Source organism: Mucilaginibacter aquatilis, from assembly GCF_009755275.1.
Taxonomy (GTDB): Bacteria; Bacteroidota; Bacteroidia; order Sphingobacteriales; family Sphingobacteriaceae; genus Mucilaginibacter; species Mucilaginibacter aquatilis.
In genome coordinates, this window is record NZ_WQLA01000001.1 from 403,701 (window position 1) to 461,371 (window position 57,671).

At 42.0% G+C, this 57,671-nt stretch carries 47 protein-coding genes (2 of these 47 cut by a window edge); 16 read left to right on the forward strand and 31 right to left on the reverse strand.

Annotated elements, in window-relative coordinates; genetic code table 11:
• The 5 genes from GO816_RS01920 to GO816_RS01940 form a co-directional block, all read left to right on the forward strand.
• Window positions 1–5, forward strand: the final stretch of a protein-coding gene (locus tag GO816_RS01920) for an adenylosuccinate synthase (protein ID WP_157539665.1). Its footprint begins 1,273 nt before the window's first position; only the last 5 of its 1,278 coding nucleotides appear in the window; its start codon lies off the left edge, out of view; it ends in the stop codon at window positions 3–5.
• Window positions 6–284: 279 nt separating this feature from the next.
• On the forward strand, window positions 285–1,136 hold the full coding sequence (locus GO816_RS01925) for a prephenate dehydratase (RefSeq protein ID WP_157539666.1): 852 nt from the start codon (window positions 285–287) through the stop codon (window positions 1,134–1,136).
• 118 nt (window positions 1,137–1,254) lie between these two features.
• Window positions 1,255–2,385, forward strand: a complete 1,131-nt coding sequence (locus GO816_RS01930; RefSeq protein ID WP_157539667.1) for a chorismate mutase — start codon at window positions 1,255–1,257, stop codon at window positions 2,383–2,385.
• A gap of 105 nt (window positions 2,386–2,490) precedes the next feature.
• Window positions 2,491–3,759: a 3-phosphoshikimate 1-carboxyvinyltransferase gene (gene aroA / locus GO816_RS01935; protein ID WP_157539668.1), complete on the forward strand. Its 1,269-nt coding sequence runs from the start codon at window positions 2,491–2,493 to the stop codon at window positions 3,757–3,759.
• Between the two features lie 93 nt (window positions 3,760–3,852).
• Complete coding sequence (locus GO816_RS01940; protein WP_157539669.1) at window positions 3,853–5,121, forward strand: anthranilate synthase component I family protein; 1,269 nt, start codon at window positions 3,853–3,855, stop codon at window positions 5,119–5,121.
• Between the two features lie 131 nt (window positions 5,122–5,252).
• Here the strand turns inward: GO816_RS01940 and GO816_RS01945 are convergent, their stop codons facing one another.
• The 9 genes from GO816_RS01945 to GO816_RS01985 form a co-directional block, all read right to left on the reverse strand.
• Window positions 5,253–6,116, reverse strand: coding sequence for an AMP nucleosidase (locus GO816_RS01945; RefSeq protein ID WP_157539670.1), 864 nt, complete (start codon window positions 6,114–6,116; stop codon window positions 5,253–5,255).
• 270 nt (window positions 6,117–6,386) lie between these two features.
• Window positions 6,387–7,625 (reverse strand): ATP-dependent Clp protease ATP-binding subunit ClpX, encoded by a 1,239-nt coding sequence (gene clpX / locus GO816_RS01950; protein WP_157539671.1) that lies wholly within the window; start codon window positions 7,623–7,625, stop codon window positions 6,387–6,389.
• 95 nt (window positions 7,626–7,720) lie between these two features.
• A complete protein-coding gene (gene clpP / locus GO816_RS01955) occupies window positions 7,721–8,440 on the reverse strand; it encodes an ATP-dependent Clp endopeptidase proteolytic subunit ClpP (protein ID WP_157539672.1) in 720 nt (239 codons plus the stop codon).
• A gap of 298 nt (window positions 8,441–8,738) precedes the next feature.
• Window positions 8,739–10,091, reverse strand: a complete 1,353-nt coding sequence (gene tig, locus GO816_RS01960) for a trigger factor (protein WP_157539673.1) — start codon at window positions 10,089–10,091, stop codon at window positions 8,739–8,741.
• Between the two features lie 131 nt (window positions 10,092–10,222).
• On the reverse strand, window positions 10,223–11,032 hold the full coding sequence (locus tag GO816_RS01965) for a hypothetical protein (protein ID WP_157539674.1): 810 nt from the start codon (window positions 11,030–11,032) through the stop codon (window positions 10,223–10,225).
• 39 nt (window positions 11,033–11,071) lie between these two features.
• Entirely contained in the window at window positions 11,072–11,443 is a 372-nt protein-coding gene (locus tag GO816_RS18670; protein ID WP_198171396.1) for a hypothetical protein, read from the reverse strand.
• A 29-nt stretch (window positions 11,444–11,472) separates the two neighbouring features.
• Entirely contained in the window at window positions 11,473–12,195 is a 723-nt protein-coding gene (locus GO816_RS01975; protein WP_157539676.1) for a head GIN domain-containing protein, read from the reverse strand.
• 121 nt (window positions 12,196–12,316) lie between these two features.
• Window positions 12,317–14,209 carry a RecQ family ATP-dependent DNA helicase gene (locus GO816_RS01980; RefSeq protein WP_157539677.1) on the reverse strand — a complete coding sequence of 631 codons (1,893 nt, stop codon included), beginning with the start codon at window positions 14,207–14,209 and terminating at the stop codon, window positions 12,317–12,319.
• A 110-nt stretch (window positions 14,210–14,319) separates the two neighbouring features.
• On the reverse strand, window positions 14,320–15,132 hold the full coding sequence (locus tag GO816_RS01985) for an adenylate/guanylate cyclase domain-containing protein (RefSeq protein WP_157539678.1): 813 nt from the start codon (window positions 15,130–15,132) through the stop codon (window positions 14,320–14,322).
• Between the two features lie 250 nt (window positions 15,133–15,382).
• Here GO816_RS01985 and GO816_RS01990 point away from each other — a divergent pair, with 250 nt between their 5' ends.
• Window positions 15,383–16,525 carry a putative sensor domain DACNV-containing protein gene (locus tag GO816_RS01990; RefSeq protein ID WP_157539679.1) on the forward strand — a complete coding sequence of 381 codons (1,143 nt, stop codon included), beginning with the start codon at window positions 15,383–15,385 and terminating at the stop codon, window positions 16,523–16,525.
• Between the two features lie 17 nt (window positions 16,526–16,542).
• On the opposite strand, the gene GO816_RS01995 is transcribed toward GO816_RS01990, so the two are convergent.
• From GO816_RS01995 to GO816_RS02020, 6 genes are read right to left on the reverse strand one after another with little or no spacing between them, the layout of a single operon-like run.
• Window positions 16,543–17,112, reverse strand: a complete 570-nt coding sequence (locus GO816_RS01995) for a DUF4199 family protein (RefSeq protein ID WP_157539680.1) — start codon at window positions 17,110–17,112, stop codon at window positions 16,543–16,545.
• 8 nt (window positions 17,113–17,120) lie between these two features.
• Entirely contained in the window at window positions 17,121–17,795 is a 675-nt protein-coding gene (locus GO816_RS02000) for a hypothetical protein (protein ID WP_157539681.1), read from the reverse strand.
• Window positions 17,796–17,837: 42 nt separating this feature from the next.
• Window positions 17,838–18,446 carry a hypothetical protein gene (locus GO816_RS02005; protein WP_157539682.1) on the reverse strand — a complete coding sequence of 203 codons (609 nt, stop codon included), beginning with the start codon at window positions 18,444–18,446 and terminating at the stop codon, window positions 17,838–17,840.
• A complete protein-coding gene (locus GO816_RS02010) occupies window positions 18,439–19,695 on the reverse strand; it encodes a dihydroorotase (protein ID WP_157539683.1) in 1,257 nt (418 codons plus the stop codon). The genes GO816_RS02005 and GO816_RS02010 overlap by 8 nt, the downstream gene beginning before the upstream one ends.
• A 30-nt stretch (window positions 19,696–19,725) precedes the next feature.
• On the reverse strand, window positions 19,726–21,780 hold the full coding sequence (locus GO816_RS02015; RefSeq protein WP_157539684.1) for a BatA domain-containing protein: 2,055 nt from the start codon (window positions 21,778–21,780) through the stop codon (window positions 19,726–19,728).
• Between the two features lie 46 nt (window positions 21,781–21,826).
• Entirely contained in the window at window positions 21,827–23,779 is a 1,953-nt protein-coding gene (locus GO816_RS02020) for a tetratricopeptide repeat-containing sensor histidine kinase (protein WP_198171397.1), read from the reverse strand.
• A gap of 304 nt (window positions 23,780–24,083) precedes the next feature.
• Between GO816_RS02020 and GO816_RS02025 the strand changes: the two genes are divergently transcribed.
• The gene (locus GO816_RS02025; RefSeq protein ID WP_157539686.1) at window positions 24,084–25,079 is read left to right on the forward strand and encodes an aldo/keto reductase; all 996 of its coding nucleotides are present in this window, start codon (window positions 24,084–24,086) and stop codon (window positions 25,077–25,079) included.
• Window positions 25,080–25,137: 58 nt separating this feature from the next.
• On the opposite strand, the gene GO816_RS02030 is transcribed toward GO816_RS02025, so the two are convergent.
• Window positions 25,138–25,929 carry a hypothetical protein gene (locus GO816_RS02030; protein ID WP_157539687.1) on the reverse strand — a complete coding sequence of 264 codons (792 nt, stop codon included), beginning with the start codon at window positions 25,927–25,929 and terminating at the stop codon, window positions 25,138–25,140.
• Between the two features lie 106 nt (window positions 25,930–26,035).
• A complete protein-coding gene (locus GO816_RS02035; protein WP_157539688.1) occupies window positions 26,036–28,348 on the reverse strand; it encodes a family 20 glycosylhydrolase in 2,313 nt (770 codons plus the stop codon).
• A 143-nt stretch (window positions 28,349–28,491) separates the two neighbouring features.
• Here GO816_RS02035 and GO816_RS02040 point away from each other — a divergent pair, with 143 nt between their 5' ends.
• Window positions 28,492–29,112 (forward strand): M949_RS01915 family surface polysaccharide biosynthesis protein, encoded by a 621-nt coding sequence (locus GO816_RS02040; RefSeq protein WP_157539689.1) that lies wholly within the window; start codon window positions 28,492–28,494, stop codon window positions 29,110–29,112.
• Between the two features lie 71 nt (window positions 29,113–29,183).
• On the opposite strand, the gene trxB is transcribed toward GO816_RS02040, so the two are convergent.
• The 5 genes from trxB to GO816_RS02065 all read right to left on the reverse strand — a co-directional run bounded on the left by trxB (window position 29,184) and on the right by GO816_RS02065 (window position 35,634).
• Window positions 29,184–30,140 carry a thioredoxin-disulfide reductase gene (gene trxB / locus GO816_RS02045; RefSeq protein WP_157539690.1) on the reverse strand — a complete coding sequence of 319 codons (957 nt, stop codon included), beginning with the start codon at window positions 30,138–30,140 and terminating at the stop codon, window positions 29,184–29,186.
• Window positions 30,141–30,433: 293 nt separating this feature from the next.
• Window positions 30,434–31,018 carry an LOG family protein gene (locus tag GO816_RS02050; RefSeq protein ID WP_157539691.1) on the reverse strand — a complete coding sequence of 195 codons (585 nt, stop codon included), beginning with the start codon at window positions 31,016–31,018 and terminating at the stop codon, window positions 30,434–30,436.
• Window positions 31,019–31,190: 172 nt separating this feature from the next.
• A complete protein-coding gene (gene guaB / locus GO816_RS02055; RefSeq protein ID WP_157539692.1) occupies window positions 31,191–32,660 on the reverse strand; it encodes an IMP dehydrogenase in 1,470 nt (489 codons plus the stop codon).
• 455 nt (window positions 32,661–33,115) lie between these two features.
• The gene (locus tag GO816_RS02060; protein WP_157539693.1) at window positions 33,116–34,390 is read right to left on the reverse strand and encodes a M16 family metallopeptidase; all 1,275 of its coding nucleotides are present in this window, start codon (window positions 34,388–34,390) and stop codon (window positions 33,116–33,118) included.
• Between the two features lie 5 nt (window positions 34,391–34,395).
• Window positions 34,396–35,634 (reverse strand): M16 family metallopeptidase, encoded by a 1,239-nt coding sequence (locus GO816_RS02065; RefSeq protein WP_157539694.1) that lies wholly within the window; start codon window positions 35,632–35,634, stop codon window positions 34,396–34,398.
• 264 nt (window positions 35,635–35,898) lie between these two features.
• On the opposite strand from GO816_RS02065, the gene GO816_RS02070 reads away from it, so the two are divergent.
• Window positions 35,899–36,462, forward strand: coding sequence for a hypothetical protein (locus GO816_RS02070; protein ID WP_157539695.1), 564 nt, complete (start codon window positions 35,899–35,901; stop codon window positions 36,460–36,462).
• A 4-nt stretch (window positions 36,463–36,466) separates the two neighbouring features.
• Here GO816_RS02070 and GO816_RS02075 read toward each other — a convergent pair whose 3' ends face one another.
• Window positions 36,467–36,817, reverse strand: a complete 351-nt coding sequence (locus tag GO816_RS02075) for a phosphoribosylpyrophosphate synthetase (RefSeq protein ID WP_157539696.1) — start codon at window positions 36,815–36,817, stop codon at window positions 36,467–36,469.
• 293 nt (window positions 36,818–37,110) lie between these two features.
• Here GO816_RS02075 and GO816_RS02080 point away from each other — a divergent pair, with 293 nt between their 5' ends.
• From GO816_RS02080 to miaA, 4 genes are all read left to right on the forward strand, one after another.
• A complete protein-coding gene (locus tag GO816_RS02080; RefSeq protein ID WP_157539697.1) occupies window positions 37,111–39,825 on the forward strand; it encodes a M14 family metallopeptidase in 2,715 nt (904 codons plus the stop codon).
• 321 nt (window positions 39,826–40,146) lie between these two features.
• Complete coding sequence (locus GO816_RS02085) at window positions 40,147–41,559, forward strand: CCA tRNA nucleotidyltransferase (protein ID WP_157539698.1); 1,413 nt, start codon at window positions 40,147–40,149, stop codon at window positions 41,557–41,559.
• 41 nt (window positions 41,560–41,600) lie between these two features.
• The gene (locus tag GO816_RS02090; RefSeq protein ID WP_157539699.1) at window positions 41,601–42,257 is read left to right on the forward strand and encodes an IS1096 element passenger TnpR family protein; all 657 of its coding nucleotides are present in this window, start codon (window positions 41,601–41,603) and stop codon (window positions 42,255–42,257) included.
• Between the two features lie 120 nt (window positions 42,258–42,377).
• The gene (miaA, locus tag GO816_RS02095) at window positions 42,378–43,295 is read left to right on the forward strand and encodes a tRNA (adenosine(37)-N6)-dimethylallyltransferase MiaA (RefSeq protein ID WP_157539700.1); all 918 of its coding nucleotides are present in this window, start codon (window positions 42,378–42,380) and stop codon (window positions 43,293–43,295) included.
• On the opposite strand, the gene rfbD is transcribed toward miaA, so the two are convergent.
• Window positions 43,276–44,133, reverse strand: a complete 858-nt coding sequence (rfbD, locus tag GO816_RS02100) for a dTDP-4-dehydrorhamnose reductase (RefSeq protein ID WP_157539701.1) — start codon at window positions 44,131–44,133, stop codon at window positions 43,276–43,278. The genes miaA and rfbD overlap by 20 nt on opposite strands.
• 521 nt (window positions 44,134–44,654) lie before the next feature.
• Between rfbD and porK the strand changes: the two genes are divergently transcribed.
• The 3 genes from porK (at window position 44,655) to GO816_RS02115 (ending at window position 48,396) form a co-directional block, all read left to right on the forward strand.
• A complete protein-coding gene (gene porK / locus GO816_RS02105) occupies window positions 44,655–46,043 on the forward strand; it encodes a T9SS ring complex lipoprotein PorK/GldK (protein WP_157539702.1) in 1,389 nt (462 codons plus the stop codon).
• A gap of 74 nt (window positions 46,044–46,117) precedes the next feature.
• Window positions 46,118–47,308, forward strand: a complete 1,191-nt coding sequence (gene porN, locus GO816_RS02110) for a type IX secretion system ring subunit PorN/GldN (protein WP_157539703.1) — start codon at window positions 46,118–46,120, stop codon at window positions 47,306–47,308.
• Between the two features lie 206 nt (window positions 47,309–47,514).
• Window positions 47,515–48,396, forward strand: coding sequence for a class I SAM-dependent methyltransferase (locus GO816_RS02115; protein WP_157539704.1), 882 nt, complete (start codon window positions 47,515–47,517; stop codon window positions 48,394–48,396).
• Window positions 48,397–48,453: 57 nt separating this feature from the next.
• Here the strand turns inward: GO816_RS02115 and GO816_RS02120 are convergent, their stop codons facing one another.
• The 7 genes from GO816_RS02120 to rpoC form a co-directional block, all read right to left on the reverse strand.
• Complete coding sequence (locus tag GO816_RS02120; RefSeq protein ID WP_317163586.1) at window positions 48,454–49,434, reverse strand: UDP-glucuronic acid decarboxylase family protein; 981 nt, start codon at window positions 49,432–49,434, stop codon at window positions 48,454–48,456.
• A 103-nt stretch (window positions 49,435–49,537) separates the two neighbouring features.
• On the reverse strand, window positions 49,538–50,854 hold the full coding sequence (locus GO816_RS02125; protein WP_157539706.1) for a UDP-glucose dehydrogenase family protein: 1,317 nt from the start codon (window positions 50,852–50,854) through the stop codon (window positions 49,538–49,540).
• Between the two features lie 39 nt (window positions 50,855–50,893).
• On the reverse strand, window positions 50,894–51,835 hold the full coding sequence (fcl, locus tag GO816_RS02130; RefSeq protein WP_157539707.1) for a GDP-L-fucose synthase: 942 nt from the start codon (window positions 51,833–51,835) through the stop codon (window positions 50,894–50,896).
• Window positions 51,836–51,845: 10 nt separating this feature from the next.
• Complete coding sequence (gene gmd, locus GO816_RS02135; RefSeq protein ID WP_157539708.1) at window positions 51,846–52,958, reverse strand: GDP-mannose 4,6-dehydratase; 1,113 nt, start codon at window positions 52,956–52,958, stop codon at window positions 51,846–51,848.
• Between the two features lie 54 nt (window positions 52,959–53,012).
• Window positions 53,013–54,293 carry a WcaI family glycosyltransferase gene (locus GO816_RS02140; RefSeq protein ID WP_157539709.1) on the reverse strand — a complete coding sequence of 427 codons (1,281 nt, stop codon included), beginning with the start codon at window positions 54,291–54,293 and terminating at the stop codon, window positions 53,013–53,015.
• 145 nt (window positions 54,294–54,438) lie between these two features.
• Window positions 54,439–54,750 (reverse strand): DUF3467 domain-containing protein, encoded by a 312-nt coding sequence (locus tag GO816_RS02145; RefSeq protein WP_157539710.1) that lies wholly within the window; start codon window positions 54,748–54,750, stop codon window positions 54,439–54,441.
• Window positions 54,751–54,882: 132 nt separating this feature from the next.
• Window positions 54,883–57,671, reverse strand: the 3' portion of a protein-coding gene (rpoC, locus tag GO816_RS02150; protein WP_157539711.1) for a DNA-directed RNA polymerase subunit beta'. The gene runs 1,501 nt beyond the window's last position; the window shows 2,789 of its 4,290 coding nt (coding positions 1,502–4,290); its start codon lies beyond the right edge, outside the window; the stop codon is at window positions 54,883–54,885.

Genomic DNA, 57,671 nt, shown 5'->3' on the forward strand with positions numbered 1-57,671 from the left:
ACTAATTCGGCATTACAAAAAGAACAGCATATATAAGCCTGCTTTAAGCAGCAAACAAAATTTGGTTAAAACACTTTTTTTGAAATTTTATCTTGACAAGTTAAATTTTACTTGTACATTTACTCCCGATAAATAACACATGAAAGTTAATAACGCATTCGGTTTTGGTTTCTATTACTTTTACTTTAGCAGTAAGAGCCGGGACTGATATGCTTAACAAAGACATATAACAAAACAAAAAAGTCCCGGCCCAACAGCCGGGACTTTTTTCATTTAACAGGGTTATGGAAATTACAACGCCACGTGTGGCAATTCAAGGTATCCGCGCATCGTTTCACGAAGAAGCTGCTTTTAAGTACTTCGGCACCAACATTCAAACGGTAGAGTGCAATTCGTTTAAGCAAACCTTTGAGGCGCTTAAAAATAAGCAGGCCGACTACGTGGTGATGGCTATCGAAAACAATATTGCCGGTAGTATTTTACCCAATTATTCGTTGTTGATGAGCTATAACTTCCCTATTGTTGGCGAGGTTTACCTGCCCATCCAGCTGCACTTTCTAACCCTGCCGGGTGTAAAGTTTGAAGATATCAAAACGGTAATATCGCATCCTATAGCACTACGCCAGTGCATTGACTTTATGGACGAATACCCGCACATTAAAGTGGTAGAAAGTAACGACACTGCCGCTTGCGCCAAACGTGTACGTGATGAGCAGCTGACCGATACCGCAGCCATAGCCAATAGCCTGGCAGCTAACTTGTACGAGTTAGAAGTAAAGGAACGACGTATAGAAAGTAACAAAAAGAATTTCACCCGTTTCCTGATTTTCACCAGCCATGAAAATGCCAGGAAAGTAACCTCTAATAAGGCATCGTTATGTTTCCAGGTGAGCAACGAAGTTGGTGCGCTGGCGAAAGTGCTCAACATTTTGGCCGAGCAGGAAATAAACATGAGCAAAATACAAAGCATGCCGGTGCTGGGTAAGCGCAATGAGTACAACTTTTATGTTGACGTTGAATGGCAGCAATCTCAACAATATGATACCGCTGTACGCCAAATACTCAGTTACACCAAAAACTTTAACATTCTTGGCGAGTACGAAAGGTACATTGATGACGTAGTTAATGGCTCGTAGTTGACAGATCATAGTATTAAAAATAGCAAATAGATAAACAACAATATTTAAACAATTAAACAACAATTCACGGTTCCATGAACTATTATCCATGAACCATGAACTCAAAACAAGAATTATGAAACTCGATTTAAAAATACAGCCACTTAGCTCTTGGATTACTGCTAAGGCTCAGCCATTATTAATTGCCGGCCCTTGCAGCGCCGAAACTGAAGATCAACTGGTTGCAACCGCACACTTACTGGCCGCTACCGGTAAAGTTACCGCCCTGCGTGCAGGTATTTGGAAACCACGTACCCGTCCGGGTGAGTTTGAAGGTATTGGCAGCATTGGTTTAGAGTGGTTAAAACGCGCCAAAGCCGAAACAGGTTTGCCAACAGCCGTTGAGGTTGCAACTGCAAAACATGTTGAGGAAGCATTAAAAGCAGGTGTTGACATTCTTTGGGTAGGTGCACGTTCAACTGCCAACCCTTTTACCGTGCAGGAAATTGCTGATGCTTTAAAAGGTTCTGATGTACCGGTAATGGTTAAAAACCCGGTTAACCCTGATATTTCACTATGGATTGGTGCTTTAGAGCGTATCAACAACGCGGGCATTACTAAACTGGCTGCTATTCACCGTGGTTTCTCATCTTACGAAAAAACTGCTTTCCGTAACGAACCAATGTGGGATTTAGCTATCAACCTTAAAACCCATGCGCCTGAGTTGCCTATCATCTGCGACCCTAGCCACATATCGGGTAACCGCGAGTTAATTCCATACGTATCGCAAAAAGCATTGGATATGGATATGCAAGGTTTGATGATTGAGTCGCACATTGACCCATCTGTTGCCTGGACCGATGCTAAACAACAGGTTACTCCATCAGCTTTAAGCGAGTTAATTGACCGTTTAACGCTACGTCAGCCTGAAGTGGTTAACACCCAGGTTAAAGATGCGTTAGCTGAGCTACGCAATAAAATTGACAAAATAGACGACCTGGTTATCCAAAAGTTAGCTGAGCGTATGAAAATTGTTGAGCAAATTGGTAATTACAAAAAAGACAACGGTATCACCATTTTACAGGTTAACCGTTGGGACGAAATTTTACAGAAGCGCAGCAACTACGGTAAAGCACTAAACCTGCACGCTGACTTCACAGAGAAACTTTTAGAATTGATCCACAGCGAGTCTATCCGTAAACAAACCGAAATTATGAACGCTGGCCAGGGTGAGGCTCCTGTACAGGAACAATTGACACATTCTTAATAGCTGTAAAAGCCCCACCTAATTCCTCCTCGGGAGGGAGGAATTATTAGCCCCCTCCCTCTTGGGGTGGGCTTGGGAGGGGCTGCACAAATTGATAATTATACCATGTCAACAAACCTAACGGTTAGCCGTAATAATAAAATTGTTAAAACTACCATCCAACTCACCGGCTCTAAAAGCGAGTGCAACCGTGCATTAGTAATTGAGGCGTTGAGCAAGGGCAAGGTACAGGTTACCAATGTATCAGACGCTGCTGATGCCATGTTACTGGCGGGAATATTACGGGGAGAAACTCAAGATTCTGAAACACTTGCAAGTTACAATTCCCAACCTGTAACTGTGAACATCGGTCCTGCTGGTACGGCTATGCGCTTTTTAACGGCGTACTTTGCCTTGCAAAATGGAGAAGTATTACTTACCGGCACCGAGCGCATGAAACAGCGCCCTATTGGAATTTTAGTTAATGCTCTGCGTGAGTTAGGTGCCAATATTGATTATGCCGAAAACGAGGGTTATCCTCCCCTGCATATTAAAGGCGGCTTTGAGCAAAAGACTAATCAAATTACCATTAAAGGCGACATCAGCAGTCAGTACATTACTGCTTTGTTACTGATAGCCAACAGCTTGCCGCAGGGTTTAGAGCTGCATATTGACGGCGAGCTAACCTCTCGTCCGTATGTGGAGATGACTTTAAGCATGCTTAAACAGGCCGGTATACAGCACCAATGGAATGACAATGTAATAAGCATCGCCAACCAGGATTTTGTAGAAACCAGCATTTGGGTTGAACCTGATTGGAGCGCAGCTTCATATTGGTATTCGGTAGCGGCACTGGCTGATGAGGCTGAGCTTTTCCTGCCCGGATTAACCTCCTACAGCCTGCAGGGCGACAGCGTGATTACCGAACTGATGGCCAATTTTGGCATCACCTCTCAATTTAAAGATGGTGGAGTGCATCTCAAAAAAGAACCTAAGCCTGTTCAGCGTAAAATATTTGACCTAAAGTCGTGCCCCGACCTGGCGCAAACTTTAGTTGTAATATGTGCTGCCTTAGGTCACGAAGCTACCTTTACTGGTTTGGAAACCCTTAAAATTAAGGAAACCGACCGTATTGCGGCCTTGCAAAATGAACTGGCTAAAATGGGCGTCAAGCTTATAGAAAAAGGCCAGGTTTATAAACTGGATTGCAGCGAAAAGTTCATCCCAGAAAAAATAACCATTGCCACTTACGAAGACCACCGTATGGCTATGGCCTTTGCACCACTGGCTTTAATTATACCACAGGTAGAGATTGAAGAAGCCATGGTGGTAGAAAAATCTTACCCTGCGTTTTGGGACGATTTTAAAAAAGCAGGTTTTGAGGTGGTAGCATAATGTGCTACTGTATTTTTAAATCGAAGATATTTGTTGTTTATTAAGGCCGGAAGTTCCGGCCTTTTTTATTTATGTGCTATTTTTACAGCTCGTATGAAGTTTGAGATAGCTGACATTCCCTTATTTAAACAAAAGGCCTTACAATGGGCAGCAAATCACGAGGTTTGTTCCTGTCTCGATTCTAACAGCCACTCTAACAGTTATTCTAAATTTGATGCACTTATTGCTGCAGGCGTTAAAAGCGAATTGATAGCCAGCGCGGGCGATGCTTTCAATAAACTCAACCAATTCAGGCAACAACACACCGGCTGGCTAACCGGCTTTTTAGGTTATGATTTAAAAAACGAAACTGAGCAGTTATACTCTGTACATACGGACAACCTTCACTTTCCTGACCTGTACTTTTTTGAACCTGAACATCTGATTATTATTAAAGGTGAAGTGATTGAAATACTGTCAGATAATGCCGAGCAGATATTTGCCGAGGTAAACAAACAAAAGCTATATTCTATTCAAAAACCAAACGATTTAAATCTCCAGGCACGTTTTAGTCGAGAAGAATACGTTCAAACCTTTGATCGTATTAAGCAGCACATAAACCGTGGCGATATTTACGTAACCAACTTTTGCCAGGAGTTTTACGTGGAAAACGCAGTTATACATCCTGTAAGTATTTTTAGTGAGTTAAATCGTATCTCACGCACACCCTTTGCAAGTTTTTTCCAGTATTATGGGCAGTACATTCTGTGTGCATCGCCCGAGCGTTTTTTAGCTAAGCGTGGTGATAAACTCATATCTCAACCTATTAAAGGTACAGCCCGCCGAGGCGCCACCAAAGTTGAAGACAATGCTATTAAGCATAACCTGCGCAATAACCTTAAAGAACAGCAGGAAAATGTAATGGTGGTTGATATGGTACGCAATGATCTCACAAAATCGGCCGTATCTGGCTCTGTTAAAACCGAAGAACTGTTTGGCATTTATAGCTTTAAGCAGGTTCATCAAATGATATCAACCGTTACCTGCAAGCTACAATATGGATTATCAGCGGTTGAAGCTATCCGCAATACATTCCCAATGGGCAGCATGACCGGTGCTCCCAAGGTTAGTGCTATGCAGCTTATAGAGCAGTATGAGCGTACGAGGCGCGGCGTTTATTCAGGCGCGGTTGGATATTTTAGCCCGGATGATGACTTTGATTTTAACGTGGTGATACGCACTATTTTGTACAGTGCTGCTAATGAATATTTATCTTTTGAGGTTGGCAGTGCTATTACTTTTGATGCCAAAGCTGAGGATGAGTATGATGAGTGCCTACTCAAAGCCAAAGCAATTTTAAAGGTACTGCAAGTTAAGCTATAATCCTTCTTAAAATAAAAAAGTCATTTCGAGTAATATCGAGGCCTTGCTTAATCAATCTGAATAATTCCCTGATTTATTAACGAGACTACTCTTTATCGTTCGAGATGACAACTTCGATTGTTAAAGATATTTTAGAATTTAAGGTGCTTAACCGTAAACCCATTGTTGATTAATTGCTTCAACGATTCGATACCTACTTTAAGATGAGTTTCTACATACTGCTCTGTCACTTTTGAGTCGCTTTCTGCAGTTTTAACACCTTCGGGTATCATTGGCTGGTCTGAAACTAACAGCAGTGCCCCAGTTGGAATTTTATTAGCAAACCCGGTAGTGAATATAGTAGCCGTTTCCATATCAATGGCCATGGCGCGCAGCGTTTTTAAATACTTTTTAAACTCCTTATCATGCTCCCAAACGCGGCGGTTGGTGGTGTAACACGTTCCGGTCCAGTAATCGCGTGAGAAGTCACGTATGGTGGTTGATATAGCCTTTTGAAGCGCGAAGGAAGGCAGTGCCGGAACTTCTGGTGGTAAATAATCATTTGATGTACCTTCTCCTCGTATTGCTGCTATAGGTAAAATCAAATCACCTACCTGGTTCTTCTTCTTTAAACCACCGCACTTGCCTAAAAATATTACGGCTTTAGGGCTTATAGCTGTTAGCAAGTCCATTACGGTTGCTGCAACCGGGCTGCCCATACCAAAGTTTACAATGGTAATTCCATTCGCTGTAACACTTTGCATTGGCTTATCTAAGCCCATTACCGGCGCGTTGTCATTCCATTCAGAAAATAACTGAAGGTATTTCGAGAAGTTGGTAAGTATAATATATTTACCAAAATCATTCAACGGGCGGCCCGTATAACGTGGTAACCAGTTGTTTACAATAGAATCTTTTGATTTTAAACCGCTTTTAACCGGCGATTGTACCTCTTTAACATCCTTAGCATTTTCAACAATTTTTGCGTCTTTTTTAATTTCTATCTCTTCATTCATATTCTTTTTCTCCTTCCTTTTAAAATATTGATTTACAGTTGTACGACAAAGCCCCGGGGCGTGCCGGCGATTGTTTAAATCAACATATTATTTTTGTTATTAACGTTAAGATTGCTTTAATGTTCCGTTCGCGACCGGAGGCATCAGCGAGCAATTGGTATACGGGTTTTCACCGAAATCTGCGGATACAACAAACCCCGGCGTTTCACCAGGGTTGTATGTTTTGTATATGAGATTTTACAAATATACGCATTTCTGCGTAAAAAGCAACTATGCTACTTTCAACTTCTTCAAATCTGATTTCTCAAACTTTTCGTGAGCGTAATCAAGAGTTACATTCAGTCGTTTAACATCCTTTTTAGACGGAAATTCAAACATAGCATCAATCATGATGGCTTCGCATATTGAACGCAGGCCACGAGCACCCAGTTTGAACTCCATAGCTTTATCAACAATAAAGTCAAGCACTTCATCATCAAACTCAAGCTTCACACCCTCATAGTCAAAAAGCTTTTTGTACTGTTTTAACAATGAATTTTTTGGCTTGGTGAGTATGTTGTGCAACGCATCACGATCAAGCGGATTTAAGTAAGTTAAAACCGGCAAACGGCCAATTAACTCCGGAATTAAACCAAACGATTTTAAATCCTGAGGAGTAATATACTTGTATAGGTTTTTAGTATCAACCTCGTTATCGTCGCGTTTTAACTTGTAACCTACAGTTTGAGTACGTAAACGATTGGCAATTTTACGGTCAATACCATCAAAGGCACCACCACAAATGAACAGGATATTGCTGGTGTTAACCGAAATCATTTTTTGATCTGGGTGTTTACGTCCACCTTGCGGCGGTACATTCACCATGGTACCCTCTAATATTTTCAGTAAGGCCTGTTGAACACCCTCGCCTGATACGTCGCGCGTAATGGAAGCATTATCGCTTTTGCGGGCTATCTTATCAACCTCGTCAATATATACAATACCACGCTCAGCGGCGGCAACATCGTAATCGGCAGCCTGCAGCAAGCGGGTTAGTATACTTTCAACGTCTTCACCTACGTAACCGGCCTCGGTTAATACCGTAGCATCTGAAATACAGAAAGGAACATTTAAAATTTTGGCAATGGTTTTAGCCAGCAGGGTTTTACCAGTACCAGTTTCGCCTACCATCATAATGTTCGATTTCTCAATCTCAACCTCGTCTTTATCTACACGCTGATTAAGGCGTTTATAGTGATTGTAAACCGCAACGGCCAGCACTTTTTTAGCATCATCCTGCCCAATAACATACTGATCAAGGTGAGATTTAATTTCCGCAGGCTTTAAAATAGTTGGCGTAGATGAAGTAGATTTCACCTTACGCACTTTCAGCTCTTCGGCCAAAATCTCATTAGCTTGATTTACGCACTTGTCACAGATGTGTGCATCGAGCCCGGCTATCAGCATAAGAGAATCCTGCTTTCCTGCTCCACAAAACGAACACCTGATTTCCTTGCTGTTTTTATTCATCTAGATAAAGATTTGGTAACCAAATATAAAAAACTAAACCAACTTAATTAGTTATAACCAAAATTAAGCCGGTTTAGTGTTAAAAAATTGAAAAATTATTTCTCGGTATTACGGCTCAAAACCTCATCAACCATACCAAAGGCTTTAGCTTCATCAGCAATCATCCAGTGGTCACGGTCTGATGCTTCCCAAACTTTTTCGTAAGGGGTACCGCTATGTTTAGAAATTATTTCATAAAGCTCTTTTTTCAGCTTTTGAATTTCGCGGGCTGTAATTTCAATATCAGAAGCCTGACCTTGAGCACCACCAAGCGGCTGGTGAATCATTACACGTGAGTGAGGTAAAGCAGCACGTTTACCATCGGCACCTGCACAAAGCAGCACAGCAGCCATTGACGCAGCCATACCTGTACATATAGTAGCTACATCATTAGTTACAAACTGCATTGTATCGTATATGCCTAAACCGGCATATACCGAACCACCTGGTGAATTAATGTAAATTTGAATATCACGTTTAGCATCAGCCGATTGCAAGAACAGCAATTGTGCCTGAATGATGTTGGCAATGTTCTCATAAATGGCATCACCTAAAAAGATAATGCGGTCCATCATCAAACGTGAAAACACGTCCATTTGCGCTACGTTCATTTGGCGCTCCTCAATAATGTAAGGCGTCATGTCAACAGGGTGAGCAATGGCCTGAGGCATCATTTTGTGCTCAACGCTTGAAATAAATTTATCAACAAAAATGCTGTTAATGCGGTGATGTTTAACCGCGTATTTGCGGAATTCGTTTTTATCGATATTACTCATTTTGTAAAAGATTTCAATTTAAAAATCTGCGCATCCGGCGCAGGCGGTTTTTATCTTGTTGTATAACTAAGTGGAGCAAATTATAAAAATATCACCTTAAATCAATACCAAGGTTTGCAGTGTCTTTCTTTGCAACATACTACCCCTTCCAAACAATTCAATATTCAGCATTATACTGCGAGCTAAACAACGTTTTGTAAACTAAGTTTCTTAAAAACAAAAAAGCAACTCCCCTGAAGAAGTTGCTTTTTTGTATGTATCAAAATCCCATCCTTGCAAGGAAGGGATTTTGTTATAATTACTCTTGTGGTAATTTGCTAAACTCGTCAAAAGTGATTGGCTTTTCATCTAAAGTAAACACGCTTTTCAGGTGCTCAAATACTTTAAGTGATTTTGCTTCTTCAAAAATGCGGTTGGCGTTTTCTTTATCCTGCAAGAACTGTACAGCATACTGATCTAACTGTTCCTCGCTGATAGGCTGAGGGCTATACATGCGGAACTGCTGATCGATACGGGCTTTAGCAATGTTAACAACATCAGTATATTCAATTTTGATGTCGTTATCGGTTACAATCTTATTGCCAATTAAAGTCCATTTAAGGTTCTTAGCAAAATCAGCATAACCACCTTCTAACTCCTCGTCGCTAAGTTTTTCGTTAGTTGCTTTTAACCAACGTTTCAAAAACTCGTCAGGAAGTTCAAAGTTTACTTTATCAAGCACATAAGTATACATTTCACGCTGTAATTTCTGATCAGCGTCTTGTACCATCATGCCTTCCAGCTCTTCAGTAATTTTGGTGCGGAACTCTTCTTCAGTAGTCACTTCACCTTCGCCAAATATTTTGTCAAAGAACGCCTGATCTAAATCAGATTCTTCTAAACGGTTTACATTTTTAACCGTTAATTGGAATTTTGATTTCAAATCAGCAGCTTCAGCTTCCTCAATTTTAAGTAACGCAGCTACACGTGCAGCGTCATTATCAAAAGCTTTTTGAACATCAAACTCAACTACATCATCTTTTTTCAAACCAATTAATGATGCTTTGATAGCCTCATCTTTAACCTGGTCTAAACGTACTGATGCAGTATTGCTTATTCCATCTTCAAAAACAGAACCATCTGGCGAAAGTTGCTTTAATTCAGCATAAAGTACGTCACCATCTGCCGATACGTCAGGGTTTGTCATTTTACCGTAGCTACGGCGCAGGTTTGAAATGCGTGAAGCTAACGTTTCGTCATCAACGCTTATTTTGTAATTGCTTAATTTATCTTGCGATGAAAAATCAAGTGTAAACTCAGGCGCTAAACCAACTTCGTAGGTAAATTCAAAGTTATCAGCAAAATCCCAGTTATAGGTTTTGCTGTCATCAACCTGTGGTAAAGGCTGACCTAAAACTTCTAATTTTTCTTCGTTTAAGTAGTTGTTTAGCGTATCTGATAACAGGTTGTTAATCTCATCAACCAGGATGCTTTTGCCATACATACGTTTAACGTGTGATGGTGGCACCATACCTTTACGGAAGCCCGGAATCTGAGCTTTTTTAGCCTGATCTTTGATAGCTTTATCTACACGTGCCTGATAATCCTCAGCGTTGATGTTGATTTTGATAACCGCGTTCAGGTTATCTTTCTTTTCCTGTGATATATTCATAATTTATACCTGAATGATAGTATTTAACAAACCACCGTACTTAAGACACAATGCCATAGGCGGTTTTGGAGCGCAAAGGTAAGTAATTAATTTTTTATTTCAGCCACTTAATCATCAGTAGATTATGTGTGCTATGGCTCGACCTCGTTTGATTGGTACAGCAAAAGGGCGGCGCATAAATCAGCCATTAAAAAACGTTCATCAGCCGTAAGGCTATCCTGTAGGTAAACAGTCCCGCTATTAATTAGTGATACCGCAGCAACAGGGAGCCCGGCGGCGTTACTTATTTCAAAACCTACTAGGCCTGCCGGCATTTTAAGCGGACCATTTTTGCCCATTAAACGCCTTATAGGCCTTATTGTGTAATACTGCTGCTGGTTAAGCGCAAAGTAACCGGCGTAATTTTTAGGATTGAGTTCAACAGCATCCATATCGAGTACCAGTTCCCATGGGGTTTCAGCATCAGGGGTATATACCTGCACGTAATAGCTATTCTCGAGCGTTGAAGGCATTCCCAAAACTTTGTTTATCCAATTAAAATTGAGTTCAACTCCACTGCCTGCCAGGTAGCTCTTTGAATTAAGCTGATTGAAGGTAAGCACAAGCGCCTCTTTATCTTCGCCATTGCTTAACGTAAACCGGCGCGACGATTTACTTTTTTGGCTGAGCATACCTACAGTTTTATTATTACGCCCGGTTAGCCTGCCGTTCATATCTGTAGCTGCTGATGAACTTTGTGTAGAAGATGTTTGAACTTTTGTGGTATGGAACTCGCCAAAACGAAGTGGCTTTTTTTGAAAAACAGTTTGGTTGCGGCCCGTAACCGCGTGCCCGGCATTATTTTGCCAGGCATCGTTGGTTAAAGCCATGCGAGGGGTGGTGCAACTTACTAATAAGCATAAGGCAGCTCCCAGTAAAAGTAGTAGTAATTTATTATCCATTGTGAAAGGTTGGCATTGAAAGTAAATATATCGGCAGCGCTATACTGCCGCAACGCATACATTGACCTTTAAACTAAAACAAGGTTTAAGTGTTACACTAAAAAATGCGCTAAAGATGATGAAAAGTAAAATAGCATTGTTAAGCCTGGCAGCAATGCTGATGTTGAATATAACAACCGGATGCAAGGCTAGCAAAACGGGTACAAAAACTAAGTTTGATAAAAATAATCCTGTGCCTGCCAACCCGGCCAACGCCGATTCGAGCGGTACATCGCCTACGCCAAAGCTTACGCCGGCGCCGGTGCCAAACAACAGGCCTAACCCGGTACCAAACCCTCCGCCACCTGATCCGCCGATGTAATTTGAGTCACCGGTGTTTAAGATATTTAGTAAGAACGTTATAAAAAACAAATACCCTCTTTTTTGAAGAGGGTATTTGTTTAGTTAACCTTTTTAACTGATGCGGCTCCGGCCTTGTCTGTCTTTACATCGGTTGGGTTACCGCGATATTTTATGTTTGATGCTCCCTGGCTGTTAACCTCTAACGATTTGAGCACGTTAATTTCACATTCGGCATCACCTGCCGCATTAATTACATATTTACCTGCAACAAAGTCAAAGGCTTTTATTTGAGCTGTTCCGGCTATTTCAACATTATGTGAGGCAGCCTGACCTTTTAAATTTATCTCTGTTACTCCCTTTGCCTGTGTAAGCAAATCGGCAGCACTCAGGTCGAGATTAATTTTATTGGCCCCAGAGAACTGCAGTTTTAAGTTTTGCGTATTGATACGACCATCTGACAGCAACTCAATTGCACCTGCACCAACTACTTCACTCAGCGATTTAACATTTAGATTGACAACTATAGGCGCATCGTTACAAATGTTTTTACGGGTGTATATGCGCAGCTTGTCGCCACTAACCTCGGTGCGTATATATTTCATCAGGTTATCATCTGTAGTAACGGTTAACTGCTTTCCGGTATCCTGTTTAAGGGTAACCTTGAACCCACCCGAAATATCAATTTTACTAAAGTTTCCCAGTTGACGTGTTTCGGTAGCCGGTGTACCCGAGCCTTTAATACAACCAATGTGGCATGATGATAAGGCAAATGCACCAACAGCGGCAACAGCAACTAAAAATAAAGCAATACGATTTTTCATGTATGAGTGATTAACAAGGATAAGACTAAAATTTATAAACCGAAGTTACGCCCAAAAGTATAAAATTGCTTTCCAATTTCTTACATTGATCTTATCAGCATACTCTTAACAAGCTTAAACCCTATAAGTAGTATTTCTCGCCGTTTGTTTTGAGTCTTCCTGCATCAAGCAACTGCCTTATTACCGTTAATCGTTCGGGTTGCTTACCATGCTTAAGGCTGGTAACTAATTGCTCTAACGACATTGGCGCCTGTGCAAGCAGCTGCATAATCTCATCAGTAATGTGGTTAGCAAGTTCACTTGCTCCTTCCTGTCTCTTTTGGCGTAGGCAAACATCACATATGCCACATTTAGCGGCATTAGCTTCATTAAAATAGGCAAGCAGTTGCCGGCTCCTGCAAACATCGGTTTCACAAAAAGCAAGCATGGCTTCCATCTTCTTTTGATAAACAGCCTTTCGCGTGTCAAGGTACTGCCTGTCAATCCATAAGTTTGCCGCCGTATGGCGTTGCTTAAGCCAGGTAACCTGCGGCTTATCGGTTTGCGGCAGATAGCTCAGCACTCCATAATCATTAAGCTGCTGCATAGCCTCACTTACCTGCTGAACGCTCAGGTTAGTACGGCGTGCTATATCAAATTCGCGTATACGGGTATAGCTATCAAACGCACCACCATATGAACGTAATAGTGTTTTTATAAACGGATCCCACGCCGGGTTTTGTATCTGAAAATTGTAGAGCTCCTCGTGGGATATCTCAAACTCAAACCTTGATGGCAGATACACACTTTCATTGAAACTTAAATACTCACCCTGCTCTAGAAAGCGCAAGGCATTTAGTGTTTTCAAGGCATCGAGTTTAAAGCGGCTGCAAAATTCGGCTAAATCAAGGTCAAAACTCAAACCCTCGCCTGCGCCATAGGCCAGCTGATAAAAATTAGCCAGGTAATGGTACACCTGTTTTATTTCATCAACCGAAGGAAAGCTAACTTCGAATTTGTGCTGCTGCTTTTGCCGGTCGTTGTTATTAAACAATAAAACCGCATAGGCCTTTTGCTCGTCACGCCCGGCCCTCCCCGCTTCCTGGTAGTAAGCTTCAAGGCTTTCAGGCAAATCGCGGTGCATTACAAACCGTACATCTGGCTTATCAATACCCATACCGAATGCATTTGTAGCTACAATTATGCGAATGTGATTACTTTTCCACTGTTCCTGTTTGGCCGTGCGTACATCAGCAGCCAAACCGGCATGGTAGTAATCAGCAGGTATGCCATGATCATTAAAAAAACGGGAAAGCTCGGTAGTTTCTTTGCGGCTACGCACATAAACAATGCCGCTGCCTTTTACGCTACGGGCAACATCAAGCATACGGCGTAGCTTATTTTCTTCATGTACTATGCGGTAGCTGATATTTTTACGCTCGAAGCTTTGCTGAAAAACGTTGCGTTCTTTAAATTGAAGTTTGTCCTGTATATCGTCGCGCACCTCAGCAGTGGCTGTGGCAGTCAACGCAATTACAGGCACTTTTGGATGAAGCTGACGTAAACCAGCTATATGCAGGTAAGGCGGGCGAAAGTCATAACCCCATTGTGAAATACAATGAGCTTCATCAATAGCTATAAGATTTACCTTCATGTATTTTATACGCTCGCGTACAAGATCACTCATAAGGCGCTCGGGCGAAAGGTATAAAAACTTAACCGGGCCGTATATGCAATTATCCAGCGCTATGTCAACCTCGCGCTTACCCATGCCCGACACTATGGCCATAGCTTCAATGCCTTTAGCCTGCAGGTTATCAACCTGGTCTTTCATAAGGGCAATAAGCGGTGATATTACCAGGCAAATTCCATCCATTGCCATTGCAGGCACCTGAAAACATACTGATTTGCCGCCGCCCGTAGGTAACAGTGCAAGGGTATCCCGCCCCTGCATAACCGATTCAATAATGGGTTGCTGTAGAGGGCGAAAGGTATCGTGCTGCCAGTAATGCTTTAATATTTGCTGTATGGTCATTTATTTCAGTAGCAATAATACTGTATTTGCTTATAAACAGTATTACTACTCAATGAAAATGCAATTACCTGCAGTTTGTTTACATGTATTTGTGATGCTATAAGGCAATATTAACCGGCCATTGCCATGAAGTAATCCATCATGTCATCATTATCGGGCTTGTAGTTGTACTGTTGCCCCATTAACCTTACTTGTACAGGCTCAGTTATACCTTTGAGCTTTACGTATCGGCTCTGGTAATCATCAGCAGGTAAATCCAAAAGTGCAAACATATCTTCTGACACCAGCAAATCATTATTCAGGTCTTTGGTTTTTGATTGCAAACGTGACGCAATATTTACAGGCAAACCCATAACGGTTGTATGGTTACTATAATCAATATCATACCTGCCCACTAAAACGCTGCCCTGGTGCAGGCCTACACCCACCTCAAAAGGCATGTTGAAATATGGCTGGGCATAACCTGCGTTAAATACCTGCAAATCATGAAATATTGACCTTGCTGCATCCATTGCGGCTTGAGCGGCATTTTTAATATCGGTATTAAGACCAAAAACAGCGTAAATACTATCGCCCTGGGTTTCTACAATACGGCCGCCTGCCTCCTGTATTGAATCATTGAACAAGGCAAATAGTTTACGTATTACAAAAACCACATCATGGGGCGATTGCTGCTCCATAAAAGGGGTAAAGTTGCGTATATCTAAAAACATCAGCGCAAGTTGCTTTTCTTCACCTGCAATGTTTTGCTGGGTAATATGTTCATGGGGTTGCACCGCTTGATTTACCGTTGCAGGTAATGATTCAACTTCCTTAGTTGCCGGCTGCAAAACCGGTTTGCTTACAGAAGCCGGCAAAGGTAATGCCGATAAATTACGGTTAGCAAGACGGTTCTTTTTGCAAAGTGATATATTGAGTTTCATGTACGGTGTTATTTTATGAATAGTACAAATTTACTATACCTGCAGGGGCGGGCGCTTGCAATTATCGAACGAAAAATTGCAAAATTGAAACCTTTGATACCAATATGTATTAAGCATGACTTATGTACAGCAAACAGACTTTAAGCAGACAAATTGAATGCGACGTTGGTAAATAAAATGGTACAAATTTTACATCAACCCTTCGTGTTTGTTGCTTGGCATGCTTATCATTGCCTTATAAAAATCGCCTATGTTTTCTGAACCTTCATACCTGGCAGCCCGCATGGTAGCCGAAACCATTGAAGCACACTTTGCCGAACATATTGAAGTTGCACGTAACCTGGGCGAGCAGGATTTGGCCACAGCGTGCAGTTCAGGTATTATAGAAGCTGTTATTGACATTGCATTTTGGGCAAGCCTGCGGCGTGAGGAAGGTCGCTCGGTTAGTATATCACTGGCATTGCTGCAACCCGAACAGGCTGGCAAACCCCTTATTTTTGGAAACCGCTTGCGGCTTACACCTCAAAACCTGGTTAAACTTGCCCCAGCGGTTGAACAGCCAGGTATACATTTAGGCGTATGGCATGAAAACGACGAACTTTATATCTGGGGCACCACACATACGGTACCGGGCATATGCTTTGTGCTTGAGGTAGTAGAGCCGGGCCTGCTTGTTATTAAGCACCGCAGGTTGGGCGGCTTTGGAAAGTTTGTAAACATTGCAGTACTGCATGGCGATCAGATAAAGGTACTTGATGAAAAATCAATGGGTATTGCCGGGTGCCCGGCGCTGCATGCATCGCTAATGAATATGTCTTTGCCATCTTTTATGGGCGAAACATTTAATATCCTTTTGCAGCTGTCGGCCGCTATGCGCCTGCACCGCCGCGGAGGACTGGTTTTAATTGTTCCGCGTGAGAATGATGACTGGCGCGATTCTATTGTACATCCTATAAAATACGAGGTTACCCCACCCTACCACGTTATTGCCGACTTAATGCAGCATACCGAGCAGGAACGCAGTACCTTTGAGTGGCAGGAGGCTTTATTGCAGGCTATTGATATAATAGGCGGCTTTACTGCGGTTGATGGTGCTACCGTGATAACACAGCAGTATGATTTGCTTGCATTTGGAGCCAAAGTATCACGATCTGAAAAAAGTGTGCCCGTTGAGCAGGTTATAATAACCGAACCTGTATCTGGCGTACAGGCTACGCGCATACACCCCGCTCAAAATGGTGGTACAAGACACCTGGCCGCCGCACAGTTTGTGCACGACCAGCATGACTCAATTGCACTGGTAGCATCGCAAGATGGGCAGTTTACCGTGTTTGCCTGGTCGGAAAAGTTAAACATGGTACATGCACACCGTATTGACGTATTGTTGCTTTAAGGACACAAAGCATATTGTTATGCCTGCTGAGCGGGCTGCTCGCGCTTAAACAATATGCCTAACACAGCAGCCACGGCAAAAACCAAAATAATTGATATGGTAAGCGATTGAAAGAAGCTGCCTATGGTAAAGTTGCTGGTAGCCACAAAGTTCTTGTTCATGTCAGCAATTTCTTTCTCAATTTTATCGGCAGGTTGCTTTTGTGATTGCATTGCACCGCGGCGCATATCAACCAATCCGGCGTGCGCTTTTTGCGCTACCACCGGATTGATTTTTCCTGAGTAAAGAGTCACCCCGTTATTCCATATAAGCGAGCTGACAATAAGCATTACAAAGATGCCAGTTATTGCCTGTTTCAGGCTCCAGTAATTACCAATTTTGCTACGCAGGTTGTTAATAAACAGCAAAGCCAAACCAAACAGCACGAGGTAATATACAGGATAAAGCAAAATGAAAGTCACCAAAGGAGACTTTGCCACGTAAGCAAGATAAAACAGCTTAAGCACATCAATGATGAGCATAATACTGCCAAAAAGCAATCCGCGTAATGCCCCCTGTTTACGTACAGCTGCATTTAAGTCTACCATAGTTTTGCTTAGTCCTTGTTAAACTCAACTAAAATACTGTAAACAGCCATATCAAAACCTTTATCAACAGCGTTTTGAGCCACCAGTTCTTCATCGCTGGTTGATGGTTGTGTGTTTTGGAAGAAAGTCATCATCGGATAAAAGATATCACGCAACTCTGCATCCTCTGAAAGTTTAGAGGCAACTTTTTGAACTTCTTCAGGTGAGCTTTCAACCAGTATTTGATTGGCAATAACAGGCTCATAAATCTGATGCTCATCCTGAAACTCATCATCTTCAACCAAAAGAAATTCGGTAAGATAATCTTCCAATGACGGCTCAATGGCTTCATCACGGCACTCGTTCAAATAAAGCAACAGGTTAAGAAGCTCGGTACCACGATCAAGGGTTTGCTCTTCAATGTCTGCCCATTCAGGCGAGTCAAGGTAATCTTCTTCCAAGCGGTCAATGTCGGCACTGAAGAAATTAACCATCAGCAGGTCAAAGAAAACTTCACGCAACGCATCGGCCTGCGGATAATCATTAAAAACAGCATCCAATGCATCGGCTTTGCTCAAAAAATCTTCCTCTGCCGAAAATACGGCTGTCAGCTTGGTCTTTAATTCTTCGGCATTTATGGGTGTGTAAGCAGTGTATGCCTGCAACGCTGCATTTATAGCGTTTTGTATAGTTGAATCAATCATTGGTTTACTTTTAAATGAGTAGGTTAAATATCTACAGTTTATTTAGTGAATTTGTTCTGAAGTGGCCTTTTTATATGCCGAGAACAGAATTTGTATCATAGCCTGGTTTTTACCAAGCCGGTTAAACATATCTTCGTATAATTTTTTTCGGTACCCCGCCGACTCTACATCAAAGCAAAACTTCCACACCGATTCAATTTCGGCACTGTTCATTTTGTTAAGCTCAAACAAAAAAGTTGCAAAGTTACCTGTAACAAATTGGTGGAGCTTGTATTGAAAATGACTTATTGCATCAGCATCCCACCTTCCGTTTAAAGCAATATGGATAAGCTTGCGCGCTTTATCATTTACCTTAACGGATTTAGTATTAAAAAGCTTGTCGGTGTATTGATTTGCCTCATTGTATAACGGTGCAGCACCCTTTTTGTCGTCATATCCAAAAACGTCATCAAAGGTGGCAAAACTACCCGGGAACGTATTAAAGAACAGCTTTTGATAGGTTAGCGAGTCCTTCTTTTTATGTACAAACCCTTTATCAAAATAAATCTTAAGTTGCCTGCTGCGGCTACTGGCATCAATATTTTGTGACTGCGCTACTTCGGCACAAAAAATTAATGAAATATAAACCAGCCACCTCAATACTTTACGCAAATTTTAGTACCTGGTTATTATTGCAGGTTAACATTACCTTGCCTTTAAGCGTTTGGCCCATAAACGGTGAATTGGCTGACTTTGACTGGTTCGTTTGTTTATTAAACTCCCATTCTGTTTCAGCATTAAAGAGTACAAAGTTTGCGTTGTCGCCTTCAGCTAACCCGGGCAAAGCTACTTTGAGTATGCTTCGCGGATTAACAGCAAGTTTGCTGACAATAGCTTCGGGGGTTAATCCGGCTTTTAGCGCAAGGGGCAATACTGTTTGCAAGCCGGTTATACCGTACGCAGCAATTTCAAACTCAACCTCTTTAAATTCAATTTCGTGTGGAGTATGTTGGGATACAATGGCATCAATGGTATCATCATTTAAACCCTGAATGAGTGCATCAACATCGGCTTGGGTACGCAATGGTGGTTTGACTTTGTAATTGCTGTCAAATCCAAGCAAAGCTTCATCTGTTAAAACCAAATGATGCACGGCAACATCACAGGTAACTTTCAAACCTTTAGCTTTTGCCTCGCGAATAAGATCAACTGAACGCGCTGTTGATATAGTACTAAAATGTATAGGCGAATCTGTGTATTCGGCAAGATAAAGATCGCGTGCTATCATAAGCTCTTCGGCCAGTGAGGGTATTCCCTTCATGCCAAGCAACGTACTCACCACCCCTTCGTTTACCTTTGCTTTACCTGCAATGGCCACATCTTCGGGATATGAAAAAATTAACGCGCCAAAGCCTTTTGCATATAACAACGCACGCTCCATTAAACCGGCATCTTTTACCGGGTTATTACCGTCGGTAAAAGCTTTGGCACCGCTTTTAAACATATCGTACATTTCGGCCATGTCTTTACCCTCACGCTTTTGCGAAATGGTACCTAACGGATATACGTCAACCAGGTTTCCTTTTGAGCGGTTTACCAAATATTCAACCTCAGTTTTTGAATGTACCGGAGGCTCAGTTTGAGGCATTACAGCTAAGCCTGTAAATCCACCTGCGGCGGCAGCTTTAAGGCCGCTTACCAAATCTTCTTTGGTTTCAAACCCGGGCTCGCCAACATTGCAGTTCAAATCAAAAAAACCCGGTAATATATAGCAGCCCTGCGCATCAAAAACCTCGGCATCGGCATTAATGACGGTGCCTATGCTTTTAATAACGCCATTTTCAATTAAAATATCAGCTGTTTGATTATTAAGTGTTGAACCGGGGTGTAGAATGGTGGCATGCTTAATGAGCAAATTCATGTAGAGTTGGCTTTTGTTTTTGAAAGTGTATCATACCAGACCTGAAACCTGCTTGTTATTTACACGGTAATACCGCAAAAGCAATATTTCGGCTGCCACAAAAATCAGTGCCAAAATTATACAAAGTTTCCATAATTGCAGGCCTAAATTTGAAGCTGATATTGTGTCTTTAACCGATGCTTTACCAGGCTGTATAACTTTTGCGTTATTAGGAATGAGGCGTTCAAGCTCACTTTTATCCAAATAGCTTAAGTCAGATTCGCTCCTGTTGTGATTGAAAGCTAACACAGCTGCCGTACTATCCTGTTTTTTTAGCTCGTAATTGCCGGGCTGTCGTATCTGATCGGCAAGGTAAAGCATGGTACCGCCTTCCTGCTGCCTTACATCAGGAATGAACGTTTGTTTGCCGTTAACCAGCTTCACGATTTGCTTATCACTTGCCAGTAACGGTATAGTTTCAATGGCCTGGTTATCATCAATAGTGTAATATAAAGGCTGATCGTGCCCACTTAACAACGCCATCCTGAATAAAACAGGCAAAAGCAAAGCATGGCGCGGCAGGTTACTATAATCTTCACTCAACGGCACTGCCGATACGTATATTTTTCCGTTTCCACTGCGATACCCAATCCAGAATGGCTGACGGCCGGGGAGTTCCATCAATGCCTCGGCGTTGGCTTGTGTAGAGGCCTCAATGCGGTAATACTTTTTCACAACAGGCAAATCAGGGTTTTGCGGTGCATCTTCAAAAACACTTTTAAACAATGCATTTTTTGTGTTTAAGGTACTTACCCTTGTTGCTTCGGTATTTAACGATGCGGGGTAGCCGGCCCCGGCAGATTGCAAAAAACTGCGGTAGCTTTGCATATTAGCCTCATTAGCCGGAAAAACGGCTAGCGTACCGCCTTCACTTACAAAAGCTTTAAGTTGTTGCGCCATACCGGCCGATATAGTTTTTACATCGCTCATCACAATTAAGGAATAGCCTGATAAGCCAGAGTAATTTATACTTCCGTCAGTAGTATTAACAGGGGCAAAAAAATCATCAGCTTTAAATGCGGCCTGCAAATAGTTGTTTGGCATACCACCATTTACCAGCAGTAAGGGCATTTTTTGCTTAACGTTAAATGTAAAGTAAAAACTGTTATCAAACGTTACGGGGTTGTCCTGCAGCTGAATTTGACCTTGTTGCCAGCCCGGCTGCAAGCCCGAAAATGTAAGCGTGTCTTGCCTGGTTTTACGTGCCTGAATGCTGTAACTGCCCAAGGCCTTTTGCTCACCGTTTATCAATAATTTAAGCGGTACGCCTTTGGCATCTTGTGCCGCGTAGTTGTGCAGCTTCACCACTATTTTTTCAGTTTCGCCCGGCCTATGCACAGCGCCAATCATCCAAACCGAATCAACCGCAACATTGGCAATGGTGTTGGCACGTATTTGCAGGAGTTGGGTATGCAAATTGTCATCGCCTTTTATTCCGTCCTTTCCTGTTGCCAGCTTTTGAAAGTCGGATATAATATATGCTGATTTTGGTGAGCTCCCGTTAGTGCTGAGTAAACTTTGCTGCCTTGCATTAATTTGTGCAAGCGTGCGGCTTTGTGGGCTGATTTTAATAGCATCTACTTCATCATTAAACTCATCTCGATTAAGCAAACGCTGGTGCCGACCTTGAAAGTCTTGCGTCAAAAGTTGAAAACGATCATTAATATTGTATGCTGAAGCAATTTCTTTAGCACGCCGCTTTGCCTCATCAAGCAAACTACCTTCGGCGTTAAGGCTTTGCATGGAGTAAGAATTATCTACAAAAATACTTACTACTTGCTGCGTACCAGGTGTAACGGTTTTTTGTGCTGCAATGTAAGGCCGGGCAAACGCAAGTACCAGGAAAAACAAGGCTAATAAGCGGCTTGCAAGTACAAGACGCTCACGCAGGTTGCGCCGCGATGATTGCTGCTCTTTTACCTCCTTCAAAAATTGCACATTGCTGAAATACACCTTTTGATACCGCCTGAAATTAAATAGATGCACCAACACCGGTATGGCAAGGGAGGTTAGTGCAAACAAAAAGTAAGGCGATACAAAGTGCATGGATTATATTTTTACAGGCGCAGTAAACAAATATAACCCTCTTACCTTAACTTACAAACCGGCTATTAGCAATTAACGTGCGTATGGGAAAGCTTATGGTAAAGGCGCTACCTTTGCCAGGTTCGCTGGCTATTTTAAGCGCGCCGTTATGTTTTTTTAACAAATCACGAATGAGCATTAAACCAAAACCACTTCCCTCTTCATTTTGGGTACCCTTGGTGGTGTAGTAATTTTCGCCATTTATACGGCTAATTACATCGGCACTTATACCAATACCGCTATCTTTAACGGTAACGCAGGTTTCAGTGTCAGTTACGGCAGAGTAAACTTCAATGCTACCACCCTCTGGCGTAAATTTAATGGCATTATTAAGCAGGTTACGAAACACTATGCGGATGGTTTCCGTCTCTGTCATCCAGTTCATGTCTTCATCAACCCGGTTGTAAATCGTTATCTTCTTGTCGTTTGATGGTATTTTTTGCTCTTCAATTATGTCATCGGCTACGGAGTGCAGGTTTACCGGCTTAAGCTCGACAGCTGCGCCGCTAACTTGTCCGCGTATCCAAAACAAAAGGTTATCGGTTAAAGTAATTACGCGGTTATACTGCGCCTCCAGCTGAATGAATAATTCCCGCGCCTCATCCTGCGTAACCAAATCCATGTTTACCAAATGAATAATGCTTTGCGTATTGGCAAGTGGCTTACGTAAATCATGAGTTATGATAGAAAGTAGTTTACTCTTGAGCTCATTATCATCTTCCAACTGTTTGTTGGTTTGCATAATATCGTTATTGAGCTTATCAAGCAAACTCACCTGTTGTTCTATTTTCTCTTTACGCAGATTGAGCTCGTAACTGTAGCGCTTTGCCTTTTTATAGTTATAGCTCAGCATAAACACTATTACCACAAATACCAGCAAAAAGCCTGTATAAAGCGCTATAAGGGTTTTCTGCTGTTCGGTTTTACGGCTTACCTCAAGCACCCGTTGCTGTACCTTTAGTTGCTCTTCCTCCTGTGCACGTAAAGCGTCAATAAAATTATTTGATTCGCGGCGCTCACGTTCAGCTATCTCATTGTCAATAAAAATCAGTTCTTCCTGCCATTGTATAACGGCATCTTTATTTAAACGGGCACGGCTAATGCGCAACAACAACTGCACTGCGTTGCGTAATAACGACGGAGCCTGTGCGCTATCAGCAGCGGCGTAAGCCAGTCGTGCATACTTTTCAGCCTGATCCTTATTGTCGTTACCTTTGTAAATACGGCTCAACTCCAGGTATGACTGTGCCTGGCCCAATTCGTCTCCCGATGAAACATCAATTGCCAGTGCCTTATTAAGGTTTACAATTGCAGAATCGGGCTCGCTTAGCTTTTGGTAAAGCAATGCACGATTGTAAAAGCTTTTCTTTTTTCCGTACAGGTAATTAGAACTTATACTGAGTTTTTCGGCCTGGTTAAAGTACTCAAGCGCCTTAGGGTAGTCCTTTTGTTCGGTTTTAAGTAAACCGAGCTTCAATAAAGCGTTTATGATATCATTAGGCTTATTGAGCGCCTTGAAAACGCTAAGTGTATGATTCAGTAACTTTTCTGCTTCTGCAAAATTACCATCGTCGCGCTTTATAACGCTAATGTATTGTTCGGCGCGGGCAGCGTTATAAATATCGTTATTAACCTGGCTGAGCTGCATAGAACGGTAATATAGCTCAAGTGCCCTTTTAGAGTAGCCTTGCTGGTTAAGCAAATCAGCCTGATTGAGATAAGCTACCGCAAGCCCCGTAGTGTATTTATACTGCGAGGCCAGCATTTCGGCTTCGTTTAAAATAGCGAAGGCTTTTCCGGCATCTTGCTTTACCCGCGGATAAATAACATCGTTTAATGAATCTATATGTGCCGCTATACGCGGACGTATTTGTATTGTTTGCTGTGCGAAAACCTGAGACGAGAGCAAAAATGCTCCCCATAATACCAGGCAATACTTTATTATTATGTATTTAGACACACGGTTCCTTAACCGCATAAAATATGTACTTAGTTAGTTATAAATTTATTTAAACACCTGCTAAACTCCGTGTTGATAACACCATTTTAAAGCAGCAAGCCGTCATTTGAGATTACAAAAACTGATATGCTAACCATATAAAATTTGGTAACACCCTTTTAGTAATCACCTATAAAAATATTAAACGACTGTAAATGTTTCATATGTGAACAAAACTGAATCACAACCTTAGGTTTTATGTGCTCATTTTCCTTTTATTGCAACTTTAATACCAATGCTATGTTTAAACCTATATTTAAATGTTATGGAATACAGAAATTTAGGCAAAACCGATCTTAAAGTTTCGGCAATTACTTTCGGAGCCTGGGCTGCCGGGGGATGGATGTGGGGTGGAAACGATGATAAGGAGGCTATTGAAGCTATGCAAGCCGCATATGATTTGGGCATTACCAGCATTGATACCGCCCCTATTTACGGGCAGGGAAAAAGTGAGGAACTGGTTGGCCGGGCCATAAAAGATTTGCAGCGCGATAAGGTGCAAATACTTACTAAATTTGGCATGCGTTGGGATTTGGCCAAAGGGACATTTGGTTTTAAATCGAAAGATAACTCGGGCAAAGACATTGACATTTATAAATACGCCGGTAAAGAAAGCATAATTAAAGAATGTGAAGACAGCCTTAAACGCCTGGGTACCGATTATATTGATTTACTGCAAATTCACTGGCCCGACGAAAGCACTCCTATTGCTGAAACCATGGAAGCTTTAATACAACTTAAAGAACAGGGAAAAATACGCGAAGCGGGTGTTAGTAATTACAGCGTTGCGCAAATGCAGGAGTCTGAGCAAACCATAACTCTGGCGTCAAACCAGGTACCATTCAGCATGGTTAATCGTAAAATTGAGGCAGATATTGTTCCATATTGTATGGAGAACAACAAGAGCATTTTAGCTTATAGCCCTATGGAACGTGGCCTGCTTACAGGTAAAATAAAACCAGGGCATAAGTTTAGTGAAGGCGACCACCGTGCGGGTGTAAAGTTTTTTAAAGAAGAGAACATTAAACGCACCAACGAGTTTCTGAATAAAATTAAACCGTTGGCTGATGATAAGAATGCAACCTTAGGGCAATTGGTAATACGATGGACAATTGAGCGCCCCGGCATTACCGTTGCACTTGTTGGTGCCCGCAATGCCGAGCAAGCTTCACAAAATGCCAAAGCAATTGAAGTAAAACTTACCGCTGATGAGATTGCGTTTATAAACGGCGAGTTAGAAAAGGTAGAGATTGTAGATTAATAGCGACGTTTCCACCCTTTTTGGAGGCACAGATAGTTTATCTTAAATCGAGGATAAACTATCTGTGCCTTCTTCTTTTCTTTCTGGTTTCCTTCTTAGCAGCTGTCTTCTTTTTTGACGATGAAGATTTGCGTGTGCTTGATCGGTTATTGGATGATGATCTTGTTTGTCGCTTAGGTTGATCGGCAACAGCTGTAGTTTCGGTTTGCTTATTGTCAGTTGAATCTTTATTTACCTGACTTGCCGATAATGAATTTCCGCGCAAGCTGTACTCAATTAAGCGTTTTTGAATGGGCTTTTTGGCAAGCGTATCCTCTTCGTCAAAAACGTCAAACTCGCGCATGAGGTTACCGTCTTTTATAAAAAAGTTATCATTACCACGATACCCCTTACGCTGCGAACGGGTTAAGCGCGGAAAATCCAGCTTGCGCGATCTGTCGTCATTATATTCAAATGCAAATACTTCAGCGTAGTTAGTGCTGTCGGCAGCCTGGGTATGAATGAAAATTTCAGGGTTACCATCGGTGTCCATATCAGAATTAAATACATCTACTATACGCCCATCATAATCGCCCGTGGTTGTGGTGTATTTTGCCGATGCCGAATCAGACCGTAAGATTTGATATGCACCAACCAATTCCGAGCCTCTGCCCCAGCCTAGTACGTCATAGTACAGTCCGGGTGCAACCTCAATAGTTTTATGGTACCTGAATGGCTGCTGTAATTTAGGTGCTGCCGTGGCCACAGGTGCTGCAACTTCTGATTCTTTGTTATCAGATGCAGTATTTTTGCAGCCGGTAACAGCAGTTGCTAAACCCGCTACCATGTATAAATAGTACTTGAAGTTCATAAGCTTTGGTAGCCCTTTCAAAGTGAAAGAGCTAAAAGTTTAATTTTACAGTTAATTAATCAGGTTTTTGCAGCAACCCTTTCCCAAGTGAGAAAGGTTACTACAGCTAATATACTAAAGATGTTGCCGAAAACTCACCCTTAGGCTTACCCGGCATAGTTAAGTACACTCTCAAAGTACTAAAAGCCCCGGCTTCAAAATACTTAAGGGTAAATTTATGCATACCTTTTTGCAATAGTACCTCCCCCGGCTGCTCATACAAACTGTGCTTGCCATCGTTATCAACCACCATGGTATCATCAACGTAAATTACTGAACCATCATCGCTCTGGGTCGAAAAAATGTACTTGCCATCAGCATCTACATTAAAGTATCCCTCATAGGTAACACCAAACGTACGGTTGGCTTTTTTAAACGCTGCTGTATTAAATGTTTTAGTTACGCCGGTATCAAGCACCCTTGCTCCGTCTAACTGCCCTGTACTGGTAAATAAGCCTGCAACAAGCTCGTATTTAACGCCCGGCTGTTTACCTGTAAACGTTACCGCAGGTAAGGGTGTGTTATTTGTAACCAGCGTTCGTGTTATTAAACTGCGTTTACCTGATGGAGTTATAACGATAGTTTTAAGCTCACGGTATTGATCAGACGGAATATTTAACGTGAACGGTCGTGTATACACCTCGTTAGTTTCGTTAGGATCATAACCATCAATGCTGTAATATATTTTGGCTCCGTTAACAGGTACCTTTAAATTAACCGTTAGTTGCTGTGCGGTGTAAGCAGTATCTTTTGCACCTAAAGCCGTTGGCACGCGATAATTGAACTTATTGGCGTCAAACCACGCCAGGTGTTTAGGTATACGGGCTTCATTAAAATCGGTATAGTTTTTATTGGCCAAAGGAGTCCAGGCCACTTCTGATAGTGCCATTAAGCGTGGCAGCACTAAGTACTCCACCTTGTTTTCGGTGGTAATATACTCTGTCCATAGGTTAGCCTGTACCCCCATTACAAACTTTTGCTGCGCTGCCGGTATTTGCGATGATACCGGGTTGTAAGCATATACTTTTGACAATGGCGCAAAACCGCCGATGCCTAACGGTTCCAAATCTGACCGTGCCGGCGAATGATCAAAATAATACCCTGAGCTGCTTGGCGTCATAATTACGGTATGATTTTGTTTGGCTGCTGCAATACCACCGGCCTCGCCTCGCCAGCTCATAACTGTTGCATTTGGCGCTAAGCCACCTTCTAAAATCTCATCCCAACCTATAATGCTGCGACCTTTGCTGTTTACAAACTTTTCAATACGCTGTATAAAGTAGCTTTGCAATTCGTGCTCATCTTTCAGCTTCAGTTTTTTGATGAGTGCCTGCGCATCGGGCGATGACTTCCAAACCACCTTGGGCGCTTCATCGCCACCAATGTGGATGTATTTACTCGGGAACAGGTCAATTACTTCGGTCAGTACATCCTGCAAAAAGCTGAAAGTTTTCTCGGTTGGGCAAAATATGTTATTAAACACGCCCCATGTTTCGGCAACCTTGTAATCAAGTTTAGGATCGCAGCTAAGCTCGGGGTAAGCGGCCAGTGCGGCCATAGCATGACCCGGCATTTCAATTTCGGGTATAATGGTGATATACTTGCTTTGGGCATAAGCAATAACATCACGTATTTGATCTTGTGTGTAATAACCGCTTACGGGCATACCATCAAATTGCTGTGGCATACGGTCGTGATAGTTGCCAATAAGGCTTTGAGCACGCATGCTACCCACTGAGGTTAAGCGTGGATATTTTTTGATTTCAATACGCCAGCCCTGGTCGTCAGTTAAATGCCAGTGAAACCTGTTGAGTTTATAAGAGGCCATCAAATCAAGATAGCGCTTCAAAAATTCCACCGAAAAAAAATGACGGCATACATCAAGATGCAAACCCCTGTAGCCAAAGCGCGGGTAATCTTCAATACGGGCACATGGTAATTTTGCTGTTGCTGCACGCTCAAGCGGCAGCATTTGTATTAAGCTTTGCACCCCGTAAAATAAACCAGCTCCTTTACCGGCAATAGTTATTTGTTGCGGAGCTATGGTTAATCGGTACCCTTCAGCAGGCAGGTTTTCCGTACCGGCTGTGGTTAATATAATTGCATTAGTAGCCGTACCCCCTTTGTAGTGCTGCACTCTATTTTTTAAGGCGAACTTATTTTGCAGATAGCTACTTAAAAATTGAACAGCTTTATTATCAGTAGAATCAGCCTGGATGGCAGTTTCCTGACTCAATACAAATGTTCCCACCTGTTTTTGTACACTCACCGGTGCAGGTATTATGCCCATATTAGGATCGGGTGCGGCGGTTTGTGCGTTCACATAACCCGTGGTTAGCAATGCCGATATATATAATAGTAAATGTTTCTTGATGATCATATAAGGATTCAATCAGTTTGATTTATAACGAATGGTGAAGTTAAAAGATTTTAATGTTTAGCCATAAATTTATAAGGTAAAAAATGGATTAGCGCTGCTGACTTTTTACTGTAAAGCTTGTTATTGGTACATAACATAAAATCATGAAGCAATTATTAATAGCTGCCTTATTATTAACGGGTACACTAAACACAACAACTGCTCAAATTAAAACCAAACCTTTAGCTGCGGGTATGATACCACCGGTAATAAAATACAGTGGTAAATTGACTAAAGCCATGCAATTTACCGATGAAAGCGGCACCTATGTAACTTTTACAACCGAAACAGGGATTACTAATAGCAAGGAAGATGATATGGGTAAGGCTGCCTTATATGCCTATTGTTACAAGGTAACCGGTAATACAACGGTACCTGTTTGGCAGGTAAAAGATTTTGTAGACGAGTGCCCGGTTGACATTAAGGCCAAGTTTGTGCCCGGAAGCTTTGCAGTAACCGATTTAGATAAAAATGGTATTGCCGAAGTTTGGATGCTATATCAAACTGCCTGCCGCGGAGATATAAGCCCTGATAATATGAAACTTATTATGTACGAAGGCGGCAAAAAGCACGCTATGCGCGGAACAACTAAAGTTGAAATATCACCAAAAAACTTTTATGGTGGTAAGTACACTATGGATCCGGCATTTAAAAAGTCGGCGCCCGCTTTTAAACGATATGCTATCGCACTTTGGAATAAAAACGTAAAGCAGAAATGGGAATAAAACAAAAGGCCACTCTTTAAAAAGAGTGGCCTTTTGTTTTATGTCTTCACTTAAGAAGGGCTTGTTGGGATTTAAACTAATTCCTCCGCTTCTTTAGCGGCTAAATAACGTTCGGCATCTAAAGCTGCCATACAGCCGGTACCTGCAGCGGTTACAGCCTGACGGTAAACATTGTCTTGCGCATCGCCACAGCAAAATACGCCTTCAATGTTGGTTTGGGTTGTGCCCGGTTTGGTTAATATATAGCCCGTTTCGTCCATATCAATTACACCTTTAAAAATATCGGTGTTGGGGTGGTGACCAATAGCTACAAAGAAGCCGGTAACATCAAGTGTTTTTTTCTCTCCTGTTTGGTTGTTGAAAACGGCAACACCGTTAACACCCGTTTCATTACCTAAGATTTCCTTGGTTTCGGTGTTATATAGAATTTCAATATTAGGCGTGTTTTGTACACGGGTAACCATAGCTTTTGAGGCGCGGAATTCATCCCTACGAACCAGCATGTATACCTTGCGGCAAAGTTTTGCAAGGTACGTAGCCTCCTCGGCAGCAGTATCACCCGCGCCTACAATGGCAATATCCTGTCCCCGGAAAAAGAACCCGTCACATACAGCACAGGCTGAAACGCCAAAGCCATTATATTTTTGCTCAGACTCGAGGCCTAACCATTTTGCAGATGCACCTGTAGAGATAATTACGGTATCGGCCGTTATGGTTTTAACTTCATCAACCACCATTTTGTGCGGCATACTTGAAAAATCAACCGAACTAACATATCCAAAGCGGATGTCCGTACCAAAACGTTCGGCCTGCTTGCGGAAATCTTCCATCATTTCAGGGCCCATAATGCCGCTAGGATAACCCGGAAAATTTTCTACGTCGGTAGTTTGCGTTAACTGACCGCCGGCCAGCATGCCGGTGTACAAAACGGGTTTTAAATCGGCACGGGCTGCATAAATAGCAGCAGTATACCCTGCGGGGCCCGAACCTATAATAAGGCATTTAACGTGTTCAGTATCTTGAGACATCAGCGAAATATTTTAACGAACAAAAATAAGCTTTTAAAGCCATACCGCAAACGCTGTACCGTCAGTTGAGCGCAACTCTTTTATGAGAAAGTGATTATAATAGTCGTTTAAATCAAATAGTAAAACAAACCACGAAATAAATGCGTAAACGGGTTTATATTAAATTCATTACAACGAGGAGGATAAGGAGCGGCTATGATAATAATGACGATAATTTATTTGTGTAAGCGATACAATGTGGCCGCCTGGCTCAAAAAACAAAAGGCAGCTATTCAATAGCTGCCTTTTATATGTTAGGTAAGATTACGATCTTTAAACCACACATCGTCTGGTTCAGCTTTAAAATTCATCATAAGGTCAACCAGCTCAATAGGGCTTACCGATGTTAAAACCAGCTCGCGGTTGGCAGGCTTTAAAAAGCGTTGCTCTACCATTACATCCATTTGTTGCAGCAACAAATCGTAAAATCCACCGGTATTGAGTATGCCTATTGGTTTTTGATGCAGGCCCAGTTGTAACCAGGTAAGCACCTCAAAAAACTCTTCGAGAGTGCCAAAGCCACCGGGCAACATTATAAAGCCATCGCACAGGGAAGCCATCAGTTGTTTACGCTGATGCATATTTTCTACCACGTGAAGTTCGGTAAGGCCGGTATGCCCAACCTCCTTAGCCATCAAAAATTCGGGAATCACACCAACAGCGGTTCCGCCTTTTTGCATCACGGCATCGGCAATCATACCCATTACTCCTACCCTTCCGCCGCCAAATACCAATGATATGTTGCGGCTCACCATTACATCGGCCAGCAAATCTACGGCTTCAGTCAGTTTAGGGTCGCCGTTAAAGTTAGCGCCGCAGAATATGGCGAGTGATTTCATTTGTTAATAATTGGTTTATAGATATTGAACGCATTGTCATCTCGACGAAGGGAAGATTCTTTTGAATTAATGAGCTAATTACTTTGAAAAGATTTCTCCTTCGTCGAAATGACAGCTTCCCTATGTTAAAAGTTCTTTTTACCGTTATACGATAACCTAATAACCAAAGAAACTACCTTGTGTAATTTGGCGCCTCTTTAGTAATCGTAATATCGTGTGGGTGCGATTCGCGGATACCGGCAGCTGTGATGCGTACAAACCGGGCTTTTTGCAAAGCTTCAATGTTTTTAGCGCCACAATAACCCATACTGGCTTTTAAACCACCCACAAACTGGTAAGCAACCTCTGCCAATGTACCTTTAAATGGCACACGGCCAACTATACCCTCAGGTACCAGTTTCTTAATATCATCTTCCACATCCTGAAAGTAACGGTCTTTTGAGCCTGATTCCATGGCTTCGATAGAACCCATACCGCGATATGATTTAAAACGACGGCCTTCATAAATAATGGTTTCGCCCGGAGATTCTTCTACACCGGCAAATAATGAACCTGCCATAATTGAGCCTGCACCGGCAGCAATAGCCTTAGCAATATCGCCAGTGTGTTTTATACCACCATCGGCAATTACCGGAACGCCTGTACCTTCTAAGGCTTTAGCACACTCGTAAACAGCATATAATTGTGGTACACCTACGCCGGCAATAATACGTGTGGTACAAATACTACCCGGACCAATACCTACTTTAACTGCATCTGCACCTGCGTCAGCCAATGCACGGGCTGCATCGCCTGTGGCTATATTGCCGGCAATAACCTGTAAATCGGGGTATTTAGCTTTTACAGCTTTCAATTGATTAATTACGCCTTTAGAGTGACCATGAGCCGTATCAATAGCAATAACGTCAACACCTGCTTTAACCAGGGCATCAACACGGTCCATGGTGTCGGCTGTAACGCCAACGGCAGCACCTACGCGTAAACGCCCATGCTCGTCTTTACAGGCAATAGGGTAATTTTTAAATTTCTGAATATCTTTAAAAGTAATTAATCCGCATAAACGGCCGTCGGTATCAACAACTGGAAGTTTTTCAATTTTTTGATCCTGCAATATTTCTTCGGCCTGCATCAGGGTGGTGCCTTGCGGAGCGGTAATGAGGTTTTGACTGGTCATAACGTCACGTACCGGTTTGCTCATATCTTTCTGAAAACGCAGGTCGCGGTTGGTAACAATACCTTTAAGTTTACCTTCAGCATCAATAACCGGAATTCCACCAATACGATACTCACGCATAATTTTAAACGCATCAGATACCAATGCATCTTCATTTAAAGTAACCGGATCTTGTATCATACCGCTTTCAGAGCGTTTAACTTTACGCACCTCATCGGCCTGACGCTGAATGGTCATGTTTTTATGCAGCATACCCAAACCACCGGCCTGTGCAATAGCAATAGCCAATTGCGATTCGGTTACGGTATCCATAGCCGCCGAAACAATAGGAATATTAAGTTTTATCTTTTTTGTAAGATACGAGCTGGTATCAACTTCGCGGGGTAAAACTTCTGAATATGCCGGTAAAAGTAGAACATCGTCATACGTTAAACCTTCGGCAACAAATTTGGAGGGGTCGAGCTGCATGGCAAATAATTATTGTTATTTGCCGGGCAAAGATATGATTTTATTTCGAATTTCGAATGTGTGATTTCGGAATTAGGTTTACCTGGTGGCTTTTTACGTTAGCGTGTCATAAAGATTAATGAGACCACCGATTTGCTTTATCATTCAATAAATATTAACTACCATTCGGGCATTGCCTCCGGCCCGGGCTATCCGTTCCACTCCTCACTTTGCTATGCTACGTTTCAGGGGTTTCCACTTCTATCCCTAACGCAAACTGCAGTTGGTCTGAATCACTGAATTAATAGATTTCAAAATTATGAAACGCCATTGCGAGGCAAAGAGCCTGCGCGGTGCTGCCAAAGCAAAGTCGGGATAATTGTATAATTTATATTCCAAACTGATTCAGAAATCGGCGCTTCTTCCCTCGCTTCCTCGCAATGACGTGTTATAATGAAATCGAAAATCTGAAATCCTTAATACTTTCCTACTATCACTTTATAAAACTCATCAAAGTTCAGATACTTGTTGGCAAGTGTCTGTAGTTCTTCGGCGGTAATACTTTTTATAACCTCGGTGTAGCGGTCATAATAATCAAAACCTAAACCCGAAAAATATACGTTTTTGAATTTATCAGCGTGTGAGAAAACGTTTTCTAAACTTCCAAGTAAAGAGCCTTGCATATAGTTTTTCACCAATGACAGCTCCTCTTCAGATATAAGCTCGCTTCTCAGCAAATTGATTTCTTTTTCTATCTCCTCAACAGCACTACGACAAACATCAGCACCTACCTCAGTAGCAATAAAGAATGCCGCACCATGTTTAAGTGATGATATGCCCGAACCAATGCCATAGGTGTAGCCTTTGTCTTCACGAATGTTAGCCATCAGCCTTGAGCCAAAGTATCCGCCCAGTACGGTGTTTAATACCTGTAAGGCAGGAAAATCGGGGTGAGACCGGTTTACCATAGGCAAGCCCATTCTTATGGCCGATTGCAGCGCCTCGGGCTTCTCAGTGTAGAAGAAACGTTCAGTTACAGGAGTTATGCTGGGTTGCGTTGTATCGGCCGGTTCGAAGCTGTTTTGCCAGTTAGCAAAGGCACCGGTAACTTGCTGCAGTGTAGCTTCATCAACCTTGCCTGATATAACCAGTGTACAATTGGCCGGTTGATACATTTGTTTAAAATGCGACAGCATATCGGTACGCTGTAACTGCTGGTAATCAATAGCATTAGCACTTAACCCGTAAATAGTATCACTATAAACTGCCTTATTAAAGGCACGGCGCGCCAGTATATCATTTTTTTGCAAACTAACCTGTAGCTTTTGCTGCTGGTTACGAACAAACGTATCCAGTTCATTTTGCGGGAACTGGCTATTAGTTAATACGTCAACTACCACAGGCAACGTATGCTCTAAATGGCGGTTAAGGCTGTATAGCGTTAACTGCGATTGATCATAACCATATTCTGCCTGCAAAAATGCGCCGTAATAATCAATGCTATCAGCAATTTGTGCAGCGGTAAGATTAGCTGTACCTTCTGTAAGCATAGTATTAACTGCCATGTTTAGCAGAGGCTTTTGCTTATCAAACCTAAGATTATTAAAAATCCACTCCACACGCACCAGGTCCTGGTCGCCCGAGTTGAACCAGTATACCTGGCAGCCATTTGGCAGCGCGGCATGTCCCGGCTCAATTAAATTTATATGATTTACCGCCTGCGATTCAGGCGCTACAGTTCTGTTCAACATAAGCTCTATTTTTCGGCCAGGTAAATTAAGGTTGATGAGTTGTCCTTACGGAATATGCTTTTACAAGCTTGCTGTATTTGTTCGGCTGTTACGGCCAGGTACTTATCTGTTTCGTTGTTAAACTGGTCAGCATCGCCTAACAGCTCGTAATATGCCAGGTTCATTGCCTTATCTAACAATGCCATTTCGGCAAACACCATGGTGCTTTCGGTTTTGTTCTTCACCTTGGTTAACTCGTTGTCAGGAATGAGCGCATCACACATCTTGTTCAACTCCTGCCAAATGGCGGCTTCAGCTTCATCAATACTTACGTTCTCAAGCGGCTTACCTTCAACCACCAGCATACCTTTATCAAAGCTACCGGTTAGGTAAGCGTGTATTTCGCTAAATAAAGGCTGCTCTTTTACCAAAGCACGGTAAAGGCGTGATGATTGTCCGCGTGAAAGAATATCTGATACCAAATCTAAAGCGTAATAGTCGCCGTTGGTACGCGCCGGAACCTGGAATGCAATGTAAACATCATTAAGCGGCACTTTGGCTGTAACAACTTCACGGCGCTCCTCATGCTGGTCGGGCTCTTGCGGCAAATTACGCACATATTTTTCGCCTGCGGGTATTGGAGCAAACCATTTTTCGGAAAGCTGTTTTACCTGTTCCAGGGTTACATCGCCACCAACTACCATAATGGCATTTTGAGGATTGTAATGCTTTTTAAAAAAGGCTTTCACATCTTCTATTTTTGCATGTTCAATATGCTCCAAATTTTTACCTATGGTAGCCCACTGGTAAGGGTGCGTTTTATAAACCAACGGACGCAGGCGCAACCACACATCGCCGTACGGCTGGTTGAGGTAGCGCTGCTTAAACTCTTCCATTACTACGTTCCGTTGCACTTCAAGGCTCTTCTCGCTAAAGGCAAGACTTAGCATACGGTCACTCTCCAGCCAAAAGGCAGTTTCGAGGTTAACGGCAGGCAGGGTAACGTAGTAGTTAGTTATATCGTTACTGGTAAAGGCATTATTTTCGCCGCCTACACGCTGCAACGGTTCGTCATAAACAGGAATATTTACCGAACCGCCAAACATCAGGTGCTCAAATAAGTGAGCAAAGCCGGTTTGATCGGCACTTTCATCGCGGGCACCAACATCATATAAAATGTTAACCACCGCCATTGGTGTAGTATGGTCTTCATGAACAATTACCCGCAGGCCGTTGCTCAGTGTAAAACGATCGAATTTAACCATGTAATTTTAAGAACAATTTTAGTTAAGCGTCAAATGTAAAACATTTAAAATCGAATTTGTTGGATTGACTTTGTTACTTTACCGAATGTTGCAGGGAGTTTACATTCAAAATACGTTGCTTGATTGCCCGTCATTTATGATGGTAGTAACTGTCAAAATAAATATCTTAGCATGGTACCCTATGCAAAATTTGTAATTTTAACACTGCGCTTAAAGCACATTCAAATTATATTTTGATTACGAGTTCCATAAATTTGACAGTAAATGTTTAACGAGCACAGTCTCATTGCCGCATTGCGCGCCCGAAGTGCGAAAGGATGGATTACGGAACTTTGCGCTCAAGTTAGCGAGAAGGGTTTTATACTCACAGACCTGCTTAATCTTACCCTGTACAAAGAAGCTGTAATAGCTTTTCATGCTGTATGGCTGCTTGATACTTTGGTTGAAAACGACCTCGAAAAACATGTAGTAAACATTGATGAGTTTATACATTATAGCAGCCGCATAACCAATCACAGTTGCCAGAGGCATTACGCGCGTATATTTATGCACTTTACAAAAGCAGCACATAAATCATTAAACATTAAAAGTAAGCTGGCGCAAACAGATTTAGAGCCTATGGTGGAACGCTGTTTTGACTGGCTTATAGACCCTAAAGTTAAGGTTGCCGTAAAAGCATCAGCCGGAGAGGTACTTTATAATTTATGCGAAAGGTATGACTGGGTTGCAGAAGAATTACAAAACCAGCTGCGTTTTTTAATGCAAAACGGCAGCCCGGCAATTAATGCAACAGGCCGCCGTTTGCTAAAGTTATTGCAAAGTAGTTAATAACTTACTCCTTAGGGCGATCTTCGCCATGCAGGTTATCACTTACCTGGTGATGGTGCAGCTTAGCTTCAATTGCAGATGAGCTGTTGTTAGCGTATGTGCCATAGGCATCAACTAAAACTCCTTTAAGGTTGTATTTTGCCGATGATATTGCGTAAACAATTGACATATCTGAAGGGTTGCTTGGACCCTCGAAACGAAAAAACTCATCCACTTCAAAGTCTTCCGCATTCATTTGTACGTTGTTGCTTTTATCGTCAATGGTATTACCGTTATCTTCAAAGCTAAGGTTAGCGGTATATCCTCTTTGCATCAGGTCGTTAGTGGCATCCACTAAAGTTTCATAATTTTTCATGGTAGTAGTATGTTTAGTGTTTAAGTTAGTTTTAAGGCAATGCTGAATGCGTTGTTATAATGTTAACCACCATTACAGTAAAGTTGTTTTGCTCATTAAGCAGGCATTTTAAGCTTGTTTACAGTTCAAATATTAAAAGCACATTGCTTTGAGGCTGATAGTGAGGCTTAAGTGCTTTGCAGGTAATACGTTGCGCCGTACTATATTATTACCGCATCAACAAAAAAGTTACATGTAACGAACTGAGTTTTACTTAAATTGGGCATCGAAACTATTACGCTTAAACAATCCTGATGAAACTAAAACTACTTGGTACTTTAGCCATTTCTGTATGGCTAACCTCAACGGTGCAGGCTCAAACGGTTCCATCGCCTAAAAGTCATTTTGGCTTTAACATTGGTGATGACTATCAGTTGGCCACTTACACCCAAACAGAAGCTTACTTTAAAAAACTATCGGCATCTCCACGCACTAAATTGGTTGATATTGGCTTAACCGAAGAAGGCCGTCACCAATGGATGCTCATTGTTTCTTCGCCCGAAAACATCAAGAACCTTGATAAGTATAAAGACATATCGAGAAAGCTGGCAAGGGCAGAAAACCTTACCGATGCCCAGGCAAAATCAATGGCCGAGCAAGGTAAAGCCATTGTTTGGATAGATGGTGGCCTTCATGCAACCGAAACTGTGGGCACCCATCAACTTATTGAAACAGCCTACGAACTGGTAAGCCGCACCGATGCCGAAACCATGCGCATTTTAAATAATGCAGTGGTGTTATTGGTACATGCAAACCCTGACGGGCAGGAGCTGGTGTCAAACTGGTATATGAGCCAAAAAGACCCGGCCAAACGCAACATGAACATTCCGCGCCTTTATGAAAAATATATTGGCCATGATAACAACCGCGATTTTTACATGATGAACATGAAAGAATCGCAGAATATTACGCGCCAGCAATTTTTAGAGTGGTTACCACAAATTGTTTATAACCATCATCAAACAGGCCCGGCAGGTTCAGTTGTAGCTGGTCCGCCGTACCGCGATCCGTTTAATTACGTTTATGATCCTTTACTGGTAACAAGTATTGATGCTTTAGGTGCAGCCATGAGCAGCAGACTTAATGCCGAAAACAAGCCGGGTTATACTGAACGTAACGGCACCAGCTTTTCAACCTGGTGGAACGGCGGCTTGCGTACTACCACTTACTTTCATAACATGGTGGGCTTGCTTACCGAAATTATTGGCAGCCCTACCCCGGCAAGCGTACCGCTGGTGCCTGAAAGGTTAATACCCAGCAGCAACACGCCTTTCCCGGTAACACCGCAGCCATGGCACTACAAACAATCTATTGATTATTCCTTATCGTTAAATTACGCCGTATTAGGTTATGCCGTGCGCCAGCGCGACCAAATGCTTTACAACATGTATGTAATGGGTAAAAACTCCATTAACCGTGGTAATAAAGACAATTGGACACTATCTCCTAAACGTGCCGACTCCATAAGCGCTGCTTATAAAAAAGATCAACCCACAACAGGCAACGCTGCTGGCGGCCGTGGTTTTGGTGGGGTACCGGTGAAGTATTATGATCAGGTATTAAAGGATGTAACCCTGCGTGACCCACGCGGATACATTATTCCGGCTAACCAAACTGATTTTCCAACTGCGGTTAAGTTTGTAAACGCCCTTATACGTGCGGGCTTGGTTATACATAAAGCAACTGCCGAATTTAAGGTAAACGGTGTAAGCTACCCGGCAGGTTCATATGTAGTAAAAACCGATCAGGCTTTCCGCCCGCATATATTAGATATGTTTGAACCGCAAGACCACCCAAATGATTTTCAATACCCCGGAGGCCCTCCTATTCGCCCGTATGACAATGCCGGCTGGACTTTAGCTTACCAAATGGGTGTTAAGTTTGACAGGATACTTGATGGCTTTGATGGCCCGTTAAGCCGCGTGCCTTACGGACAATTACAAACACCGCCTGCACAGGCCGTAGCCACAAACGCCAAAGGCTACCTGATTGATGCAGGCATTAATAACGCTTTTACACTGGTAAACGACATGCTTAAAGCCGGTGCCGAAGTTTACAGGGTACCTGCTGAGGCGGGTGCATTTTACATACCTGCAACAACCCAGGCTAAAACGGTATTTGATAAAGATGCCAGCCTTGGTGTAAAAACAAAAGCAGCTTCAAAGATGCCTAAGGGCGCAGTTAAGGTTTCAAAATTGCGCATAGGCTTGTGGGACACCTATGGGGGTTCTATACCATCGGGCTGGGTACGTTGGATGCTTGAGCAACAACACTTTGATTTTGAGCGCGTGTACGCACAAGAGATAGATGGCGGCAATCTTAAAAGCAAGTTTGATGTGTTGGTATTTGTTGGCGGCGCCATTTCATCAGCTACGCCACGCGCAGGGGGCTTTGGAGAATTTGGCGGTGGTCGTAACATTAATGCAGACGAACTGCCAGCCGAGTACCGCAATCAAACCGGCCGCATTACTGCCGATAAGTCTGTACCGCAATTAAAAGCATTTTTAGAAGCAGGCGGCAGTATAGTTACTATTGGCAGCAGTGCCAACCTTGCCTATCACTTAAAACTTCCGGTTACAAGTGCATTAGCTGAAACTGTAAACGGGCAAACCCGTCCGCTAAGCGGCGATAAGTTTTACATTCCGGGCAGCGTATTAGAGGTAAGCTATGATACCACGCAACCGGCTAACTGGGGAATGGCATCAACCGGCAATGTGATGTTTGACAGCAGCCCGGCCTTTACCATTAATGATAGCAGCATTAAACCCTTGGCAACTTATGCTACCGAAAAGCCGTTAAGAAGCGGCTGGGCATGGGGGCAAAAATATTTAAAAGGCGCAGCAGCTTCATTTATTGCCCCTGTTGGCGCAGGCAAGCTTTATGTATTTGGCCCTGAAATTACTTTCCGTTCGCAAGCACACGGAACTTTCCGCTCGTTATTTAATCAACTGTACGCTACAGGTAAATAACACTTAAACATTTACCAACGAAGGGGAATTGCTGCGCAGCAATTCCCCTTCGTTGTTTTTATATAGTCGTTCGGTATTTTGTACATAAGTCTGTTTGTAAACATTATTATACCTGTAAATAATAACTGGCACATCATTTGATTACACTAAGCCGTAATGTGAGTGTTAGAATAGATGCAGAGGAGAGGAGCCGCCATACGAAACGTAGGGCGGCTTTTTTTTGTTAAACTCATAAAATTGCACGCAAGTTTAAGCTTCATAATTTCATTTTAGTAATTACATTTGCGGCTTATTTGAACGCAGGAAACTGCCCTCTTCAGTATGAAACAGCATTTGCAACATCCTGTATTTAAAATAATATCTGCACTGGCAACAGAGCAGCAGGTTGAGGCTTATGCAATAGGCGGCTTTGTACGTGATATTTTTTTACACCGCCCTTCAAAAGATATTGATGTTGTGGTAATTGGCAACGGCATTCACTTTGCCGAGGCTGTAGCCAGAAGGCTAAACGTTAAAGTTTCGGTGTTTAAAAGCTTTGGTACGGCAATGCTCAAGTATCAGGACGTAGAGGTTGAGTTTGTGGGCGCACGTAAAGAATCATACCGCTCGCAATCGCGCAAACCTATTGTAGAGAACGGCACGCTTGACGACGATCAGAAGCGGAGGGATTTTACTATAAACGCTTTAGCTATTGCTTTGCATGGCGCCGAATACGGCGAATTAATTGATCCGTTTGGCGGCATGGATGATTTGGAAAGCAAACTCATCCGTACGCCGCTTAACCCCGAAGAGACATTCTCAGACGATCCGTTACGCATGATGCGGGCAATAAGGTTTGCCTCACAACTTAATTTTGTAATTGATGAAAAAGCAATTGATGCTATTAAGCTCAATAAAGACCGCATCAACATTGTATCGCAGGAGCGGGTTACTGATGAACTGAATAAAATTATCCTTTCCAACCAGCCTTCTGTAGGTTTCAAATACATGCTTGATACCGGCCTTTTAAAAATAATATTTCCGCAAATGGCTGCGTTGCATGGCGTAGAGGTTGTGAATGGCCGCGGCCATAAGGATAATTTTTACCATACCTTACAGGTACTTGATAATATATCAGCCACAACAAATGATTTGTGGCTGCGCTGGAGCGCCATTTTGCATGATATTGCCAAGCCTGCCACCAAGCGCTTTGAAGCCGGACACGGCTGGACGTTTCATGGCCATGAAGACAAAGGTGCACGCTGGGTACCTAAATTATTTTCCCAGCTAAAACTACCGCTTAACGACAGGATGAAGTTTGTACAGAAACTTGTACAGCTGCACATGCGCCCAATTGTACTCACCCAGGAAATTGTAACTGATTCGGCCGTTAGAAGATTATTATTTGAAGCCGGGGATGACATTGAAAGCCTGATGTTGCTTTGCAAGGCCGACATCACCACTAAAAATGAATTCAAAGTAAAAAAGTATCGTCAAAACTTTGAGCTTGTGCAGCAAAAGCTCAAGGATGTTGAAGAGCGTGACCGCGTACGTAACTGGCAGCCACCTATTACAGGTAACGACATTATGAAAATATTCGGGCTTAAAGAGGGCCGTGAAGTTGGAATTATTAAAAGCAAGATACGCGAAGCCATACTCGAAGGTGAAATTTCTAACGACTATGATGCCGCGTTAAAATTCACAATTGAGAAAGGCCAAGAAATTGGCTTAAAAGTTGTGGAAAACTCAAAATAAATTTTAAACTGTATTTTTACACTTAAATCAACCTATAAAAAATGGCACTATACCGTTTCAGGGTAACATTTGAAGATTATGATGATATAAGCCGGGAGATTGACATTAAATCTACCCAAACATTTGCCGATTTGCATCACGCAATACATCAAGCAATTGGTTACAATCCTGATTACTCTTCTTCTTTTTACATCAGCAATGATCAATGGACAAAAGGAGAGGAAATTGCTTTTAAACCCAGCGACCGCAAAGTTGACCGGGGCATTGCATTAATGGAAAAATCAAAGCTCAGCAGTTTTATAGACGATCCGCATCAAAAATTTTATTATACGTCAAATTTCGAACGTCCCTTTGACTTTCACGTCGAGTTAGTTAAAATTCTTGACGAAACAGCTGGCACCAGCTACCCTGCCGTAGTTAAAAGCACAGGGGAGGCACCTAAGCAATTTGGAAACGTTTACACTCCGGCTGCTGCAACCGCAGAAGCTAATGAAGACTTTGACTTTTTAAACGAGTTGGAGTATAATCCTGAAGATACCGAAGATTTTGAAGAGGTTAACGAATCAGGCAGCAGCACCAAGGAAAGCGACGACGAGGGTGGTGAAGAGGAAGATGAATTCGGCAATGAGTTTTCAGATAGTGATAGCTTTGAGGAAGATGAACGTGGTGGAAGCCGCGGCCGAAATGACGATTATTAAATACCCGTAAATCATTTAAAGCCGGTTTTATGCGGCATCTTTTTGCAAGGTTGATGTTTACATTGTAAAACCTTAAAGATGCCTGAATAAAACCGGCATATTTATTATAAATCATTTGTTTTGAACAAAAGCAAGTACTTAGTTAGCATTGCAGGTCCAACTGCGGTTGGTAAAACGGCTGCTGCTATTGAACTTGCCAAATACTATAACACCGAGATTGTTTCGGCCGATTCGCGCCAGTTTTATCAGGAGATGAGTATTGGTACCGCCAAACCATCAGCTGAGGAGCTGGCAGCTGTTCCGCACCATTTTATAGGGTCGCACAGTATCAAACAAAACTTTAATGTAGGAGATTTTGAACGTGACGGCTTAGCAAAGCTTAATGAGCTATTCAGTTATCATGACGTAGTGCTTATGGCTGGCGGTTCGGGGCTGTATGTTAAGGCAATTACTGATGGATTTGATAATCTCCCAGACATAGACCCCTCGGTTCGACAAAGTCTTAATGAAACTTTTGCGCAGGAAGGCATTGATGTTTTACAGAACCGCCTTCAGCAGGTTGATCCGGAATACTTTGAAACAGTTGATAAAAATAACCCGCAACGTATTATACGCGCTCTAGAAGTTTTTGAGAGTACTGGTAAGCCCTTTTCATCCTTTCATAAAGGTGCTTCCAAACAACGCAAGTTCAACATCATAAAAATTATACTTGACCTGCCCCGCGAGGAGCTTTACGAACGCATTAATAAGCGTGTGGACCTGATGATGCAAACAGGCCTGCTTGAGGAAGTCAAACAACTACTACCCTACCGCTCGTTAAATGCCTTAAACACGGTTGGATATAGCGAAGTGTTTGATTATACAGACGGCACCACAGACTTGAACACAGCCTTTGAGTTGATTAAACAAAATACCCGTCGTTTTGCAAAGCGGCAGCTCACCTGGTTTCGTAAAGACAAAGACAACAAATGGTTTCATCCCTCTGATACTGAAGGGATGAAAACCTATATTGACAATTTTATTGCTGCAAACGGTTAATGCATTCCTGCAGGCTATGCCTCCAGTATGGGATGTTTATACCAAAGGTTAACTTTACTTTGCTTTTATCCATGACTGAAAAAACTGGCCTTGTTGCCGGGGTTGGATATTGAGAAGTGCGTATAGGATTAACCTTAACGCTGATACCTGCAAGATCAAAAATTCCTACAGCAAAATCATACCACGATGTTACTCCCTCATTGCTGTAATGATAAATACCGTATTGCTGATTATCAGCTTCAATAATGTCCAAAATACAAGCCGCTAAATCAATGGCGTAAGTTGGCGTGCCAATCTGGTCGGCAATAATATTTAACTCATCGCGTTCAGCACCCAGCTTCAGCATGGTTTTAACGAAGTTATTACCATATTCTGAGTACAGCCAGCTTGTGCGAAGTATATAATGCTTATCTAAACTTTGAATAATGTGTTGCTCACCTTCAAGCTTGGTTAGGCCGTAAACGTTAATCGGTGCAGCAACATCACTTTCGGTAAGCAAAAATGGTGTGTTCCCCTCAAAAACAAAGTCAGTTGATACGTGCACCAGCACTGCACTAAATTGCTTACATAATTGTGCTAAGTTAGCCGCGCCGTCTTTATTAACTTTTCTTGATGTCTCTACGTCGCTTTCTGCCTTATCTACAGCAGTATAAGCAGCACAATTAATAACATACTCAGGCTTATAGGTTTCAAACAACTTTTCAAGCGCCTCTACATTCAACACATTGGCTTCCTCTTCGGCCGGAAACTTCAGGAATTCGATTCCACGTTCGTTGGTAACTTTTTTTAAACATTGTCCTAATTGGCCCGAGCCGCCAAAAACCAGCGTTGTTTTCATGATAGCAGTTATTTACGCCGAAATTAATAAAAATACCATTGGATAAGGTATCGCTGCACGACAACTTTAATTAACTGTTATGAAACATTGGCAAAATTTTTGAGAATATATCTGATGAATCAAAAGAGGTGAAGTTTAAAATTAGTTATTAATTTCTGGTTAGATTTTCGTTTGAGAGACAGTTGGCAACAACTTTTTTACAAATGATAAACATTTTTAATTAAAGATTATTTTATTAAAATATTTTTTGTTGAAAACACCTATTTTGTAAAATTTAATTATACACAAACAAAATATTATTATTATTGTAATGAATATCGTGGTTTTTTTAGTAAGTTGTAAGTTAAGATTACTAAATTGAATGTTACAATTTTATGTTTAACTGTAACTTATTCAATTCATTTAGTATCATATTCCTGCTCTCTCTAAACAAATCATTTGATTTTGTTTCAATTTTCAGTAAAGGCACATAATCAACCAGTTCATATAATTTTTGTAATCGAATCATAATTTCATCGTCAATGAATATTAAGTTTTCACATTTTGCCCTCACCTTTTCGGTTGCTGTAGCTTTTACGGCCTGTAAAACCAACCGACGCCTGGACGGCATGGACAGAGTAGGTACATCTAAAACTACTTTGCAATCACTTACGCCACTTGCCCCACACGGAATGGTATTCGTTCCTGCAGGTTCAATTATTGAAAAAGATGTTGTTACCGACACATCAATGGCAGTTGATACTGTTCCAAGAACAGTTACCGTAAGTGCCTTCTTTATGGACCAAACAGAAGTAACCAATAAACAATACAGAACTTTTGTTGACTGGGTTGCCGATTCAGTTGCAGTAACTGATTATCTTAAAGACGATAAATACTTCCAGAAGAAAAAGAATTCTACCGTTAAAGCTAAAAAAGGCACCGGTAAAAATCAGCAAACTGTTGATATACCTACTTTTGCCGATACTACACGTGCTATTGACTGGAGCAAAGTAGGTGGCAAAACACCACTTTGGCAAAGTAATGATCCGGTAATCAAAGGTGCTTTATATGGCAAGCTTTATACCATGGAAAATGGTAAGCCAACCCTTATTAAAGATGCCGTAGTTTACCGTTTCGACAGGCTTTCTGTAAACCGCTCAGGTGCCAGCAAATACATTACTGATACCGTTGCTGTACCGCCAAATACAAAAGTTTGGTCTAACGACTTTCCTAACTCTCAAATGGAGATGATGGATAACAACTACTACACCAACCGCAGTTATGATGAGCATCCGGTTGTTGGCGTAAACTGGAAACAAGCCCGTGCGTTTACCGATTGGAGAAGCAAAATGATTTATGCTACCACCGGCGAACGTTCACTTGCCCGTTTATATAATTTACGTTTTAACCTGCCTACAGAAGCACAATGGGAATATGCAGCTTCAGCAGACAAAAAACAAGAAGACTTCGACAAACTTGCTACCGTTAATCTTAAAGACAAAAAAACTAAGAAAAACGTTGACATGCTTGCCGTAAATTTCAAACAACAGGAGGGTGATTACCGTAAAGATGGTGGAACTTTTACTATGCACGTTAAATCATATGCTCCAAACAAAGTTGGTTTATATAACATGATGGGTAACGTATCTGAGTGGACGCTTGATGCATTCAGCCCTTCTTACAAAGAGCTAGTGCATGACCTTAACCCGGTATTATTATATGATGCAGCAGATAATGAAAGTGAAGCTATGCGTCGTAAAGTTATCAGAGGCGGATCATGGAAAGATAATGGCAACATGCTTACACCATCAACGCGTAACTATGAAATCCAAAACGTATCTCACTCATACATTGGTTTCAGATGTGTTATGCCGGCACCAGATATTGTAATTGAACAAACTAAAACCAGAAAACTGGCTAAAGGCAACTAAGAACCAACACATAAGATTGATTTAGCAGATGCAGGGTAAGCAATTAGCCTGCATCACAACAACAACTTAGAACAATGAAAAGATTAACGCATAAATTTTACGTAACTGCCTTTAGCCTTATAGCCATGGTGGCAGTAACCACCACTGCCGATGCGCAAAAAAGAAAGAGCAGAAGTACGAAAGCTCGTACAACAAAGTCAAAACCGGTTGTAAAACCAGCATACACTGCGCAAACTGAACCGGTGGTGACTGAAACGGCAACACCTGTGGTATCTCCGCCGGTTAATGCTCAAACCACTATGCCTAAGGACTCGTTACCTACAGACACTTTGCCTGTAATGGACGGTTTCTTTAAAAGCGAAATGTTCAACAATGCAAAGGCTTACAACTACCCGGCAATACAAGCACGCGATGCACGTTTTTACAAACGTATTTGGAGAGACATTGATGTAAATGACCCTAAAAACGCATTACTCAATGTACCTGGTGCAACACTGGCCGAAATTGTATTGGAAGGTTTACGTTCAGGAAAGCTTACTGCTTATGATCCAAGCCCTACTAACAACGACAGCACATTTGCAACCCGTATTAATATGTTAGGTGCAATGTCTCGTTTTCAGGATAGCACCATGGTAGACCAGTTTGATGCTAACGGTAACAAAATTGGTTCTAAGATGGTACTTAATGACTTTAATCCGGCCTCTATTACCAAGTTCAGAACCAAAGAAGATATCTATTTTGATAAAAAACGCTCGATGGTTGTAACCCGCATTATTGGTATTGCTCCTTTAAAAGCAATACAAGCTGCAGGTACCACTGTGGGCGAAGCTCCGGTGTTTTGGTTATACTTCCCTCAGTGCCGCGACTTCTTTGCAACAAAAGACGTTTCTGATCCTGACAAAAATCTTTATGACACCAGCTTAGATGATATCTTTTTGCAAAAACGTTATACAAGCACAATTGTGCGCGAAAGCGGATCAAACACTCAGCGTACTACCGCTCAAATTGCTTCAGCAAATGCGGCATTAGCAGGTTCAGCTACTGATGTTTTAAACGCAGAGCAAGATAAGTCAGCAAAGTCAAAAAATATCGAGAGCAAAATTCAGAACTTCAAGAGCAAAACTTGGAGTTACGAAATCCAGAAAACGCAAACTGCTGCTGAGAAAAAAGCTGCAGAGAAAGCTAAAAAGGATGCTGAAAAAGCTCAGAAAGATGCACAAAAAGCAGAGTCAAAAAATGCTTCGGCACAAGTTAAAAAAAGCTAAGCTATATTACATTAGCACTAAGGCGGTAAGTTCATACTTACCGCCTTTTTTATTTTCTAATATTTCTTTAATTACTAATTGAATATCATTTACAATTTAGCTAATTTTATAAATCATTAGCCGATCTTCCTTCTGTTGAAAATAATTCAAGTATCAGCAACTTCTATTACGGTATTTATACTTCAAAAATTACATCTACATAATACATGCATTCACAACTTGCGCCATTTTTAAAAGATGGAGTTACTTTTACTGAAAGAGACTCTTATGTTGAGTTTCCTATATTACGCCAGTCGGAAGGGCTGAAGGCAAACGCCTACTACTTTGGCAATGCCGAGTGGGCAGAAGAGTACTTAACCTATTGCCACCGTAGCGATACTTTTAAAAGCCGCTGGGAAGCCGCCAGTGGCGATTGGACCGACAAAGTGGTAGTTGATATTGGTTGTGGTCCGGGTAACGTTTACGCCACCCTGCAAGGCAAACCAAAGCAGTTGATAGGTGTAGATGTAGCCCCGAAATCATTAGAGCTTGCAGGTAAGTTAGGCTACACTCCTGTTTTGGCAGATGCCAATAATCTTCCATTTAAATCGGCTATTGCCGATGTGGTAGTTTTGAATGCGGCATTACACCACTGCGAGAACATGGATTCAGTACTTAAAGAAGCTGCGCGGCTTGTAAAGCCCGGTGGCGTATTAGTTACCGACCATGACCCGCAACATTCTGCGTGGAATTATAAAGGCTTAGGAAAGCTTTTATGGAATCTAAGGCTGGTTTACTACCGCCTTATTGGCTACAGCTTTCATAAAACTTCTGATCAGCAAAAATGGGGGCTTGCCTGCGAAATACATCACCAACCCGGACATGGTGTTACCCGCGAAATGTTTGAAAGCGTTTTAGAGCCGCACGGCTTTGAAGTTAAAGTATACCCGCATAACCATGATTTAGGAAGAGAGGTTTTGGAAGGCAAAACCGGTAAAGCTGAATTTAAGTATCGTTTAGGTCACGTTCTTTCGGGCCGTAATCCATCCTCACCCAACAGCGCCCTTACTTTAATGTGCGTTGCAAAAAAGGTTAACCCAATTGCATAATACAAGAAAGGCGCGCATTAAATGCGCGCCTTTTATATTGGCTCTTAAAGTCAATTTCTATCTGTTGTATTGAGAGAATTCCTTGTGCTCGATAACGTGCTGAGGAAGTGACTTAAAGTACTCGTAAGTAATTTTCAAACCTTCCTGGCGGCTTACCTTTGGTTCCCAGCCCAAAATGGCTTTTGCCTTGGTAATGTCGGGTCTTCTTTGCTTAGGGTCATCTGTTGGCAATGGTTTGCCTACCAGTTTCTGATCGGTGCCGGTTAGCTTAATGATCTCCTCACCAAATTCTTTGATGGTGATCTCATCCGGGTTGCCTATATTCATTGGCTGTACATAGTCGCTCAGTAACAAGCGGTAAATGCCTTCTACTAAATCATCTACATAGCAAAATGCACGTGTTTGTGATCCATCGCCAAACATGGTAAGCGGCTCACCTCTCAAAGCCTGGCCGATGAATGCAGGCAATACGCGTCCGTCATTCAGGCGCATACGCGGTCCGTAAGTGTTGAATATACGTATAATGCGGGTTTCAACACCATGGAAGGTATGGTAAGCCATGGTAATGGCTTCCTGGAAGCGTTTAGCTTCGTCATAAACACCTCTTGGGCCTACAGGGTTTACGTTACCCCAGTACTCCTCAGGCTGTGGGTTTACGTTAGGGTCACCATAAATTTCAGATGTTGACGCTACCAGTATACGTGCACCTTTAGCCTTGGCCAAACCTAAAAGGTTATGCGTGCCTAATGAGCCCACCTTTAGTGTTTGAATAGGTATTTTAAGGTAATCAATAGGTGATGCCGGGCTGGCAAAGTGCAAAATGTAATCCAGCTCACCCGGTACGTGTACAAACGAGGATACATCATGGTGATAAAACTCAAATTCTTTGAGCTTAAACAGGTGTTCAATGTTTTTCAGGTCGCCGGTTATCAGGTTGTCCATGCCTATTACATGACACCCTTCCTTTATAAACCTGTCGCACAGGTGCGAGCCAAGGAAGCCTGCTGCTCCCGTAATGAGTACTCTTTTGCCTTGTATGTTCATATTTTTTTGAGTGAAAGAATGAGTTAGAGAATGAGTGAATGTTGAACGGGTGATTTGGCTTTCATTCAGTCCTTCACTCATTCCCTCATTCAGTACTTTATTTTACTTCTTTGCGGCCAATACTGTTATAGTAGAAACCACAGTCGATCATCTTATCTAAATCGTAAAGGTTACGGCCGTCAAAGATAACTTTTGCTTTCAGCAATTCTTCAATTTTACCAAAATCAGGTGTGCGGAATAACGACCATTCAGTAACGATCAGTAATGCATCAGCATCTTTTAATGCATCGTACTGGTTTTGAGCATAAGTAATTTTATCGCCCAGTAAAGCCTGTACGTTATTCATGCCTTCCGGATCAAATGCCGATACAGTTGCACCTGCCTCAAGTAAAGCATCAATGATGTAAAGTGCCGGCGCCTCACGAATGTCATCAGTTTCAGGTTTGAATGCCAAACCCCATAAAGCAAAGTGTTTACCTTTTAAATCGCCTTTATAGTATTTCTTTACTTTTTCAGTAAGTACATTCTTTTGGATTTCATTAACCTCCATTACTGAGTTAAGAATCTTGAAATCGTATGCGTTTTCTTCAGCCGATTTTGCAAGAGCCTGAACATCTTTAGGGAAGCATGAACCACCGTAACCAATACCAGCAAAAAGGAAGCGTCTGCCAATACGCTCATCAGCGCCAATACCTCTTCTTACCATGTCAACATCTGCGCCTACAAGCTCACAAAGGTTAGCAATTTCGTTCATGAAAGAGATTTTGGTAGCCAGGAACGAGTTAGCTGCATATTTGGTAAGTTCAGAGCTGCGCTCATCCATAAATATAATTGGATTACCCTGACGAACGTACGGACCATAAAGCTCCGCCATTAGTTTTCTGGCTCTTTCATCGGTAGTACCTACTACAACCCTATCAGGTTTCATAAAGTCTTCCACCGCTACACCCTCACGCAAAAACTCAGGGTTTGACACCACAGCATACTCTACACCAGGTGCCGCATGCTGCTGCATAGCTGCAGTTACTTTATCTGCGGTACCTACTGGTACCGTTGATTTAGTTACGATTACTTTATAATCAGTTATAATTTTGGCAATATCACCGGCGGCACCTAACACATAGCTTAAATCGGCCGCGCCATCACCACCGGGAGGCGTAGGTAATGCTAAAAAGATAATTTTAGCTTCGCTGATGCCTTCTGCAAGGTTTGAGGTGAATTTTAAACGGTCTTGTGCAATGTTTCGGTGAAATAATTGCTCGAGGCCAGGTTCATAAATAGGCAATTTACCTGCCTTCATCATTTCTACCTTTTTCTCGTTAATATCAACGCAGATTACTTCGTTGCCTGTTTCAGCTAAACAGGTTCCGGTTACTAAACCTACGTAACCGGTTCCTACTACGGCTATTTTCATACTTGTTTTGTTTGGTTGGTTGTTGTTTTTTGAAGTTGATTATCTTTCGGTAATTACCTGCTTACTTAAAAAATCTTCGTAAGCCAGTTTTATACCTTCTGGTAGTTCTATAGTGTGTTTCCATCCTGTGGCATGTAGCTTTGATACGTCCATCAGCTTACGGGGGGTGCCATCAGGTTTTGATGCGTCAAGCAAAATTTCGCCTTCAAAGCCTATGGTTTGCTTTACCAGTTCAGCAAGTTCTTTAATTGACAAATCTTCACCGGTACCAATGTTTACTAAACCTGGTTCATTAAAGTTTTGCATCAAATAATAGCATGCCTCCGCTAAATCATCGGCAAATAAAAATTCGCGCTTAGGGGTACCTGAGCCCCAAATGGTAACACTTGGCAATCCCTGCTCCTTTGCTTCGTGAAACCTGCGTATCATTGCAGGTAACACGTGAGAGTTTTGCGGATGATAGTTATCATTAAAACCGTATAGATTTGTTGGCATTACCGATATGTAATTACAGCCGTATTGTGCACGGTAAGCATCACACATTTTTATACCTGCAATTTTGGCAATCGCATATGGCTCATTGGTATCCTCTAAGGGTCCGGTAAGCAGGTAATCTTCTTTTAAAGGCTGTGGTGCCAGTTTTGGATAGATACAGCTTGAACCCAGGAACATTAACTTTTTAACGCCATTTAAATACGAAGAGTGGATAACGTTATTCTGTATTTGAAGGTTTTCGTACAGGAAATCGGCCCGGTAGGTATTGTTTGCTACAATACCGCCAACTTTTGCTGCGGCTAAAAACACGTATTCCGGCTTTTCCTGTTCAAAAAAATCGGCAACAGCTTGTTGACTACGCAAATCAAGTTCGGCAGAGCCACGCACCACAATGTTTTCAAAGCCCTCTTTTTCAAGTTTACGCTTTATGGCCGAGCCTACCATACCTCTATGGCCTGCTATATAAATTTTAGCACTTTTTTCCATTACAAAAATGTTATTCAAACTGGTTTTTGATTTGGTAGCCCGACTCACGCAGCAATTTTTCTTTGCGGAAAAGCTCCACATCTGACTGCATCATGTCTTTTACCAATGAAGCTAAATCGTGCTTTGGAGTCCAGCCTAATTTTGTTTTCGATTTGGTTGGATCGCCGATTAATAGTTCAACCTCTGTTGGGCGGAAGTACTTTGGATCGACCGCAACAACTTCAGTACCGGCTTCTAACTGGTAATCAGCGTTACTGCAGCTTACTACATAACCTTTTTCGTCAACGCCTTCGCCTTTAAATTCGATAGTGATGCCAACCTCAGCAAATGACATACGTACAAACTCGCGCACGCGGGTGGTAACACCGGTTGCAATTACAAAGTCTTCAGGAGTATCTTGTTGTAAAATTAGGTACATTGCTTCAACATAGTCTTTTGCATGTCCCCAGTCACGTTGAGCGTCAAGATTTCCCAGGTATAGCTTATCCTGTAAGCCCATTGCAATTTTAGCAGTAGCACGGGTAATTTTACGTGTTACGAAGGTTTCACCACGCAAAGGGCTCTCATGGTTGAATAAGATACCGTTGCAGGCAAACATACCGTAAGCTTCGCGATAGTTAACAGTTATCCAATATGCATACATTTTTGCAACAGCATAAGGGCTACGTGGGTAAAATGGAGTAGTCTCAGACTGTGGTACAGCCTGCACCAAACCGTAAAGTTCAGATGTTGACGCTTGATAAATGCGAGTCTTTTTTTCTAAACCTAAAATGCGTATTGCTTCTAACAGGCGTAAAGTACCTATACCATCAGCATTGGCTGTGTATTCAGGAGTGTCGAAACTTACTTTTACGTGGCTCATTGCACCCAAATTATAAATCTCATCGGGCTGTACTTGCTGAATGATGCGGATCAAGTTGGTTGAATCACTTAAATCGCCATAGTGTAGTACAAGACTTGGATGCGGCTCATGAGGGTCCTGGTAAAGGTGATCGATACGATCGGTGTTAAACAAAGAGCTACGACGTTTGATGCCGTGCACCTCATAACCTTTGCTTAACAGTAATTCTGTTAAGTAGGCACCATCCTGCCCCGTTATGCCTGTTAATAAAGCTTTTTTCATGTTTTTGGTTGGTTGTTTTTCATCTCGAGCCGGATTTTCCGTCACGATATATAGTTAACTTTGATTGCTAAGTTGGTATTCAGTTTCATTAAGGAAGTTATTGGTGAACGTCCCCATCACGTTATCAATATTCAGGTATTGTAAGGCATAATCCCTAGCGTTACTTCGCTTCACAATAACTTCCTCCGGATTTGATTTAATCTTTGAAATAATATCAGCCAGTAACTCGTAACTTTCAGGTTCTATAATGTACCCTAAGTTATACTTGTCTACCACGTTGTATAACGAGGTGTCAGGCACACAAGTTACAATGCTTGCACCGCCTACTGCTAATATAGTAGTTAGCTTTGATGGCATTACTAAATCACCGGCATTAGCTTTCTGCAATACAAGGTGAAAATCTCCGAGGTTTAGGAACTCATTGAACACCTCTTTATCCTGCACAGGCATAAAGTTAATGTTGGATAGTTGCCTTTCTTCTGCAAGCTTTATGAGGCGCTCCTTATATGGACCAGAACCACATATTACAAATTTTATGTCGTCCTCATTCCGCAGTATTTCGGCCGCATAAATTACATTTTCCAGCCCCTGCTTTTCTCCTATCGCACCTGAATATAAAAATATTTTGTCATTGGCATTGTAACCCCATTTTTGCTTAATCGTATCGCGGTTATCTAAAGGAAAAAAGAATGAGGTATCGGCCCAGTTAGGAAAAAAGTGAATAGGTTTATCAACTTTAACCTTCACCTTATCTATCATACCTTCAGATATGGTGCTTACAAAATCAACCTTGTTTAATATGTCTCGTTCAACTTTGTAAAGACTATCAATAAGTTTATTGCTTGATAGCATCTGTAAATCCTGAGCGGCTTCAATTTGTAAATCCTGTATATGGTATAATACCTTCCCTCCTTTGTAATTGCGAACTAGCAAACCTAAATAAGCCAGGTGAAATGGAGGTGCAATAGTGATAATTAAATCAAACTTTTGCTTTCTTAAAAGCAATCCAAGTATTAACCACGTTTTGGTGACCCAGAATGATATATCCTGAATCATACGATTTTTGCCAGTAGGGTTTCTAGGTATGAAGGATGGACAACGATATACCGTTATTGGTCTCGCTGACTCAGCAACAGATAAAACCTCCTTTTTGTACCAACGGTTTTTGTACGGAGCTTGTACCTTCCAGTGCGGATAATAAGGATATGTGGTGATTACGGTGCAATCGTAGCCATTTTTAGCGAGCCATTCTATCATCTCGCCATTATATTTTCCAATCCCCGTAGGCTCGGGTGAAAAGTTATGACTTATTAATAGAATCGTTCTGTTTTTCATTAAGGCCACAAATACTAATTAATAGTATATGATTTAAGGTAGAAGTGAGAAAATGTTGTAACAAATTTAAAAAAAGTAAACAATATTTAAAATAAATCCAAAGCAATAAAGCTTTTTATAACATATTTTTAATATTACTAAACCATCAAGCCTGTCCCATAGTGCCACCAAAATTCATTGGAAAGCCTGGGTTTTCTGGCTGAAGTTTTATACGGCCATTTGCCTCTTCAAACTTTTCTATGTTTTCTTCAAGCGCTGTAAGCAAGCGTTTAGCATGTTCGGGAGTTAAAATAACTCTTGACTTTACTTTTGCTTTTGGGACACCAGGCATTACACGAATAAAGTCAACCACAAATTCGGCGTTAGAATGAGTAATAACTGCCAGGTTGCTGTAAACACCTTCAGCTATTTCCTCTGATAACTCGATATTAAGCTGATTTTCGTTTGCTTCTTCCATGCTACTAAAATACTAAAGCTACTGAATAGTTGAGGTTATAATTTAATCTCTTTTTAAAAGGCAGTTGCTGATTAAGCAAAAAAGGCCATCCTGATAACAGGACGGCCTTGATTTAGTTTATTATAGTTTAACTTATGCTTCAGCTTCTTCAGATTTTGATGCCATTAAGCGATCAAATTCTTCTTGTGAGCCTACACGGATGTTATCATACGTACGTAAACCTGTTCCAGAAGGAATTAAGTGACCTACAATTACGTTTTCTTTCAAACCTAACATCTTATCGCGTTTACCCGCAATAGCTGCCTCGTTAAGAACCTTGGTAGTTTCCTGGAACGATGCTGCAGAGATGAACGATTTAGTACCTAACGATGCTCTGGTAATACCTTGCAGCATTGGGCTTGAGGTAGCGGCAATCGCATCACGTACTTCAACCAGTTTCTGATCTTTACGTTTCAGTACTGAGTTCTCGTCACGTAAACGACGTAACGATACAATTTGTCCGGCTTTCAAGGTAGTTGAATCACCCGGCTCTACAACAACCTTCTTGTCATAGATGTCATCGTTTTCAATCATGAAGTCCCAGCTATCAACAGCCTCTTTTTCAAGGAAGCGGGTATCTCCCGGATCTTCGATAGCAACTTTCTGCATCATCTGGTGAACAATTACCTCAAAGTGCTTATCGTTAATTTTCACACCTTGCAAACGGTAAACCTCTTGTATACCATTTACTAAGTACTCTTGCACGGCAGCAGGACCTTTAATAGCCAAAATATCAGCAGGAGATATTGAACCATCAGATAACGGCATACCTGCTTTTATAAAGTCATTATCCTGTACAAGGATGTGCTTAGAAAGAGGTACCAGGTATTTTTTAACCTGTCCGTCGCGTGATTCGATAGTGATTTCGCGGTTACCACGTTTAACACCACCTAAAGTTACTACACCATCAATTTCGGTTACAACAGCCGGGTTTGACGGGTTACGAGCTTCAAACAACTCGGTTACACGTGGTAAACCACCTGTAATATCTCGGGTTTTACCGGTAGAACGAGGAATTTTAGCAATTACTTGTCCGGTTTGAATTTTCTCACCTTCTTCAATGGCAATGTGTGCACCTACCGGAATGTTATATCCCTTGATGATATCGCCGCCACGCTCTGCAATCTGAATTACAGGGTTTTTGGTTTTATCACGTGTATCAATAATTACTTTCTCACGGTGACCGGTTTGCTCGTCAGATTCCTCACGGAAAGTAATACCTTCCAATACGGCATCAAACTTGGCAACACCTGCAAACTCAGAAATAATTACCGCATTGTACGGATCCCATGAACAGATACGCTCGCCTTTAGTGATAGTACTGCCATCTTTAATGTACAGGTACGAACCGTAAGGGATGTTATTGGTCATGATTACCTTATTGCTTCCCGGCTCAATGATACGGAACTCGCCTGAACGGCCTAATACCACATCAACTGCACCATCTTCAGCAGTTTCGAAAGATACTGTACGTACGTTTTCAAACTCGATGATACCATCATAACGGGCATTGATTTGCGATTCAGCCGCAATGTTTGATGCGGTACCACCCACGTGGAAGGTACGAAGTGTTAACTGTGTACCCGGCTCACCAATTGACTGAGCTGCAATTACACCTACTGCTTCACCAGCCTGCACACGTTTACCGGTTGCAAGGTTGCGTCCGTAGCAAAGTGCACAAACACCGCGCTTGCTTTCACAGGTTAATACCGAACGTATTTCAATGCCTTCTAAAGGTGAGTTTTCAATACGTTTTGCAATTTCCTCGTCAATGTCTTGTCCGGCAGATACCAATAAATCATTGGTAAGCGGATCAAAAACATCATGTAATGAGGTACGACCTAAAATACGATCATATAATGGCTCAACAATATCCTCGTTGTCTTTCAACGCTGTGGTGAATATACCGCGCAGTGTACCACAATCAGTTTCACCAACAATCATATCCTGGGCAACGTCATGCAAACGACGGGTTAAGTAACCAGCATCCGCAGTTTTCAATGCCGTATCCGCCAAACCTTTACGGGCACCGTGAGTAGAAATAAAGTACTCTAATACCGACAGGCCTTCTTTAAAGTTTGACAAAATCGGGTTTTCGATAATTTCACCACCCGAACCTGATTTTTGAGGCTTGGCCATCAAACCACGCATACCAGCTAACTGACGGATTTGCTCTTTCGAACCACGTGCACCCGAATCCAACATCATATAAACTGAGTTGAAGCCCTGGTTGTCTGTCGAAAGGATCTCCATTACGTTCGCGGTTAAGCGGTTGTTGATACGAGTCCAGATATCAATGATTTGGTTGTAACGCTCGTTGTTGGTAATGAAACCCATGTTATAGTTATTCATTACTTCTTCAACCTCGCGTGATGCCTGCTGAATCAAATCAACTTTTTGTGCAGGGATATTAACATCTTGCAAGTTGAACGACAAACCACCACGGAACGCCATTTGGAAACCTAATTCCTTAATATCATCAAGGAACTGTGCTGCACGGGCCATACCGGTAGTTTTAACAACCTCACCGATAATGTCACGTAATGACTTTTTGGTCAACAGTTCGTTAATGTAACCTACTTCTTCAGGTACGTGCTGGTTAAACAGTACGCGGCCTACAGTCGTATCAATAAGTTTAGTTACAATTTCACCAGTGCGCTCTTTAACTCTTCCTTTTACTTTGATAAAGGCGTGCAGGTCAACTTTCTTCTCATTGTAAGCAATAATTACTTCCTCTGCAGAATAGAAGGTTAAACCTTGACCTTTAACAACGCGCTGCTCATCAGTTTTGCGGCCTTTAGTAATGTAGTAAAGACCCAAAACCATATCCTGTGATGGTACAGTAATAGGCGTACCGTTAGCAGGGTTAAGGATGTTGTGCG

Coding starts and splice junctions, on each gene's coding strand:
- GO816_RS01945 (WP_157539670.1), bottom strand. CDS start 6,116: ATGAATGAAGAGATAGAAATTAAAAAAGACGCAAAAATTGTTGAAAAT.
- aroA (WP_157539668.1), top strand. CDS start 2,491: ATGTCAACAAACCTAACGGTTAGCCGTAATAATAAAATTGTTAAAACT.
- porN (WP_157539703.1), top strand. CDS start 46,118: ATGAAAAGATTAACGCATAAATTTTACGTAACTGCCTTTAGCCTTATA.
- GO816_RS02065 (WP_157539694.1), bottom strand. CDS start 35,634: ATGGTTAAATTCGATCGTTTTACACTGAGCAACGGCCTGCGGGTAATT.
- GO816_RS02075 (WP_157539696.1), bottom strand. CDS start 36,817: ATGAAAAATTATGAAACTTTAGTGGATGCCACTAACGACCTGATGCAA.
- GO816_RS02035 (WP_157539688.1), bottom strand. CDS start 28,348: ATGATCATCAAGAAACATTTACTATTATATATATCGGCATTGCTAACC.
- GO816_RS01925 (WP_157539666.1), top strand. CDS start 285: ATGGAAATTACAACGCCACGTGTGGCAATTCAAGGTATCCGCGCATCG.
- clpX (WP_157539671.1), bottom strand. CDS start 7,625: ATGAATAAAAACAGCAAGGAAATCAGGTGTTCGTTTTGTGGAGCAGGA.
- GO816_RS02060 (WP_157539693.1), bottom strand. CDS start 34,390: ATGTTGAACAGAACTGTAGCGCCTGAATCGCAGGCGGTAAATCATATA.
- GO816_RS01930 (WP_157539667.1), top strand. CDS start 1,255: ATGAAACTCGATTTAAAAATACAGCCACTTAGCTCTTGGATTACTGCT.
- GO816_RS01990 (WP_157539679.1), top strand. CDS start 15,383: ATGTTTTCTGAACCTTCATACCTGGCAGCCCGCATGGTAGCCGAAACC.
- fcl (WP_157539707.1), bottom strand. CDS start 51,835: ATGGAAAAAAGTGCTAAAATTTATATAGCAGGCCATAGAGGTATGGTA.
- GO816_RS02125 (WP_157539706.1), bottom strand. CDS start 50,854: ATGAAAATAGCCGTAGTAGGAACCGGTTACGTAGGTTTAGTAACCGGA.
- clpP (WP_157539672.1), bottom strand. CDS start 8,440: ATGAGTAATATCGATAAAAACGAATTCCGCAAATACGCGGTTAAACAT.
- GO816_RS01980 (WP_157539677.1), bottom strand. CDS start 14,209: ATGACCATACAGCAAATATTAAAGCATTACTGGCAGCACGATACCTTT.
- GO816_RS02145 (WP_157539710.1), bottom strand. CDS start 54,750: ATGGAAGAAGCAAACGAAAATCAGCTTAATATCGAGTTATCAGAGGAA.
- GO816_RS02140 (WP_157539709.1), bottom strand. CDS start 54,293: ATGAAAAACAGAACGATTCTATTAATAAGTCATAACTTTTCACCCGAG.
- rfbD (WP_157539701.1), bottom strand. CDS start 44,133: ATGAAAACAACGCTGGTTTTTGGCGGCTCGGGCCAATTAGGACAATGT.
- GO816_RS02080 (WP_157539697.1), top strand. CDS start 37,111: ATGAAACTAAAACTACTTGGTACTTTAGCCATTTCTGTATGGCTAACC.
- GO816_RS02015 (WP_157539684.1), bottom strand. CDS start 21,780: ATGCACTTTGTATCGCCTTACTTTTTGTTTGCACTAACCTCCCTTGCC.
- GO816_RS01940 (WP_157539669.1), top strand. CDS start 3,853: ATGAAGTTTGAGATAGCTGACATTCCCTTATTTAAACAAAAGGCCTTA.
- GO816_RS01995 (WP_157539680.1), bottom strand. CDS start 17,112: ATGGTAGACTTAAATGCAGCTGTACGTAAACAGGGGGCATTACGCGGA.
- guaB (WP_157539692.1), bottom strand. CDS start 32,660: ATGCAGCTCGACCCCTCCAAATTTGTTGCCGAAGGTTTAACGTATGAC.
- tig (WP_157539673.1), bottom strand. CDS start 10,091: ATGAATATATCACAGGAAAAGAAAGATAACCTGAACGCGGTTATCAAA.
- porK (WP_157539702.1), top strand. CDS start 44,655: ATGAATATTAAGTTTTCACATTTTGCCCTCACCTTTTCGGTTGCTGTA.
- GO816_RS02000 (WP_157539681.1), bottom strand. CDS start 17,795: ATGATTGATTCAACTATACAAAACGCTATAAATGCAGCGTTGCAGGCA.
- GO816_RS01965 (WP_157539674.1), bottom strand. CDS start 11,032: ATGGATAATAAATTACTACTACTTTTACTGGGAGCTGCCTTATGCTTA.
- trxB (WP_157539690.1), bottom strand. CDS start 30,140: ATGTCTCAAGATACTGAACACGTTAAATGCCTTATTATAGGTTCGGGC.
- gmd (WP_157539708.1), bottom strand. CDS start 52,958: ATGAAAAAAGCTTTATTAACAGGCATAACGGGGCAGGATGGTGCCTAC.
- GO816_RS01985 (WP_157539678.1), bottom strand. CDS start 15,132: ATGAAACTCAATATATCACTTTGCAAAAAGAACCGTCTTGCTAACCGT.
- GO816_RS02085 (WP_157539698.1), top strand. CDS start 40,147: ATGAAACAGCATTTGCAACATCCTGTATTTAAAATAATATCTGCACTG.
- GO816_RS02025 (WP_157539686.1), top strand. CDS start 24,084: ATGGAATACAGAAATTTAGGCAAAACCGATCTTAAAGTTTCGGCAATT.
- GO816_RS02090 (WP_157539699.1), top strand. CDS start 41,601: ATGGCACTATACCGTTTCAGGGTAACATTTGAAGATTATGATGATATA.
- GO816_RS02010 (WP_157539683.1), bottom strand. CDS start 19,695: ATGAATTTGCTCATTAAGCATGCCACCATTCTACACCCCGGTTCAACA.
- GO816_RS02050 (WP_157539691.1), bottom strand. CDS start 31,018: ATGAAATCACTCGCCATATTCTGCGGCGCTAACTTTAACGGCGACCCT.
- GO816_RS02070 (WP_157539695.1), top strand. CDS start 35,899: ATGTTTAACGAGCACAGTCTCATTGCCGCATTGCGCGCCCGAAGTGCG.
- GO816_RS02115 (WP_157539704.1), top strand. CDS start 47,515: ATGCATTCACAACTTGCGCCATTTTTAAAAGATGGAGTTACTTTTACT.
- GO816_RS02040 (WP_157539689.1), top strand. CDS start 28,492: ATGAAGCAATTATTAATAGCTGCCTTATTATTAACGGGTACACTAAAC.
- GO816_RS02030 (WP_157539687.1), bottom strand. CDS start 25,929: ATGAACTTCAAGTACTATTTATACATGGTAGCGGGTTTAGCAACTGCT.
- GO816_RS01975 (WP_157539676.1), bottom strand. CDS start 12,195: ATGAAAAATCGTATTGCTTTATTTTTAGTTGCTGTTGCCGCTGTTGGT.